The sequence below is a fragment of the Solibacillus sp. NPDC093137 genome (assembly GCF_050280445.1).
GTDB lineage: Bacteria > Bacillota > Bacilli > Bacillales_A > Planococcaceae > Solibacillus > Solibacillus isronensis_B.
This window is the reverse complement of the sequence record NZ_JBNNVH010000010.1, coordinates 1-54,165: the sequence shown is the minus strand read 5'-3', so window position 1 is coordinate 54,165 and position 54,165 is coordinate 1. Positions and strand designations below refer to the sequence as shown.

The following is a 54,165-nucleotide window of genomic DNA, read 5'->3' as shown; positions in this document are numbered from 1 at the left end:
CGAACACGGAAGTTAAGCTCTTTAGCGCCGATGGTAGTTGGGGGCTTCCCCCTGTGAGAGTAGGACGTCGCTTCGCACATGTAAAACCCACTGAGTAATCAGTGGGTTTTTTGTTTTGTTTAAAAACTTTTATTATATATTATTCCAATGCTGGCAGTAACAATTGTAGTTCTTCAAGAAAAGATGGTTGAGTGTGTAGTGAAGGGCAATTACAACGACTAACAGCAAAAGATGTATTAATAGTTGAGCGTTTGGAAAACAAAAGCCTGGAAGCAGTGGCGTGTACAGTTGTTAAGGATAGTGATGAAAGTAGTAATTCAATTATCAATTTATAAGTAACCAATATCTGATTTATTACTAGCTAACAAATCAGCGTTAGCTAGTTTTTCATTTCTAATGCCAATGGTGGTCTGAAAGGTGGATGCGTCTTATAATAGAAGGACAATGAAAATGAGGTGAACATGGTGAACAATGATCGACCAATCGTTCAAGCATTAGAAAAGTTTGTTGCGGATGATCCACAATCTTTTCATGTGCCTGGGCATAAAAATGGGTTGCTGTCGAATTTGCCAAATGAAATTAAACAGGCATTAAAATATGATGTAACCGAACTGACTGGGCTGGATGATTTCCATCAACCAGAAGAAGCCATTCAACAGGCAGAGCAGCTCCTCGCATCTACATATGGGGCAAGTCGGAGTTTCTTTTTAGTGAATGGCTCAACAGTTGGAAACTTGGCAATGATCTATGCAACATGTGAAAAAGGAGATACAGTACTTGTTCAAAGAAATGCACATAAATCTATTTTTCATGCATTGGAACTTGTAGGAATAAATCCTGTATATGTTTCACCAAAGTGGGATATAAAAAGTCAGACAGCAAGTTGTATCGATTTGGAGACATTAGAGCAAGCGATAGAAAGCTACCCCCATGCGAAAGCGGCTATTTTTACGTATCCGACTTATTACGGGGTGACAGCAAATGATTTAGCGGAACAAATTGAATTGTGCCACGCATATAAGATTCCAGTTTTAGTTGATGAGGCACATGGTGCACATTTAACCGTATCGGAGGAGCTGCCTCCTTCAGCATTGGAGCTAGGTGCAGATATTGTTGTACAGTCAGCTCATAAAACATTACCCGCTATGACAATGGCTTCCTTTTTACATATGAAATCATCGTTAGTAAGCGAGCAGAAAGTAAACCGCTATTTACGTATGTTACAATCGAGTAGTCCATCGTATTTATTATTAGCTTCCCTTGACGATGCAAGAAGTTATGTGACGAACTATACGGAAACTGATTATGCATATTTTATAGAGAAACGCCAGCAATTTATTGAGTCTTTGACAATGGCAACGGACTTACAGGTTGTTGAAGTGAATGATTCATTAAAACTATTAGTCCGTGCTCCAGGTTATACAGGATTTCAATTAAAAGAAGCACTGGAAAAATTACATGTATATGTAGAGTTGGCAGATGCAAAGCAAGTACTTTTAATTTTACCGTTATTAAAGCAGGAGGACTCTTATTCAACTACGGAGGATTTATGTAACCGTATGAAAGAGGCATATACACATTTAAAAAACTTCCCATGCATTGAAAATACAAATGAAATCGAAAGCTTCGAATCGATAACGATTACACAACCTGAGTATAGCTTTGAGGAAATAGAAAAGGCAGAGAAAGAATGGATTCCTTACATGCAAGCTGTTGGACGAATTTGTGCTACAACAATTATTCCGTATCCGCCTGGAATTCCATTACTTGTACAAGGTGAAAAAATTACGGGAGCGCAAATTAGTCAGTTGGAGGAGCTACTCGCTATCGGGGCACTGTTCCAAGGAGATCACCGATTACAGGAGAAATTAATACAAGTCATAATATAGATGCAGGGAGAATATAAAAATGCAAAGGAATTTATTTATTACGTTTGAAGGCGGGGAAGGTGCCGGAAAAACGAGTGTATTAAAAGCAATTGGTGAGCGTTTAAAAGAAAAACAGATTGAGGCATTACTTACACGTGAGCCGGGCGGGATTGAAATCGCCGAGAAAATTCGAGCGGTTATTTTAGACCCGGCCCATACAGAAATGCATGAGCGGACAGAGGCATTATTATATGCTGCAGCACGGGCACAGCATTTCTATGAAAAGATTACGCCAGCATTGGAAGAAGGAAAGCATGTATTATGCGATCGGTTTATTGACTCGTCATTGGCATATCAGGGCTATGCACGGGAAATCGGAGTCAATGATGTACTTGCTATCAATGAATTTGCGATAGGAAAGCGACTTCCGGATGTAACGGTTTTCTTTAATATTGCACCTGAAAAAGGATTAGCCCGCATTCATGCGACGCGCAGTGATGAAATTAACCGATTAGATTCTGAAGGATTGGCATTTCATAAAAAAGTATATGAAGGGTACGAGGAAGCAATGAGACGATACCCTGAGCGCTTTAAAATGGTGAATGCCGACCAGCCTATCGAAATGGTGATAGAAGAGGTATGGGGGATTTTAAATCCGCTATTAGGGTAAAAGTAAATGAAGTGTACCTTTTATTTATGATATAATAGAGGAACCAATTCAATGAAGGGGTGAGTACGGATGAAGTTAGTAGTAGCAGTAGTGCAAGATCAAGATAGCAACCGCTTATCGAATGCATTAACAAAAAACAACTATCGTGCGACAAAGTTAGCGAGTACAGGTGGGTTTTTACGATCGGGGAATACGACATTTTTAATAGGTACGGATGATTCTTTAATTCCAAAGTTATTAGATATTATTCGTGAGAACTGTCGATCACGTGAGCAAATGGTTGCTCCTGTATCGCCAATGGGGGGGAACGCAGATTCTTACATCCCGTACCCTGTTGAAGTTGAAGTTGGAGGAGCGATTGTATTTGTATTACCAATCGAACAATTCCATCATTTTTAATTTCTTTCAACAGACTGAAAGAAATTGAAGCCCTTGTCGGTATTGGTAAATTTGCGCAGCCATCATTATTGCGTTTATAAAGCCGAGTTCGGTAGTAAGTATAGTGGGGCGTTATTTCTTGGAGGCGAATGGTAATGAAGATTAATCAAGATCTCCGAACAAATTTAAATGCGAATCGCAATGATTTGCGTCCGGCAAATCAAAACGGCAATCGCTTTGGTGACATGATTGTAAAGCAAGAGTCCAAAATGCAGTCAGAGCAGCTCACAAGATTAATGGGTGATATTTCTACAGCGGGTGACCGAGTAGCAAGATCACGGAATCTACGTGAATTAGCACGCTTTAAAATGCTTGTGAAACGTTTTTTACAGGAAGCAGTAGATTATGGGCTTGAGACAAAGCAATCACATACATGGAACCGTTTTGGAGAAGGACGCCGCTTAAAAATTGTTGAAACAATTGATGAGCGTCTTGTCGAATTGGCAGAAGATATTTTAAATGAAGAAAAAGAGTCTATTGATTTATTGGCGAAAATTGGCGAGATTAAGGGACTTTTAATAAATCTGTATATGTAAAAAATGCCCGTGTCTTTGTTGTGCACTAGACACGGGCATTTTTCCAAGCAGAATATATATTGTTTGAATTGTACATAGGGGCATTCAAATAAATAGAAGCAGGAAATGAAAAAGGTGAGGGAATTGACACGAACTATTGAAGAGCTTACGAAGCTGCAACCTGTAGTGATGAAGCAACTACAAACAATTGTAGATAAAAATCGTTTAGCACATGCCTATATATTTGAAGGTGAAAAAGGTACGGGTAAACGAGATGTCGTCTCTTTTTTTATGAAACTTCTTCTTTGCGGAAATTTGTCAGAAAATGTTCCATGTGAAACATGTCGAAATTGCAGACGAGTCGATTCGGGAAATCATCCGAATATTTGGCAAGTAGAGCCTGAAGGACAATTTATTAAAATTGATCAAATAAGAGATTTAGTTGCTGAAATGAAGATGACAGGTGTTGAAGAAGGCAAAAAGATTTATGTGCTTCATCATGCAGATAAATTAAATATTGCGTCTGCTAATATGCTTTTAAAGTTTTTAGAAGAGCCGGACGGACAGGTCGTAGCGATTTTATTAACTGAGCAAATCCAATCTATCATTCCGACAATTCGTTCGCGTTGTCAGCATATTAAATTTGCTAAAGCGCCCCGTACGACGCTGATGGATCAGCTGGTAGAACAGGGAATTACAAATTCAATGGCATCGACAACAAGCATGGTGACAAATGATGTTGAAACAGCTATTGCACTTGCAAATGATGAGCAATTTGTACTTGCACGAAAAACAGTGTTAAAATTAGTAGAGATTGTTCATCAAAATGTTCATGAAGCACTATTATATATTCATGAAGAATGGCTTCCACTCTTCAAAGAAAAAGAAGATATGGAGCTAGCACTGGATTTGTTGCTGTTTGCGTACCGTGATATTGTAGCGATTAAAGCGAACCAGCAAGCAAAGTGCACGTATCCCGATATGTATCAACGATTTAATGAATTGGCACTCGTGTTGACATATGAAAAGCTGTCACGCCAAATGCAGTCTATTTTGCAGGCCCGCACAAATTTAAATCGTAATATGAATCGTACGTTATTGATGGAACAGCTTATGCTGAATCTTCAGGAGGGGTATACATTTGTATAATGTAGTCGGAGTTCGCTTTAAAAAAGCGGGTAAAATATATTATTTTGATCCAGCCGCTTATATTTTGGAAGTTGGCGAATATGTAATCGTAGAAACTGCACGGGGAATTGAATATGGCAAAGTCGTAGTACCAATGCGACAAGTCGGGGAGAATGACGTTGTTTTACCATTAAAACAAGTAGTTCGACCAGCCGATGAACGTGATCGTTTCCAGGTAGAAGAAAATACTATTGAGTCAAAACGTGCCTTTGAATTAGCGAATACGAAAATTGTTGAGCATTCGTTGGATATGAAGCTCGTTGACGTTGAATATACATTTGATCGCAATAAAATTATTTTTTATTTTACAGCAGAAGGACGTGTAGATTTCCGGGAATTAGTAAAGGATTTAGCTAGTGTATTCCGTACTCGAATCGAACTACGTCAAATTGGTGTTCGCGATGAAGCGAAGCTGCTTGGCGGAATTGGGCCATGTGGAAGAATGCTTTGCTGTTCGACATTTTTAGGTGATTTTGAGCCTGTGTCGATTAAAATGGCAAAGGACCAAAATTTATCGCTGAATCCGACAAAAATCTCCGGATTATGTGGACGTTTAATGTGTTGTCTAAAATACGAAAATGATGATTATGAAATTGCAAAAGAAGGTATGCCAGACATCGGTGATTTATCAATGACACCAGAAGGCGAAGGCAAAGTCGTCGGATTAAATGTATTAGAGCGACTCATCCAAGTATATTTGACGAAGCAGGAGCGTATGGTTGAATATACGCTTGAAGAGCTTATGCAATATGAGAAAAATCTGATATAGATAGAATTAATGGGGTGGCTTGAGTGAAGGACCGTAATTTTTTGGATACTGTTATGGAGTTCGAACAACAGCTTGAATCAATGCAACAGCAATTTAGCGCACTTAAGCAATTTGTTGCGCATATGATGGAGGAGCATCAGACGCTTCAAACAGAAAACCTTCACCTACGTACGCGCTTAGAAGAACTATTAGCGAATGAAGCAACTGCAAGTAAACGAGTAGAAGAGCTAAAAAAAGAACCAGTAGATATTGGCGAAGGGTACGATAATTTAGCAAGGCTTTATAATGAAGGTTTCCATGTATGTCACGTGCATTTTGGAAGCTCACGTAAAGGTGAAGATTGTTTGTTCTGTCTATCATTTTTAAATAAACAAAATGGTTAAAAACAAAAGGCTGAATCTGCTAAAGTAGATATCAGTCTTTTGTTTAGAAAAGGCTGATTAAAAAAGCAGTTAAGTGGAGGATTTAATAGTGGAACAATGGTTGAAGGATGATGAGCGATTAGATTATTTACTGGCGGAAGATTTACGAATTATTCAAAGCCCATCCGTCTTTTCGTTCTCATTGGATGCAGTATTACTGGCGCGATTTGTACAAGTCCCGAAAAATAAAGGACATATTATTGATTTATGTTCAGGCAATGGGGTAATCCCACTCTTTATGAGTGCGCGGACAAATGCAAAAATTACTGGTGTAGAATTACAGCCGCGGTTGCATGATATGGCAACACGCAGTATTGCATACAATAACTTGGCACAACAGATCGACATGCAGCTTGGTGATGTAAAAGATGCACCTGGAACACTAGGTATTGAAAAATATGATGTTGTGACATGTAATCCTCCTTATTTTTTGGCACATGAGTTGAGCGAAAAAAATACGAGCGAGCATTATGCAATTGCTAGGCATGAGCTGTATTTAACGCTTGATGAGGCAATCATAGCAACAAGCCGTCTGTTAAAACAAGGCGGAAAGGCGGCCTTTGTACACAGACCAGGCAGACTTTTGGATATTGTTAGTGCAATGCGAGCGAATCGGCTGGAGCCAAAGCGCATACAGTTTGTTTATCCAAAACGGGGGAAAGAAGCGAATACATTACTGATTGAAGCAATTAAAGACGGCAAGCCGGACTTAAAAGTATTGCCACCATTGTACGTATATGAGGATAATAATGAGTATACGCCAGAAGTGAGGGCACTTTTATATGGAGAAGGAAACTAAACATTACTTTTATGTGCTAGAGTGTAGTGATGCTACACTATATGCAGGCTATACGAATAATTTAGAGAAGCGAATTGCAACACATAATGCAGGTAAAGGGGCAAAATATACACGAGCACGCGGGCCAGTAACGTGTATTTATTATGAAACATTTGAAACAAAACAGCAGGCAATGTCTGCTGAATATGCATTTAAACAATTAAAGCGACCCCAAAAAATAAAGTATATAAGGAGTGCTGCAGATGAACTCACAAAAAAGTAGCCAGCATGAACAAGGGAGCTGTCTATACTTAGTAGCGACACCAATAGGCAATCTAGAAGACATGACGATGCGTGCATTGCGTATTTTAAAAGAAGTCGATATTATTGCTGCAGAAGATACACGTAATACGAAAAAGCTATGTAATTATTTCGATATTCAAACACCGCTTATTAGTTATCATGAGCATAATATTGAAGTAGGTGGCGAGAAACTGCTTGGCTATTTGCAAGAAGGAAAATCCATTGCATTAGTAAGTGATGCAGGTTTACCTTGTATTTCGGATCCTGGGGCTGATATTGTCGTAAAAGCAATTGCAGAAGGATTTGCTGTCGTACCAATCCCTGGAGCCAATGCCGCTTTAACTGCTCTAATTGCATCCGGTCTTTCTCCACAGCCGTTTTATTTCTTCGGCTTTTTAAAACGAAGCAAAAAGGAACGCAGAGAACAGCTGGAAAAATTGTCGAAGCGAGAAGAGACGCTGATCTTTTATGAAGCACCACATCGTTTGAAGGAAACATTGAAAGACTTACAGCTCGTATTAGGTAACCGCAAAATTACACTGGCACGGGAATTAACGAAGAAATTTGAAGAGTTTTTGCGGGGTACAATAGAAGAAGCGATCATTTGGGCAAGTGAAAATGAAATTCGCGGTGAATTTTGTATCGTGCTGGAAGGCAATACTTCAGGTGAAATCGACGATGAAGAAGAAGCTTACTGGACAACCATGTCATTGGATGAGCATGTTACTTATATAATAGAAGAAACTCAAATATCTTCAAAAGAAGCCATTAAAGAAGTAGCCAAATTACGAAACATACCAAAACGTGATGTTTACCAGGCGTACCATCAATAAAAAAGCGTTGAAAAGTCAACATACTTTTCAACGCTTTTCATATTTGGTAAAATAATACTTTACTTTACATAAACTAGTGAACGCTTAACCGCTTCATTTGTTTAAATAAGTGATATTATTTTTTTAAGTTTTCTTGAATTTCTTTCACTAATGCTTCTGCACCTTCAGAAGACAAGATTAATTTACCGCCTACTAAACGCATGTTTTCATCAGAAACTTCACCAGTTACTGCACATGTCATGTTAGGCATGTATTTTTTTAAGATGATTTTGTCGTCATCCACATAGATTTCTAAAGCGTCTTTTTCAGCAATACCTAATGTACGGCGTAATTCGATTGGAATTACTACACGTCCTAATTCGTCTACTTTACGTACGATACCTGTTGATTTCATATTAATATTTCCTCCTAATATAAGAAAAGTTATTTAAATTCGTCAAAATTCGACATTCATCCTGATCTAGTTAAAATCATAACAATTAATACCATATACGTCAATAATTTAGCATTCAAATTTCCTACGTTTAGGAAACTTTTTTGTCATATTTGTACTTTTTAAGGAAATTATAAAAAATATTTACCATAGAATATTTAGAATAGTCGAAAAGATTTAAGTAATTGCCAAGATTTAGTTTCGATTATTCGACAAAACTCAATTCCAATAAACTTTCATTGAAACAATTTTCGTACTTCGTTAGAATAAGACTTATACTTAACAAACAAATGGAGGCACTTTCGTGAGTGAACAACAAACATTCTATATAACAACCCCAATTTATTACCCGAGTGGAAAGTTTCATATCGGTACTGCATATACGACAGTTGCATCTGATGCAATAGCGCGATATAAGCGTCTAAAAGGATTTGATGTCCGTTTTTTAACAGGCATGGATGAGCACGGACAAAAAATTCAGGAAAAAGCACAAGAAGCTAATATGCATCCGCAAGATTATGTAAATGAAATTGCAGAAGGCGCCAAGAAATTATGGAATACTATGGATATTTCCTATAATGACTTTATTCAAACCACTGAATCACGTCATAAAGATTCTGTAGAGAAAATTTTCCAGAAGTTCTTAGACAACGGTGACATTTATAAAGGCGAGTATGAAGGACTTTATTGTGTGCCTTGTGAGTCTTATTATACTGAGACGCAATTAGTCGATGGAAAGTGCCCGGATTGTGGGCGAGATGTGCAAAAAGTGAAGGAAGAGTCATATTTCTTTAATATGAAGAAATACTCAGACCGCTTGCTTGCTTATTATGAAAATAATTTAGAGTTTATCGAGCCGGAATCTCGCAAAAATGAAATGATCAATAACTTCATTAAACCAGGTCTGGAAGATTTATCTGTTTCCCGTACATCATTCGACTGGGGAATAAAAGTACCAGGGAATCCGAAACATGTTATTTACGTATGGGTAGATGCATTATCGAACTATATTACTTCTTTAGGATATGGTTCTGACAATGAAGAACTATTCAATAAATATTGGCCGGCAGATGTCCATGTAGTAGGGAAGGATATTGTTCGTTTCCATACAATTTATTGGCCGATTTTCTTAATGGCATTGGACTTACCATTACCAAAGAAAATTTTTGCACACGGTTTCATTATGATGAAAGACGGAAAAATGTCGAAATCTAAAGGTAATGTTGTGTATCCGGAAATGTTAATCGAACGATACGGTTTGGATGCAACACGTTATTTCCTATTGCGTGAGCTGCCATTTGGTCAAGATGGCGTATTTTCACCTGAATCATTCGTCGAGCGGACAAATTTCGATTTGGCAAACGATTTAGGAAACCTTTTAAACAGAACAGTTTCCATGATGAACAAGTATTTCGATGGGGTAATTCCTACTGAAAACTTGGAAGCGACACAATTTGATGCAGCATTAAAAGAACATGCTGAGAATGTACGTGTTAGATATGAAGAAAGTATGGAAAAAATGCAGTTTAGTGTCGTACTTTCTGAATTATGGTCATTAGTTTCACGTACGAATAAATATATCGATGAAACATCTCCTTGGGTACTGGCAAAAGAGGAAGCCGATAAAAATAAACTTGCTGCTGTTATGAATAATTTGGCAGAAAGCTTACGTCATATTGCAGTTATGATTCAGCCATTCATGACAAATGCGCCCAAACAAATTATCGAACAATTAGGTCTTGATGAAAAATTATTACAATGGGACACAATTGAAACATTCGGTAATGTTATTCCGAAAAACATAAAAGTGGCTGAAAAAGGAACACCGATCTTCCCGCGTCTTGATACAGAAGTGGAAGTAGCTTACATTCGTGAACAAATGCAAAGCTCTGTAAAAACAGTACAGGAAGAAGAAACGACACCTGTTGAAGCACCGGATACAGAAGAAATTACAATTGATGATTTCATGAAAGTAGATTTACGTGTTGCGACAGTATTGGCATGTGAACCAGTAGCAAAAGCCAAGAAATTATTAAAGCTGCAGGTTGATTTAGGTTATGAACAACGTCAAGTGGTATCAGGGATTGCCGAGCACTATAAACCGGAAGAACTTATCGGTAAAAGGGTAATTGTCGTTGCTAATTTAAAACCTGTTACATTACGCGGCGAATTATCTCAAGGAATGATTTTAGCAGGCTCACATGAGGGAGTTTTAACATTGGCTACTGTTGATCCTAAATTAGCAAATGGTGCACAAGTGAAGTAATTTGAAAAAAGTCTGTTGGAACCGAAAAGTTCAGCAGACTTTTTCATTACTTTACAAATAGTATAAAAAACTATTTAAATATAATTTATATATGGTTGAAAAAGGATGTTTAGTGGTTTTTTGGCACTTCATCACCCAATTTTTAGCGATTATACAATAATAAATATGTATTTTGTAACCTATATGTAATAATACTGAAAACTAAGAAATATGATCTATGAGTACAATACACGATAGGAGAAATGAATATGAGCACATTTATAGATACACATGTCCATTTAAACGCAGATCAGTATGATGAAGATTTACAGGAAGTAATTGACCGTGCTATTGAAGCCAACGTAGAAAAGATGGTTGTCATCGGCTTTGACAAAAAAACGATAGAGCGTGCGATGCGACTAGTAGAGGATTACGATTTTATTTATGCAGTGATTGGTTGGCATCCGGTAGATGCAGTTGATTGTACAGACGAGTATTTAAACTGGATTGAAGAACTGGCAAAGCATCCTAAAGTTGTCGGAATCGGTGAGACAGGACTGGATTATTACTGGGATAAATCTCCGAAAGATGTTCAACAGTATTGGTTCCGTAAGCAGATCCAATTGGCAAAAAAACTCGAATTACCAATTATCATTCATAATCGCGATGCAACAGGCGATGTTGTGCGGATTCTACAAGAGGAGGACGCAGCAGCTGTTGGCGGGATTATGCATTGTTTTGGCGGTAGTGTTGAAACAGCTCGCGAATGCATAAACATGAATTTCATGATTAGTCTAGGAGGACCGGTAACATTTAAAAATGCACGTCAGCCAAAAGAAGTCGCGGCAGAAATTCCGCTGGAGCATTTGCTAATTGAAACAGATGCGCCTTATTTAGCCCCACATCCATTTCGCGGAAAACGAAATGAGCCGGCATTCGTTACATTGGTGGCAGAGGAGATTGCTCGTCTGAAAGAATTGCCTGTGGAAGAAGTTGCTAATAAAACAACGGAAAATGCAAAGCGCTTTTTTAAAATTTAATGCTAAATACATCAAAATAACGGTAGAAATTAATTACGGATTTTTACGTTAGGATTGTTTTTCAAAGTGCAAAAGGTTCTTGATGATAAGACGCCTCCAATACTAGTTGCAGTACGAGTTCAAGCAAAATGCCCAATTTTTGATAAATTCTTTTTTATTGACAGTAAGAAAACTAGTACGTATAATCCAACTTTGTATTAAGGAGGCGTTATTTTCATGTCAAATCAATCCATGAAAAGCCAGTTCTTAGGATCATTGAGGAGTAAGCAAACAGGGGTCCGAATTCTTTCTGTAGTCCTGTTTGTATCTGTAATTGCATTTGTTCTATACCACGGAACTAAAACTCCCGTTACGTTAACAGCTGACGGTGAGACCACAAAAATTTATACACACGCAACTACGGTTGATGAGCTATTGACAGCTCAAAATATAGATTATACAAAATATGATAAAGTATCACCCTCACTGAGTACCAGTATTGATAGTGGAATGTCAATAGAATGGGAACAGGCAAAAGAAGTAGTAATTTCAGTTGATGGAAATCAGTCTAAAGTTTGGACAACTGAAAATGTAGTGAAGAACATTTTGGAAGAAGCAAATATTGAAGTAACAGAGCATGATCTTGTATCACAAAGCTTAGATACAGAAGTAGGAGCCGATAACAAAATCGATATTCAAAAAGCGTTTCAGTTAACGCTTGTCGATGGCAAAAAAGAGAGACAAGTATGGTCCACTTCGACTACGGTCGCTAACTTTTTAAAACAACAAGAGGTTCAATTAGGTGAATCGGATCGTGTCGAGAGAGGTTTGGAGGAAGTTATCGCTCCAAATGATAAAATCGCAGTTGTTCGCGTAGAAAAGGTTACCGATGTAGTGGAAGAATCAGTAGATTTCGCAATTGAAAAGAAAAATGATTCTTCTTTATTAAAGGGCAAAGAAAAGGTTGTTTCAGAAGGTGAAAAAGGTAAGGTAGAACGTACATACTCTATTGTTAAAGAGAATGGTAAAGTCGTTTCGAAAAAACTTGCTTCTGAAAAAGTAGTTAAAAAAACAAAAACAAAAGTTGTATCTGTAGGGACAAAAATTGTCACTGCAAATGTTTCCCGATCTAGTGAACCAAGTTCAGGGAAAGAGTTTTATGTAACAGCAACAGCATATACACCAAATTGTGCAGGCTGCTCAGGTATTTCGGCAGCAGGTCTTAACCTGCGCGCAAATCCGGATATGAAGGTCATTGCAGTAGACCCTAAAATTATTCCATTAGGAACAAAAGTATGGGTTGAAGGCTACGGGAATGCTGTAGCTGCTGATACAGGCGGTGCAATAAAAGGTAAAAAAATTGATGTCTTAGTACCGACAACGTCCAAAGCAAAAAACTGGGGGCGCAAAAAGGTACGTATTAAAGTACTGAACTAAATTTTATTGCCATTCATTAAATTCCCTTTATACTGAAAGAGTAGCGGCAAGTACAGAAAACATTCACCTTTTTAGTTGGGTGATGAATGCTTGTTTTGTTCGTTTCAGCTGTGTTTCAAACGCTCGCTGAATGAAGAGGAGCTCCTTGGTGGATGTCATAGAACTTTTTAAAGGGACCCAGCCTTCATTTGTCATATGTTGTGGCAACGGCTGACTTACCCACATTATGTATGCCTAAAAAAACCTGGATGCAATTACACCGAGGTGTAATTGATTATTCAGTTGTATGATATTAAATTAACATTCCAAAATGTATATTGGCTTTCTCGCTTTTTGACTGATGGCGAGGGAGCTTTTTTCATTGAAGTTAGCACAGCGGTAACAAAGTGCAATCTATGGTAAAATAGCGAAAGACTAAGTTAGAAATGAGGAACGTTTCTTGGATATACAAGAGATTATTGTTGTTGAAGGAAAAGACGATACAACAGCGATTAAGCGTGCGACAGGAGCAGATACTATAGAAACAAACGGTTCTGCAATTTCAGATGAAGTCCTGCGCCGTATTGAGCATGCCCAGAAAAAAAGAGGCGTCATTGTATTTACGGACCCTGATTACCCTGGCCGCCGTATTCGCGCGATTATAGAAGAGCGGATACCAGGTGTGAAGCATGCGTTTTTAGCAAAGGCGAAAACAATTGCCAAAAACGGCAAAGGTTTAGGGATTGAACACGCAAACGATGAGGATATCCGTGAAGCATTAAGCAATGTGTATACATTGGCAGATTCTCAAATTGAGGAAAGAATTACACTGGAAGATTTAATGATAGCCAAACTGATAGGACACCCGCAATCAAAAAAACGTCGGGATCAGTTAGGGGAAATTTTAAATATAGGAATGACAAATGGTAAACAGCTTCATAAACGATTGATGATGTTTCAAATAACAATCGAGCAGTTTGCAGAAGCAATTTCGCAATTAGATCAGGAGGATACGCATGCATAAAGACATTGCTACACCGGTACGTACAAAAGAAATTTTAGAAAAATACGGATTTTCATTTAAAAAGAGCTTAGGGCAAAACTTTTTAATCGACCCGAATATTTTACGTAATATCGTCAGTCACGCTAATTTAACGGAAAATAGTGGAGCGATTGAAGTTGGACCTGGGATTGGTGCATTGACAGAGCATTTAGCCCGCGAGGCAAAAAAAGTCGTATCGTTTGAAATTGATCAAAGGCTTTTACCTGTACTCGAGGATACATTAAGCCCTTATGACAATGTAAAAATAGTCCATTCGGATATTTTAAAGGCCGATGTTGCACAAGTAATCGAAGAAGAAATGCCAGGTATTGAAGATATTATGGTCGTGGCTAATTTACCTTACTATGTGACAACACCAATCTTAATGAAGCTTTTAAATGATCGTTTACCGATTCGCGGCTTTGTCGTGATGATGCAGAAGGAAGTAGCGGATCGTATTACCGCAAAACCGGGTACGAAGGCATATGGCTCCTTATCAATTGCAATTCAGTATTACGTAACAGCGGAAATCGCGATGGTTGTGCCAAAAACGGTATTTATGCCACAGCCCAATGTAGATTCGGCAGTAATTCGTTTAATTAAACATGAAAATCCTCCAGTGAAAGTAATTGACGAGGACTTCTTATTTGAAGTATCCCGTGCTTCGTTTGCACAACGTCGTAAAACAATTTTAAATAATTTACAAAATGGACTTGTTAATGGTAAGCAAAATAAAGAGCTTATCCTTCAAGCATTAGAAGAAGCCGGAATTGAACCATCACGTCGTGGTGAAACATTGTCAATCCAAGAATTTGGAAAATTAGCGGACTGCTTATATCCTAACTTTTGTGTAAGACAATAAAGTGAATTTCACATTAAAAAATTTTAAGAAATCTTAAGAAAAAAGTTGACGACTTTGTATCACGGTGATAAAATATTATATTTTATTGACATTTTAATTACATCATGGTATACTATTTTATAGTGAGGTGTATGCAAAAATGCCAAAAACGTTAGCAGACATTAAAAAATCATTGGATAGTCATTTGGGTAAACGTTTGCAATTAAAAGCAAATGGTGGTCGCAAGAAAACAATTGAATGTGAAGGCGTCTTAAGTGACACTTACCATGCAGTGTTCGTTATTGAACTAAAGCAGGAAGATAATGCGTGCAAGCGCGTGTCTTACAGTTACACAGATATACTTACCGAAGCAGTAGAGATTACTTTTTTAGATGATGCTGTAGCTACCATCAAATAGTTTTTCTAGTACTTATTTTAATATTTTTAAAAAAGCGCTCATTTAAAGTGAGTGTTTTTTTCTTTTTTGCACATGCTAAAAGCGTCAACGAAAAGGAGGTTTTTTGCATGGCAAGACAAAAAATCATGTCGAGTCGTCTAAAGGAAGAGATTGCAAAAGAACTTGGATTTTACGACGTAGTTCAACGTGAGGGTTGGGGCGGTATTAAAGCCCGTGATGCAGGAAACATGGTAAGACGCGCGGTTGAAATGGCTCAGGAAAACTTAGCTAAACAATCGCAGAACAACCAAAAATAAGTTGACACAAAGATGGCACCATCGTAGGTTCTCGCTTACGGTGGTGTTATTTTGATTGCAGGAAAGCGGTTTTCTTAATACTTAGAATGTCTTACTACTGAATTGTCTGGCATACATTTTTTTACGATAATTTGCGAAGAAAAGTGAATGTTTTCGTGCATAATACAAGGCTTCCGTATGGTAAAATAGGGGCAATAGAATTTTAATCGCGTATTACATATTATGCGTGCCTTATACAGTAGGAGGAATTTTCAATGTTATACGTAAAAGCACCCGCAAAAATTAACTTAACACTTGATGTGCTTTATAAACGTCCGGATCATTATCATGAAGTGGAAATGATTATGACAACGGTCGATTTGGCCGATCGAATTGGACTGGAATCACGAGCAGACGGTCAAATTAAAATTATTTCGACAGATAATTTTGTCCCGGATGATCAGCGGAATTTTGCTTACCAGGCAGCAGAGCTTTTAAAAAATACATACGGTATTAAAGAAGGCGTAACCATTTCAATTGAGAAGCAAATTCCTATAGCTGCGGGTCTAGCGGGTGGAAGCAGCGATGCAGCGGCTACATTGCGCGGTTTAAATGAGCTTTGGGATCTAAATTTAACGTTGGACGAGCTTGCGGAGCATGGAGCGGAAATCGGTTCTGACGTATCATTCTGCGTCTATGGCGGTACAGCTTTGGCAACAGGGCGCGGGGAAAAGATTAAAGAACTATCCGCACCTCCAACTTGCTGGGTCGTTTTGGCCAAGCCGAAAATTGGCGTATCGACAGCGGATGTATACGGTGGACTGAATATTGAAGGACTACAGCATCCAAACACGAAAGAAATGATTAAGGCAATTGAAACGGATGATTATGAGCTAATGTGCCATTCACTTGGAAATGTTTTGGAAACTGTAACATTTGAGCTTCATCCTGAAGTTATAACAATTAAAGAACAAATGCAGCGCTTTGGTGCCGATGCGGTACTAATGAGCGGCAGTGGTCCGACAGTATTTGGGCTAGTGGAAAATGAAGCACGTGTCAGCCGTATTTATAATGGATTACGTGGTTTTTGTGAGGAAGTTTATGTAGTACGTATGTTGGGGGAACGAAATCCACTTGCATAAATACGTATAATTATGGTAATTTGACTATTAAATATTCGTATTTTATTAATTAATGTTTAGGAGAGGGTCGCATGAAATGGAAGCGCAGTGAACGCCTTGTGGATATGACTTATTATCTACTTGAGCATCCACATCAGTTGATCCCGCTAACTTATTTTTCTGAGCTTTACAGTTCTGCAAAGTCTTCAATCAGTGAAGATTTAACAATTGTAAAGGAAACATTCGAAGAAAAAGGAATTGGGCTTTTAATTACCGTACCTGGTGCAGCGGGCGGTGTTAAATATATCCCTAAAATGGCGGAACAAGAAGTTCGTGATATAATTGGGGAATTTATGGGGGAACTTTGTCAATCCGATCGCTTATTACCTGGTGGCTATTTATTTATGACGGACCTTTTAGGAAATCCGGAATTGATGAATCGCGTTGGTAAAGTATTTGCGAGCGTGTTTGCAGATCGTCAAATTGATGTCATTATGACCGTGGCGACAAAGGGAATTTCAATTGCACATGCGATTGCAAGACATTTAAATGTCCCGGTTGTTGTTGTACGTCGTGACAGCAAAGTGACTGAAGGTTCAACGGTGAGTATTAATTATGTATCAGGATCATCTCGTCGTATTCAAACGATGGTTTTATCAAAACGTAGTATGAAAAGTGGGCAGCGTGTATTAATTACCGACGATTTCATGAAAGTCGGAGGCACGATGAATGGTATGAAGAACTTACTGGAAGAATTCGAATGTGAGTTGGCAGGTATCGCTGTATTAGTAGAAGCACAGCATGCTGATGTTACATTAGTAGATGATTACTATTCTTTAGTAAAACTACAGGAAGTAAGTGAGAAAGATCGCACAATTGCATTAAGTGAAGGTAATTTTTTTCAAAAGGAGAGAAATTAAAATGAAAACAGTTTCAACAACAAATGCACCAGCAGCAATCGGTCCATATGCACAAGGTATTGTAGTAAATAACATGTTTTATTCTTCTGGCCAAATTCCACTGACAGCTTCAGGGGAACTTGTAGAAGGGGATATCGAAGTACAGACAAACCAAGTATTCGAAAACTTAAAAGCTGTTTTAGCAGCAGCCGGTTCTTCTTTAAACCAAGTTGTTAAAACAACAGTATTTATGAAAGATATGAATGATTTCGCTATAATGAATGAAGTGTATGCTAGTCATTTTGGTGAGCACAAGCCAGCTCGTTCGGCAGTAGAAGTTGCACGTTTACCAAAAGATGTAAAAGTTGAAATTGAAGTAATTGCCTTAGTAAAATAATAATTTCTTAGTTCTAATTTTGAATAAACTTGTTTATAGCTTAAATCCACGGCTTTCTAATTATAGAAAAGACGTGGATTTTTTTTACTAAAAAAATATTTTGACTCTATTTACAGCAGTTATTAAGAAAAATCTCATAAATAAGTAGAATATTTAGTTTATTTTAATAATTATAAAAATTGTAGATAGAAAAAAATTACATTATATTGTATTCTATTGATAAATGATGTATTTTTAGAAATTTACTGGATGATAGAAGGATTATATTCTTTCATCCCGAATACTAAAGATTACGCATCAAACTACAGGGGGTATAAATAATGGAAGTAACTGACGTAAGACTACGACGTGTTCAAACAGAAGGACGTATGCGTGCAATTGCCTCAATTACGCTAGATGATGAATTTGTCATCCATGATATTCGTGTAATTGATGGAAATACTGGTTTATTTGTAGCTATGCCTAGCAAAAGAACACCAGATGGCGAATTCCGCGATATTGCACATCCGATTAATTCGAATACGCGCAATAAAATTCAAGAAATCGTTTTGGAAGCTTTCCATGCATCTGCTGAGGAAAATACAGAGGAAACCTTGGAGCTTGAAGAAGTGAATGTTTAATATTAATTAGGGTCACTCATATGAGGGGGCTCTTTTTTTTATGAATTATTTTCTACGCAGAAATGTTCTATAACAGAAAAGTAAAAAGAACAATAAGGTCGAAAATATACTGATTATTTACTTTTTAACGTAAAATTTTGCTGAATTAGTACACAAAAGAAAATGTGTCAAACTATTATAGATATTTTAAATTCAAACATTTGTCAAGTCTGAATACCTTGAAAAGATTATGAAATTGCTTTATAGTCATAAGAGAAAAAGAGCTAAAATGGAGGACTTGTAATATGACGAATATTTTTGCGGTCGTGCTAGCGGCTGGTCAAGGTACACGAATGAAGTCCAAATTATATAAAGTGCTTCACCCAGTATGCGGAAAGCCAATGGTGGAACATGTAATCGATCATATCAGTTCAATAAATGTTGAGCGTGTGGTAACTGTTGTAGGACATGGTGCAGAGCTGGTAAAAGAAACACTTGGAAATAAGAGTGAGTATGTTTTACAAGAAGAACAACTAGGTACAGCGCATGCAGTTCAGCAAGCTGAGCCGATTTTAAGCGGACTTAGCGGAACTACACTTGTCGTATGTGGTGATACTCCTTTAATTCGCCCTGAAACAATGCAGGCACTGCTTGATCAACATGTATCTCAAAATGCAAAAGCAACTATTTTGACAGCGGTTACAGATGACCCGACTGGCTATGGTCGTATTTTACGTAACGAACATGGACAAGTGTCGCAAATTGTTGAACAAAAAGATGCTACATCTGAACAGCAGCTTGTGAAAGAAATTAATACAGGCACATACTGCTTTGATAATGAAGCATTGTTTGAAGCACTTAAGCTCGTTAAAAATGAAAATGCACAAGGTGAATTCTATTTACCGGATGTTATTGAAATTTTACAAAAGCAAGGTGAAACAGTTGCAGCATATGTAACAGAAAACTTTGATGAAACGCTAGGCGTAAATGACCGCTTTGCACTGTCTCAAGCAGAGGAGCTTATGCGTGCACGTATTAACGAACGTCATATGCGCAACGGTGTAACGATTATTAATCCGATTTCTACACATATTAGTGCAGACGCAGTAATCGGAAGTGATACGGTTCTTTTACCTGGAGTGATCATTGAAGGAAAAACGGTTATTGGCGAAGATTGTAAAATTGGTCCGAATAGTCATATTGTGGACAGTCAAATTGGTAATGCAACAACGATTCATAGTTCAGTTGTGCTAAACAGCCAAGTCGGCAACGAAACAGCAGTAGGTCCGTTTGCACATTTACGTCCGGAATCTTCATTAGGAAACCATGTGAAAATTGGTAATTTCGTTGAAGTGAAGAAGAGTACGTTAGGTGATGATACGAAAGTGTCTCATTTAAGCTATATTGGCGATGCAGAAGTCGGCAGTAACGTAAATATTGGCTGCGGTTCAATTACTGTTAACTATGACGGTAAAAACAAATATAAAACAACTATTGAAGACGATGTATTCATTGGATGTAATTCGAACTTAGTTGCTCCGGTAACATTGAAAAAAGGTTCTTTCATTGCTGCAGGATCAACAATTACTAAAGAAGTTCCGGAAGATGCATTGGCGATTGCACGTGCTCGTCAGGAAAATAAATTAGGCTATGTGAGTAAATTAAATTCAAAATAAAATTAACTAAAATACAGGAGGCCATCATGCCGTATCAATACGCTGACTCAAAATTAAAAATCTTCTCATTAAATTCTAACAATCCACTTGCCAAAGAGATTGCCGATGAAATGGGTCTAGAACTAGGGAAATCATCTGTTAAACACTTCAGTGATGGAGAAGTCCAAATTAGCATTGAAGAAAGTATTCGAGGAATGGATGTATTTATCGTTCAATCTACTTCTGCACCTGTTAACGAGCATTTAATGGAACTTTTAATTATGATTGATGCTGTTAAACGTGCTTCTGCTCGTACAGTAAACGTTGTTATGCCTTACTATGGCTATGCACGTCAAGACCGTAAAGCAAAAGCGCGTGAACCAATCACTGCTAAATTAGTAGCAAACTTACTTGAAACTGCCGGTGCAACTCGTGTAATTGTATTGGATCTACACGCACCTCAAATTCAAGGTTTCTTTGATATTTTAATCGACCATTTAGTGGCTGTACCGCTACTTGCCGAACATTTCGGAACAAAAGGATTTAATGAAGAGGAATTAGTTATTGTTTCTCCAGACCATGGTGGTGTAACACGTGCGCGTAAATTGGCAGAGCGCTTAAAAGCTCCGATTGCTATTATTGATAAGCGTCGTCCAAAACCAAACGTGGCAGAAGTAATGAACATTGTTGGTAATGTAGATGGTAAAGTATGTATTTTAATCGATGATATTATCGATACGGCCGGTACGATTACGATTGGTGCAGAGGCATTAATTAAGAGCGGTGCTAAAGAAGTTTACGCATGTTGTTCACACCCTGTATTATCAGGTCCAGCAATTGAGCGTATTGAAAATTCTCCAATTAAAGAATTAGTTGTAACAAACACAATTCAATTATCTGAAGAAAAACTTTCTCCAAAAATTCAGCAATTATCAGTTGCGAAATTAATGGCAGATGCAATCTCTCGTATTTATGAAAATAAATCTGTTAGTACGTTATTTGACTAATCAATAGCAAAACAGCTTGGGAATTTTATTTCCTAGGCTGTTTTTTTATTTCCTAGTATCTTTATATGCAAATATTTGCAAAAAATCTGACAATTGATTATGTTTAGGGTGGACAAAGATAGGGTAAATGTATCTTTGTATAATTATTTAAGGGGGACGATGGAATATGACTACAGTATTACAAGCAACGAAGCGAGAAACTGGGAAACGTTCGTTATTAACCCAACTTAGAAAAGAAGGCCAACTGGCAGGTGTGCTGTATGGCTATGAAACTGAAACAACACCAATTTCGTTGGATTATAGAGACACTGCTAAAGCAGTTCAAACATATGGTTCAACAAGCGTGTTTAAAATTGAAGTAGGCGGGAAAAGAGTAAATGCAGTACTTACTGATATCCAGCGTGATGCACTAAAAGGACATGTGAAGCACGTTGACTTCCTTGCTATCAATATGAAAGAAGAACTCGAAGTGGATGTTCCAATCGCATTTATCGGAACTTCAGTTGGTGTAAAAGAAGGTGGAGTAATTACTCAACCTAACCATACATTGAAAATTAAAGTGAAGCCAAGTGAAATTCCAGACACAATTGAAATCGATGTATCCGAATTAGCAGTTGGTGAATCGTTATCTGTGGGTAATGTTCGTGATCAATTTACAGCCTTTACAATTGTAGATAATGATGACTATACATTAGCAACGGTAACACCGCCAGCAGCACCAGTTGAAGATGTTGATGCAGATGCAGATAATGTAACAGCCGATGATCTTGATGCAACGGGAGAAAAATTATCGCCTGAAAAACCAGGTAGAGAAAATTAAGCAATTGGACAGGCCGCTCTATTATATAGAGCGGTTTTTTAATGTAAAAAAATACTTCGACATACGAAAGAAAATAAGTATAATAATATGGAGATGAGTAAATATTAAGAAAAATTAGAGGACTTTATGAGAACACATAATGAAAAAATGAGTATTTACCATGGGATGGCATCTGCTGTTGCACAAAATACTTCAAACAGCTACATTCCGATTTTTGCAATGACGATTCTTGGTGCGACAAATTATCAGGTCGGGTTGATCAGTTCTTTGCCGCCTTTAATTACATTGTTAATGACGTTGCCGGCTGCCATTTTACTTAACCGTGCATTCGAACAAAAAAGGCTCGTTGCTTTCTCCGTATTGGCAGCACGCTTTGTTTTCCTGTTAATTGCCTTTATTAGTTATGTACCAGGCAGTTTTGGTTCATGGTTGCTGCTTGGCCTGATTGCTGCGATGAGTGTACCGAATACGATGGCTAATATGGGCTGGCAGTCTTTTATCGGCAATATTATTGAGGAAACGCGTCGAGCGCAGTTTTTCAGTGACCGTAATCGCTTGCTGACAGTTGTAGGCCTATTTGTTACATTAACGATTGGCATTGTTATGAAAGACATGACCGCTAATCGGATAGCTTATCAAATACTATTTATGTTTACGTTTGTTGTCGGGGTTGTTGAACTGTATTTTTTATTAAAGCATGATGAACCGGCACGTGAACTGAATGTAGAAAAGAAACGTGCAATGGATTGGTCGATTTTTAAAAACAATAAATATGTCCTGTTTTTAATTGTTGCGCTCGTTTTTAACTTTGGCTGGCAAATGGCATGGGGTGTTTTTAATATTTATAATGTTCGTTATGCAGAAGCAACAATCTTCTGGATTAGTATGTTCAATGTGGCAAATATGATTGCCCAAATTATTTCGTTTTCTCTTTGGCGTAAATGGTCGCAAAAATATGGCAATATGAGTGTATTCGTCTGGGTTGCTTTTGGTATGTCGACAGCACCATTACTGATGGTTTTATCGACTAACCTGTATTATTTAGTCGCGATGTCCTTTCTTTCCGGTTTGTTTGTTTCAGGAACGGTTTTAATATTATTTAATTTATTGCTGGAAAATTCACCGCAGGAAGTCCGTACATATTGTATTACAACTTATAATGTGCTGCTGGCAGTCATCGCATTTTCTTCTCCACAGATCGGAATTTGGCTGCTCGAAACATACTCGATGGAAACAGCGATGTATTTATCGACAGCAGTTCGCTTTTTCGCAGCAGTAGGCTTCTTAGTGCTCTTCATTGTAAGGAAAATGCGCGAGAAATCATTGGCACAATACTAGAGGACGATACATACTTTTCAGGAGCATATATGATAAAATAAAGGCGATTAGAGAAAAAGGATGCGATTACTAGTGAAATTAATTATTGGTTTAGGAAATCCGGGAAAACCATATGAACATACACGCCATAATATAGGTTTTGATGTGATTGATGAATTAGCCAATCGATGGAACGCACCATTAAATCAAACTAAATTTAATGGTATGTATGCAACGGTTCATCGTCCTGAAGGAAAAGTCATTTTATTGAAGCCGCTAACATATATGAACTTATCAGGAGAATGTGTTAGACCTCTAATGGATTATTTTGATATAGAAATTGAAGATATTATTGTTATTTATGATGATTTAGATCTGGAAACGGGTAAGTTAAGATTACGCGGCAAAGGAAGTGCTGGTGGACATAACGGGATTAAGTCATTAATTCAGCACTTAGGGACACAGGAATTTAATCGAATTCGTGTCGGAGTTAGCCGCCCGCCGGCAGGTATGAAAGTGGCGGATTACGTATTGGCCAAATTTTCAAAAGAGGATCAGCCAATTGTAAAAGAAGCTGTCGAAAAGAGCTGTGATGCTGTGGAGACAGCTTTAACAAAGCCGTTTTTAGAAGTGATGAACAAATTTAACGGCGCATAAATTAATCAAAATATGGTTAGACTTTAATATACATAAGTGTTTAAAGGAGGCCATGGGAGATGCCTGTACGCTACCGCTGTAGACATTGTGAGGTAGAGATTGGTACTTTGCCTTTCGATGCAGAAGAAACGGTTCAAAAGCTTCATTTGTTTGAAATAGGTGAAATCGATGAATTTATTAAAAAAAATGAGCGGGGAGAAACGACCGTTTACAGCATTTGTGAACATTGTGAAGATTCATTGCGTCAGTTTCCCGATTACTATGCGTTAAAAAGATGGTTACAGTAGAGGAGTTGCTTTGGTCGCATAAACTGCGCCAAGGCTTTTTCCATTTCCGTTTTCATTTATCGAAAAAGAGAAGGGGGACTAGACGTGGATACGATTCATCAAATATTTAAAAAAGATAAACAGATTGATAATATGATAGAGCAAATTCAAAAGAATCAAGCAAACGATCACCTTATTACGGGGTTAACGGGAAGTGCAAGACCCGCATTGATTCATACAATCTATCAAGAGACAAATAAATCGATTTATATCGTGTCCTCAAACCTATTGCAGGCGCAAAAGTTAGTAGATGATTTGACTGCATTAGTTGGTGAAGGGCATGTTCATTATTACCCTGCTGAGGAGTTTATCGCAGCCAATATGACGACTTCTTCCCATGAGCTGCGTGCACAGCGTATTGCTACATTAGGGCGTTTAGTCAATCAGGAACGCGGAATCTATATTATTCCGGTTGCAGGTATGCGCAGTATGCTAAGCTCACCTCAAAAATGGCTTGGATACGAACTTTACACTTCTTTAGGCCAAGATGTGGACATCAATATTTGGTTAGATAAGCTTGTCGAAATGGGCTATACGAGAAGTGAAATGGTTACAACACCAGGTGAGTTTGCGATGCGCGGCGGAATTTTGGATATTTATCCGCCATATGCACAAGATCCGATTCGTATTGAGTTATTTGATACGGAAGTGGATTCGATTCGTACCTTTTCCGCCGATAATCAGCGTTCAATTGAAAAATTAAATGAAATTAAAATTTTCCCTGCCACAGAGCTTCTTTTAACGAAAGAAGAGCGTATAAAACTTGCAGAACGCCTGGAAGTGTCATTGGCAGCTAGTTTAAAAAAGGTGCGCAAAAAGGAAACCCAGGAATTGCTCATGCAAAATATTCAACATGATATTGAGCTGCTGCGTCTTGGTCATCTGCCGGATCATATTGCAAAATATGGCTCGCTTTTATTTGAACAGCCGTTTTTTTTAGGTGATTACTTTAAAGAGGATGGTCTTGTTTTATTTGATGAATTGGGCCGTATCCAGGAAGTGATGGAAGCCTGGGAACGTGAAGAAAATGAATGGTTTATTTCATTAATTGAAGGGGGCAAAATGCTTCACGATGTAAAGCCATCCCATTCATTAAAAGAAGTGCTTTCAATGCTGAAACAGCAGAAAATGTATTTCGCATTATTCACAAGAACATTTGCCGGCATTACCCTTAAAAAGACAATCAACATTTCCTGTAAACCGATGCAGCAGTTTCACGGACAAATTGCTTTACTACAAAATGAAATTGAACGTTGGTCAAATGAAAAGTTCGTCGTATTATTTACGGCCAATTCTGAAAGCCGGATAAAGGCGATGCAAAATTTACTGGATGATTATCATATTGCTTCAACAATCGGTTATGCTGATGCACCAGGTATTTATTTAGTCAATACGGCATTGTCGTCAGGTTTTGAGCTGCCGTTACAGAAAATAGCGGTTGTTACGGATGATGAGCTTTTTAAACAACAGGCGAAGAAAAAATCACGGCCACAGCAGATGACAAATGCTGAGCGAATAAAGTCATATACCGAAATTAAATCAGGCGATTATGTTGTACACGTACATCATGGTATCGGGAAATATATTGGCATCGAAACACTTGTTGTGAATGGTACGCATCAAGATTATTTGCATGTACGCTACCGTGAGGACGATAAGTTATATGTACCTGTAGATCAAATCGAACTGATTCAGCGTTATGTGCCATCAGGTGAAAAAGAACCGAAACTTCATAAACTCGGCGGCACGGAGTGGAAGAAAACACATAAGAAAGTTTCGAATGCAGTACAGGATATTGCGGACGATCTAATCAAACTTTATGCAAAGCGCGAAGCGGAAAAAGGTTATGCCTTTTCTCCTGATTCCGATGAGCAACGAAGCTTTGAGGCTGCTTTCCCATACGAGGAGACAGAAGATCAGTTACGCACAATCGCTGAAGTGAAAATAGATATGGAACGGGAACGTCCAATGGATCGACTTGTTTGCGGGGATGTAGGATACGGAAAAACAGAAGTTGCCATTCGAGCTGCATTTAAAGCTATTTTAGATGGCAAGCAAGTTGCCTTCTTAGTGCCGACTACCATTTTGGCGCAACAGCACTATGAAACGATCTCGAAGCGCTTTGAAGACTATGCGATCAATGTAGGTCTGCTCAGTAGGTTCCGCTCCAAAAAACAGCAAACAGAGACGTTAAAAGGTCTAAAAGAAGGAACAGTAGATATAGTGATCGGTACACACCGTATTTTATCGAAGGATGTAGTGTATCAAGACCTAGGATTGCTTATCGTCGATGAGGAGCAGCGTTTCGGTGTTACGCATAAAGAAAAAATTAAGCAGCTTAGAACGAATGTCGATGTACTGACGTTAACCGCAACACCAATTCCGCGTACACTGCACATGTCAATGGTAGGAGTGCGTGACCTGTCGGTTATCGAAACACCGCCACAAAACCGCTTCCCTGTCCAAACGTATGTAATGGAACATAACGGAGCGCTTGTACGTGAAGCAATTGAACGTGAAATGGCGCGCGGTGGACAAGTGTTTTATTTATATAATCGAGTAGAGGATATTACAAGAAGAGTAGAAGAAATTCAGATGCTTGTTCCGGATGCACGAGTTGCCTTTGCGCATGGCAAAATGACAGAGGCAAAGCTTGAATCGGTTATTTTATCGTTTATAGAAGGTGAGTATGATGTACTTGTCACAACAACGATTATCGAAACAGGTGTAGATATTCCAAATGTAAATACTTTAATTGTTCATGATGCGGATCGTATGGGTCTTTCCCAGCTGTATCAGTTGCGAGGACGTGTAGGGCGTTCGAATCGTATTGCCTATGCGTATTTTATGTATGAACGTGATAAAGTTCTTACTGAAGTGGCCGAGCAGCGTTTGCAGGCAGTAAAAGAATTTACGGAATTAGGATCAGGCTTCAAAATTGCGATGCGTGACTTATCGATTCGTGGTGCCGGGAATTTACTTGGTGCTCAGCAGCATGGCTTTATCGATTCAATCGGTTTTGATTTGTATTCACAAATGCTGGAAGAAGCAGTTGAAGAACGTCGTACCGGTGTGAAGAGAGAAGAGAAGCAAGATGTAGAGATTATGCTGCATATTGATGCTTACATTCCAGACGCGTATATTCCGGATGGCTACCAGAAAATCCAGATGTATAAACGGATTAAGGCGATGGAACGCATCGAGGATTATTTGGAAATTATCGATGAACTGCAAGACCGTTTTGGAGATTTACCAGTTGAAACAGAGCGTCTGATGCGCGTGGCCCGTATGAAAGTTTGGGCGAAAGAGGCAGATGTGCTTTCAATAAAAGAAAAGCAGCAGGTTGTATCTATTATTCTTTCAGAGGAAGGAACAGCCAATACAAACGGTGCGCAAATCGTTGAGCAATCAATGGAGTTTGGTCGTGCGGTCGGTTTTGGAATGGAAGGAACACAGCTAGTAATTACAGTAGATTACAATAAGTGCGGGAAACACCTGCCATTTGATGTAGTAGAAAAAATGATGCAAATTATTGCGTCTGCAAAAAAAAATTCATAAAAAAAGAGAGGGAATATTAAAAGTTTGCTGCTTTTAACATTTCCTCTCTTTTCGTTTGGATAAAGAGAATGAATTATAAGAAAGTTTGTTGCACACTATAATGTACTCCGTTCGAATAATTTAAGCGTTGAAGCAATTCTTCGCGGTTACGGTGTTCTTCGCGTATTTCTAATAACTGTTTTTCTCTTGTCGTGGAAGCAGAAACTAAATCACGCTGGCCATTAGGCTTTTCTAAGTAACGTTTAAAAATGCCGTTTTCAAATTTTGAAACAGCTGTAGACCGTTCCTTCGATAAATCCGGGTAATAGGCTAAATGTGTGCCTGCATAATATTGATGCTGGCGATATGCATCCGGTGTTGACGTAATACGATCGACTCTTACCATTACTGCACCTCCAAAAAGATTGTTTTATTTTGTCTATTGCCTTTTTCATAAAAACAAAACATAAAATGAAAGAAAACGTTGTAATTTCCTATAACAGATTTTAAAAAATAGGTACTTCATCATATTTGAATCAGCATATACGAAATATTATTTTATCCTTTTCGAACAATGCATAGTTTCATGTATTTCTTTCCATACTAGGAGCATCATGCTGTGAATTGATGGAAAGTGAGGGAACATGAACGATGAAAGCAACAGGAATAGTTCGCCGCATCGATGATTTAGGTCGTGTTGTTATCCCAAAAGAAATCAGAAGAACACTTCGCATCCGTGAAGGGGATCCCCTTGAAATTTATACGGACCGCGAAGGAGAAGTGATTTTAAAGAAGTATTCGCCAATTAATGACTTAGGCGAATTCGCACAACAATATGCGGAATCATTATTTGAAACATTAGGTACCCCGACATTAATAAGTGACCGAGATGAAGTAATAGCCGTTGCAGGCGTTTCGAAAAAAGATTATGTGGCGAGACGTTTAACAGTATTTGCAGAAGATATTATCAAAAACAGGTCACCTGTAAGTGAGAAGCTGGAGATGTCGATTGAACTTGTAGCAGGACAGTATGAACAAGTGAAATCGTATTGCATCGTACCGATAGTTTCGAATGGAGATCCGATTGGTGCTATTTATTTAATATCACGGGCCCATTTTATCGGTGAAGTCGAACAAAAAACTGCTGAAACAGCAGCCAACTTTTTAGCTAAGCAAATGGAAAACTAAAATCACTTCAAAACGTCCATATTAATGGGCGTTTTTTTAATTCCTCGCGTAAAATTAGCAAATGGTTTTCATGATATAATTAGTACATTGTATGAAATAGAGGAAGGAAATAGAATGACTTCGCAAAGTTATGGTATGAAAAATTATATGAAGGGCGCTCTTCTTCTGACAGTAGCGGCGCTATTAGTAAAAATATTAAGCGCCATCTACCGGGTTCCTTATCAAAACTTAGTAGGTGACCAAGGGTTTTATGTGTATCAGCAAGTGTACCCGTTTATCTCATTTTTTGTCGTATGGACATCAAGTGGATTTGCTGTTGCCATTTCCAAAATGCTCGCTGATATTGAAGGGCGTGGTGGTACATACGAAGAAAGACGATCTGTATCGCGCATTATTTTTTACTATTTAACAGCATTGGCCATTATCTTCTTCTGTCTGTTATTTTTTGGTGCGCAACCTTTAGCTAATTTGATGGAAGATTCTCAGCTGGCAGGATTATTGCAAGTTGGCTCATTTATTACGTTATGTATGCCACTGCTTGCTGTTTTAAAGGGCAATTTCCAATCGGAAAGTAAGATGCAGCCCGTTGCCTATGCTCAAGTGTTCGAACAAATGATTCGGGTATCAATTATATTAGTCGGAACAATTGTGTTGCTGCAGTATACACAATCTGTTTACGCAGCAGGGAAAATGGCGATGCTCGGTACAGTTGTCGGGGAAATAGCAGGTATTGTTCTGCTGCTCTACTTTTTGAAACGGCAGTATCAGCCTTCAGGGAAAATAGTGCGTGTAAAAATTTGGCCGATTTTAAAAGAGGTCACATTATACAGTATCGCGATCAGTATGAGTGCGCTGCTATTATTATGCTTCCAGCTTGTAGATTCCTTTACGATATATAAAATGCTTGTCCAATCGGGAATGCCTACAGTAGAAGCGATGGAAGTGAAGGGGATTTATGACCGCGGGCAACCGCTTGTGCAGCTTGGAATCGTTATTGCTACATCTTTATCGCTGGCCATTGTGCCGCTTGTTGCATTAAAGGCAAATCAGCCTAATGGTCGCGGTGCAAAGCCGTTTATCCAATTAACTTTCCGGAGCTCCCTCATATTCGGAGTTGCTGCGGCACTCGGATTGATACTTGTTATGCCTTATGTGAATCAAATGCTGTTTAAGACGGATGCCTATTCAAATGTGTTGAAACTTTATTCGTTTCAAATTATTCCGTTATCGATTATTTTAACGTTTACAGCGATTTTACAGGGCTATAGCAAATTAAAGGGGCCTGCCATTTTTTTAGGATTCGGAATCGTATTAAAATGTATAGGGAACATTATTTTAATTCCTCATTATGATGTGTTGGGCGCGGCAATAGCGAGTAATATCGGTCTGATTTTTACAGCTGCTGCACTTATAATTTATTTAAAAAGACTGACGTCGATCCGCCTGGCGAATCGTTCGTTTTATAGAAAACTGGCCATTGCCTGCCTTGTCATGATCGTCGTCGTACAAGGTGCTGTATACAGCTTAAACAGCTTGTTTACCGGCTTGTTTAGTCGCTTTGATGCACTTATTTACAGCGGTGTGCTTGTCATGCTTGGCGCAGGGACTTTTATTACAGCAGTCGCAAAAATGCGTGTATTAACTGAAAAGGATTGGTTTTTAATCCCGCTCGGCAGGAGAATGGCTGCATATCAACTATTGTTAAATCGAAAGAAGTAGGTGTATAACTTGAATCAATTAACTGTTATTGGCTTAGGAGCAGCCGATTTTGAACAAATGCAAATGGGTGTTTATAAAAAAATTAAAGCAGCCAAAAAAATATATGTCCGAACAGAGGACCATCCTGTCATCCAGGACTTAAAACTGGAAGGAATCGAGTTCACGAGCTTTGATGATGTGTATATTAAACATGGCTCGTTCGGTCCCGTTTATGAAGAAATTGCAATGCGTCTTATTGAGGCTGTAGCAAAAGAGGACATAATGTATGCTGTTCCGGGACATCCGCTCGTAGCAGAACAGACCGTCCAGCACTTAATTGAAGCGGACTGCAACGGGCAGATTAAGCTTGTAATCGAGGGCGGGCAAAGCTTTTTAGACCCGATTTTCGGCGCTTTAAAAATTGATCCGATTGAAGGGTTTCAGCTATTGGATGGGACGAGCATGTCTATCCATGATATGAACATGCGCCAGCACATTTTGATTGCCCAAGTGTATGATTCGTTCAGTGCGTCAGAAGTAAAGCTCACATTAATGGAAAAATATCGTGATGACTACCCGGTAACGATTGTTACAGCAGCGGGGTCTATACAGGAGTCATTGCGTACTGTGCCGCTTTATGAGCTTGATCAGGCAGCAGAGATCAATAATTTAACGACGGTATATGTGCCGCCTGTTCAATCTGATGAGGAGGCATTACGGGACTGGACAACATTCCGTCAAATCATTGCAACGTTGCGTGGCCCTGACGGCTGTCCTTGGGATCAGAAACAAACGCATGAATCATTGAAAAAATACTTATTGGAAGAAACACATGAGTTTTTAGCAGCGGTCGATGCCGAAGATGACTTTGCTATGGTTGAAGAGCTCGGCGATGTCCTTTTACAAGTGTTTTTACATGCCCAAATAGGGGAAGATAACGGGTATTTCACATTGGAAGAAGTGCTTGCATCGATCAGCGAAAAAATGATTCGCCGTCACCCGCATGTTTTTGGGAATGTGACTGCAGAAGATGCGGAAACTGTAGTAGCCAATTGGGAAGAAATTAAAAAGCAGGAAAAAGGCCATGTAGATGACGAACAATTATTAAAGAACGAATATAGTCCGTACTCATCACTTCAAACATCGTACAACTATCAGAAAAAAGCGGCGACAGTTGGTTTTGATTGGCCAAATGCTGACGATGCATGGGAGAAGTTTACGGAAGAATGGCAAGAATTCCGCGAAGAAATAACGCAAGGTAACGATATAAGCCGTACTGATGAATTCGGGGATGTATTATTCACACTTGTGAACATCGCACGCTTTTATAAAATTTCACCTGAAGAAGCGATGCTACATGCCAACGAAAAATTTGCACGTCGCTTTCATTTCGTTGAGCAAAGTGTAGCTAAGAGCGGCAAGAAGTTCAGTGATTTTACATTAGAGCAGCTGGATGCATTTTGGAATGAAGCAAAACAACTGGAAAAAGGGGAGTAATGGGATGCGCTTAGATAAATTTTTAAAAGTATCACGTTTAATTAAACGTCGAACATTAGCAAAGGAAGTAGCGGTGCAAGGCCGTATTACGATCAATGATAAAGTAGCAAAGGCAAGCAGTACCGTAAAAGTAGGCGATGAGCTGGCAATTCGTTTCGGTCAAAAAATTGTAACGGCACGTGTCGAAGAAATCCGCGAAAATGTGAAAAAAGAAGATGCATTAAAAATGTTCACGATAATAAAAGAAGAGCGATTAGAGAAAGTTGAACCTGAATTTATTGATGATGAAGAATAAGAATATGGCATGACCAACTTTTTGAGTCATGCTTCTTTCCGTTGGTGCATATAGTGTACAACTATAAGCTCAAAGGGGGACTTGCATTGACTATTCATCAAGAAAGCGCACGTTATACCATTTCGTCAGGAGATCACTTAGTAACGGTACGTAATCGTAAACGGATGGACATGACATCTGTTAAAAGTATCGAACGATTTGATCAGGAAGAATTTTATGTGAATACATCACAAGGGCATTTATTGATTCGTGGTGAGGAACTGCGTATTGTTCATTTAGATGTGGACAAGGGATTACTGACGTTAGAAGGGGAAGTGAAGCAATTCCAATACGATGAAAGCGAGAGTGGCTTATCGAAAAGTTTCCTTCATAAATTGTTTGGATGATGATGAGTGCGCAGCTTATAAGCATTCTTGTCATGTTTATAAGCGGAGTTGCTGTAGGTGCAATAATCGATTGTATCCGCATTAATGTAAATCGTATCCCTCTAAAAAATATTCGACGTATTACCTGGATTTTAGAATGGATAGTCTGGTTAATACTAGGGGTTACTACGTTTTATTTGTTATTTATAGTAAAAGGAGGGCAATGGCGGGTAGTTGATCCACTTGCCCAAATCGCCGGAATTGCAACTTATGAATTGCTGTTCCAAAAAATTATCCGCTTTGTTGGAAGAGTATGTATAAATTTATTTGTGAAGCCGGTTATTTTTATTGGACATGTAGTAGTTAAACTGGTTAAAAATATTATAAAACTAGTAATAGGGATTGTATTATTTATTTGCCGTCCCTTTATTAAGTTTTTCAAGAAATATTTGTTAAAAAACTTTAAAACACAGCAGTGAACTCGTATAATGATAACAACTATTGATTGTGAGGGAGGAGACGGAAATGGGAAGAAGAAATGTGCAAGAAGAGCTACATAACCATAATGTCCAGTCGTTGAATAACGATTATGTCCGCTCAAATCCGCAAGCAAAAGCTCAAATTAAAGCAAAAATTGCTGTACGTCGTCGCAGAAGATTAGCAGTATTTTTCATTTTAGCAACTGTAGTAATAGCCGTATTAGTAAAAGCGAACATGGTCCAAAGTGATCGCCTCGCCGCGAAACAAGAAGCGAAAGCCGCGGTTGAAGAACGATTGGAAGAAGCGCTTCACAGACAAGAGCTATTGAATTTGCAGATTGCGAAGCTGGAAGATGATGAGTATATTGCGAAGCTGGCAAGAAAAGAATTTTTCCTTTCTGAAGAAGGCGAAATTATTTTCACAATACCGAATAAATCGGACAAAGAAAATAAAGACAAGCCTGAAGATGACAAATAATATTGTAAAACGCGTTATATAAAGAAAAATGTGACTTTGAAATTTAATAAAAAACCAGTCAGTATTGTAATTTCGTGATAAAATTTCTGGTATTAATTGCCTTTAGGTAGAGTGTCTTGTTGACACTCTTTTTATGTTAGCTATAATTAGAGAAGAAGCTATTGAACAAAAGTTTCATTATAATTGATAAATGGCTTTTCAATCGAAGAGTCTCTTAAAATTTAAGGAGGAGCATTTTTTTTATGTCAATTGAAGTAGGCAGCAAAGTACAAGGTAAAGTAACAGGAATCACAAATTTCGGTGCATTCGTTGAGCTTCCAGATGGGAAAACAGGTTTAGTTCACATTAGTGAAGTGGCAGATAACTACGTAAAAGATATTAACGAGCATCTTAAAGTAGGCGATGAAGTCGAAGTTAAAGTGATGAATGTTGAAGCGGATGGAAAGATTGGTCTTTCAATTCGTAAAGCAAAGCCTCAAGCTGAGCGACCAGAGCGTCCACAGCGTCCTCGTCGCGAAAACAACCGTTCTAACGATCGTAATGATCGTCAACCAAAAGAGAACTTTGAACAGAAGATGGCGCGTTTCTTAAAAGATAGCGATGAGCGTTTAACTACATTAAAGCGTGCAACTGAGTCTAAGCGCGGTGGCCGTGGAGCTCGCAGAGGATAATTTTGCTGGCTGTTTGAACGTAGAAAAAGTGTCAAATAGATAAAGCGATGGATTGTAAGTGCAAAACTTACAATCCATCGCTTTTTTTCGTAAAGAAGATATAGGGGTCCGTAATTAGATCATTCTTTTTCAGAGTTATGCTTGATGAGCACACGGATAAGGGTAACAAAGCAAAAAATGCCTCCAATTAAACCGATTGCAATCATAATTATTTGTAATGGGAGCGGCAAGTTTGTCAATATGACGCCTCCAACGACTAGAAGCATGCTAATACCGCAAAGAAAAGCTAAATATGTAAAGTTTTGCACCAAAGAAAACGCCTCCTCTTATTTAATAAGTATAATGTATAAGGGAGAGTGTGTGTCACGAAATTACAGAATACGAATAGAGACAAAAATAAAAGCCGCCTAGGAATACTAAGTTCCTAAACAGCTTTTGAGATGACCCGTACGGGATTCGAACCCGTGTTACCGCCGTGAAAGGGCGGTGTCTTAACCACTTGACCAACGGGCCTATAAATGGTGGCGGCAGAGGGAGTCGAACCCACGACCTTTCGGGTATGAACCGAGTGCTCTAGCCAACTGAGCTACACCGCCAAAATTAACAACAAAACTAATAATACATTGCAGTCTATTTAGTGTCAACACTATTTTTTTGTAATTTCCACTATCATAATACGCATAAAGTTACTTTGTATTATTTTTTGTAATTTCTACTAAAAAACGCGTAAAAACGCGCATATTACCGTAAAAAAACCGTCGAACAATTTTTTGACGCCAATCCTACAAACAGACAAATTTCACTTTTTCAGCTTTATATAATAGCGTTAAAAAGAAAAGGTGATAGTAAAAATGGTGACATTAAATAATCAAAATGAGTTTCAAACACTAAACTTAAGCTTATTCTTATATAAAGAAAAATCGAGAATGATAATAGCGAGTGTTATAGCGTTTGCAGCTTTCTGTTTTGCACAGGCAGTTTTCTTTGAAGCTGTTACTCCGTTATTTTTACCTTTTTGGCTTGTTATTCGAACGAGATTTGTCTCATTTCAGAAGAGTGCTTTACTAGGGGGAATACTAGGAACGCTCTTTCTTGGCTTTGGACAAGCAGCTGTTGTTTTAGTGCAGCTTTTCTTCATGGAATGTCTCGTCCGGTTTAAGTTTATAAAAATATCCCCTTACTTTTTACTAGCCAGTACAATTATTGCTATTCAACTAGCATGGCAGATGATGCTTCATAGCGGTATGCCATCCGTCATGACATTATTTTATATCGTATATGAATGCTTTTTTGCGGTATCGATTTTGTTTTTTATGCGTATTTTGACATTGCCGAGTAAAGAAAATGGAAATATCGAGTGGACAAGAGAAAAAATAACGGCAATTATTGTCGTTTTGGCCGGTATGTTGATCGGCATGGAAAACTTAGCGCTTTTTTACTTTTCAATGGCGCTGATCGTTCTTCACTTCCTCATTTGCCTTGTAGCCTATGCCTCTACGGTTGGAGCTACGGTCATCTTTTCATTATCTCTTGGCTTTTTTATCGGCTTAGCAAACTTATCTTTCACAGGCATGATGATTTTATATGCTTGTACGGGGCTGGTCGCAGCTTTTGTACAAAATCAGGGACGTTATGTCGTTGCGCTCTTTAGTTTTCTGCCAAGTATCTTTTTCTTCTTTTATGATGCGACATTACCGATTGATAGTGTTTATTTTATATCGATGCTTACAGGGGCCATCATTTTTCTGCTTTTGCCGAAAAATATACTTGAGTATTGTAAAATGTACTATAAACAAACAACAGTCAGCATCATTCAAGTGAACCGTAATGAAGTGGTGGAAGTGCAGCTTAAGCAGTTTCAGCAATTTGTATCTTTTATGAAGGAGCTTGTGTTTGATCATTTCACACAAAATAAGACCAAAAGTAAGACAACTGCAGAACCGTTTCTAATTTGCTCCAGCTGTTTCAAATATGAAGAGTGCTGGGGGAGAAACGGGGAGATGGAAGGAATTATTGATTCGTGGAGATTAGCAAAAAGAAGTACGAAACCGGTTAGCTGGATTCGGGTAGAAGAGCAGCTGAAAGGAAAATGCATTAAATCTTCTAAATTGCTGGAAGAACTAGAGTCTGCCTTACACAAAGAGCATATGGAGAGACAGTTCTATCATGGCAAAAAAATGATTGCCTTACAGCTTCGGGATTTAAGCAGCCACTTTGAAAAGCTGTTAAACAGCCAGCGATTAGAAATCGGCACATCGGAAATGGATGGGGAGATGCAGCAATTTTTAAAAGAACATGATATTAACTGTTTGCATATTCAGTGGATAAAAAATGAAATAGGGAATCGAGAGTTTGTTTGTTATGTCGCAGATCATCGTGATGCACATGTCGTTATCCACCAACTAGAGCAGCAACTGTTTGAATTTTTGCATGAACCATTGAAAGGTGAACAGATTTACGAGCAGCACTCGCCTATTTTTTACCGTCAAATTAAGTTTACTTCAGCAATTCGTTATCAGTTGGAGTATGATATATATACGTATTCCCACGCAAACCATGCAATTTCCGGTGACTCTTACCGTGTGTTTCCGATTCATCCGGGACTTATGGCGATTATGCTGTCGGATGGAATGGGGACGAATGTGCGAGCAAATCGTGAAAGTGAACGCTTAATTCAAATGATGCAGGATTGCCTTACGTATAACATGGATCCTGAAACAGCGATGCACACAATGCATTATGTAATGTCGCTGAAAAACGATTCGGACATGTATGCAACAATGGATTTTGCACTTGTCGATTTACAGTTCGGCCATTTATGGTGTTGGAAAGCGGGAGGCATGACGACATATGTGTTAAGAGGGAATGATCTATTCAAAATAGAAAGTACAAGTGCCCCGATTGGTTTTTTACCTAATTTCGCAATTGATACGGAAATGACGCAACTATTGTCAGAGGATGTTATTTTAATGATTTCTGATGGATTATTTTCACCATCTGCGCAATGGGATGCACAGGAGCAATTATTTATCAGGCTGATTCGTCAAGGGCTGGAAAATGGCGCTTCCATCCAGGTTGTATTATTCGATGTCATGACACAATTCAAACAAAGATACCCGATTGCAGACGATTGCACCGTAATGCTATTCCGTTTGCAGCATGTAATAAAACCGTGGCAAGTATTCAGACCAGCAATCACACATTGAAATGTAATATGAGGTGAGTAAATGCACACTTTAGAACATCAAGTATTAGCGTATATAAAAGAGCAGCAGCTTATTAAAAGTGGAGATAAACTATTAATTGCTTGTTCAGGAGGCGTTGATTCAATGGCGCTTCTTTCTTTTTTTTATCATTTCCGAAACTATTTTCAAATTGAGCTCGCCGTGGCGCATGTTGACCATATGCTGCGCGGCGAACAATCTGCTCAAGACCTCCAATTTGTTGAGCAAGCATGTAATGACTGGGCGATACCTTTCTATAGCTGTGCTATACCCATTGCGGAAATCCACAAAAAAGAAGGCGGAAACATTCAGGCGATTTGCCGGAAGGAACGCTATCATTTCTTTGAAACCGTCATGCATACACATAAGTTTTCAAAATTAGTAACGGCACATCATGCGGACGATCAGCTCGAATCAATGTTAATGGCATTGACGAAAGCGAGTTCACTAAACGGATTGAAAGGTATTTTACCGTCACGTAAATTTCAACAATTTACCGTAATTCGTCCTTTTTTGATGGTTACAAAAGACGAAATTGGGGAATATTTACATAGTAAAGGTCATTTATACCGTGAAGATCCAAGCAATGCAAAGAATAACTATACCCGCAATCGTTTCCGTCACAATGTCGTCCCAGTCTTGAAGGAAGAAAACCCCCTTGTTTCCCGGCACGCAGTCCACATTGCACAGCAGCTTTTAGATGATGATTCGTATTTAATGGAGCTTGCAGAAGAGCGTTTTTCGAAGCTTTTTCAGAAAGTCGACAAAAATTGTTATAAAGTGAAGGTTTCGGAACTGCAAAAAGAGCCACTTGCTTTACAAAGAAGGCTCATTTTAATACTATTAAGTTATCTTTATAACGATTCAAATACGATTCAAAGCTACGCACTTTGTACGACGATTTTGACGTTATTCTCAACGTCGGATGGAAGTCGTACACTTGATTTACCGGAGAATTTTATTGCGCGTCAACAATACGATGAAGTTGTATTTGAATATAAGCAGCAGGACTTGCCGACATCAAATCAACAAATCGCTTTGAATGAGTGGTGTGTGCTTGGAACGATGCGCATATATATTGGGGAACTTGCACGATGTGATGAGGACTTACTGCAAAAGTATCCGCATCACTTTTTCACCGCATCAACTGTATCGTTTCCCTTATTCGTAAGGGCTCCCAAACAAGGGGATCGTATTTTGCTACAAGGTATGCCGCATCAGAAAAAAGTATCTCGCATTTTTATTGATGACAAGATTCCTTTAACAAAAAGAGCTAGCTGGCCATTGTTAGTCGATGCTAATGATGACCTTTTAGCGATAGTAGCTGTACGCGTTAACAATAAATTTTCTAATGTAAAGTCGGCATTGCATGAAATGGTGCTTCTTGTCGATAGCAATGAACGTCTTTAGAAAGTTTGAACAATAAAAGGAGGAATCTACTCATGATTCAAAATGACATCGAAAAAATTATGATTACAGAAGAACAAATCCAGGAACGTATTAAAGAGCTTGGCGCTCAATTGACAGAGGAATACAAAGACATGTTCCCATTAGCTGTCGGGGTGCTAAAAGGTGCAATGCCATTTATGACGGATCTGATGAAACGTTTCGATTCTTATGTCGAGCTGGACTTTATGGATGTTACTTCATATGGGAATGCAACTGTTTCATCTGGAGAAGTAAAAATTCTTAAAGACTTAAATACAAGTGTTGAAGGTCGCGATGTCATTATTATTGAAGACATTATCGACAGTGGTTTAACTTTAAGCTATTTAGTGGATTTATTTAAATACCGTAAAGCAAAATCGATTAAAATCGTAACGTTACTGGATAAGCCATCTGGTCGTAAAGTGGAATTGAATGCAGATGTTGTTGGCTTCGAAGTTCCGGACGGTTTTGTTGTAGGCTACGGTCTAGATTATGCAGAGAAATATCGTAACTTACCTTACATTGGAATTTTAAAACGTGAAGTATACTCATTCTAATATTTTTTAGATTGTACAAACCTTCAATTTTAAGGCAAGCATCCAGGACATAAGTAGTAAATGAGCGCATTTTGTCATAATTCGTTTTAACGTTTAAAATGTGCGGTGCTTTTTATTGTATGAAAATTTCAACGTATGTTAAGATTTTACTTATAGTTTTTCTGTAACGTTGTGAGGAGGCTGGGGATGAATCGAATATTTCGATACACCATATTTTATTTACTAATATTTCTCGTGATTATCGGGATTTTTGGAACATTTAATGGTGGAAAAAAGACAACTGAAAACCTTGATTACTATGCGTTTTTTGAGGCTTTAGAGAGCAATGAGATTGCTTCTATGGACATACAGCCTGAAAGAGGCGTGTATAAGATTGTAGGTCAGATGAGAGGCGCTGAAGAAGGCGAAACTTTCACAGTGAACGTTTTACAAAATGACCAAACTTCTGTAGACCGTATTTTGCAAGTTGAAGAACAAGTTGCAAACGGTGAATATCCAGGAGTGGAAATTTTAGAACAACCACAAACAAGTGGGTTCGTAACATTCCTTACGAGCATCATTCCATTTGTCATCATTATTATTTTATTCTTCTTCTTACTAAGCCAATCGCAAGGTGGCGGTAATAAGGTGATGAACTTCGGGAAGTCAAAAGCTAAGCTATTTGATGACACGAAGAAAAAAGTTCGTTTCAATGACGTGGCAGGTGCCGACGAAGAGAAACAAGAACTAGTTGAAGTAGTAGATTTCTTAAAAGATCACCGTAAATTCACTGATATCGGTGCACGTATTCCTAAAGGGATTCTATTAGTAGGTCCTCCAGGTACAGGTAAAACATTACTTGCACGTGCTGTTGCCGGTGAAGCGGGCGTACCATTCTTCTCGATTTCAGGTTCTGATTTCGTAGAGATGTTCGTCGGTGTCGGTGCATCTCGTGTTCGTGACTTATTTGAAAACGCTAAGAAAAATGCCCCATGTATCATTTTCATCGATGAGATTGATGCAGTAGGTCGTCAACGTGGTGCAGGTCTTGGTGGTGGACACGATGAGCGTGAGCAAACATTAAACCAATTACTAGTTGAAATGGATGGTTTCGGTGCAAACGAAGGTATTATTATCATCGCTGCAACAAACCGCCCGGATATTCTAGATAAAGCATTATTACGTCCTGGTCGTTTTGACCGTCAAATTACAGTTGGTCACCCAGACGTAAAAGGCCGTGAAGCAATCCTTAAAGTACATGCACGCAATAAGCCATTATCAGATACAGTTGATTTGGCAGCTGTTGCACAACGTACACCAGGATTCTCAGGTGCAGATTTAGAAAACTTGTTAAACGAAGCAGCACTAGTAGCAGCTCGTAAAAACAAAAAATCAATAAACATGGCTGATATTGATGAAGCTTCTGACCGCGTAATTGCCGGTCCTGCAAAAGCAAGCCGTGTATACTCTCCAAAAGAGAAAAAGCTTGTTGCATTCCATGAAGCTGGTCACGTAGTGGTCGGTCTTGAATTGGATGAAGCAGATACTGTTCATAAAGTAACGATTGTCCCTCGTGGTCAAGCTGGTGGTTATGCCATCATGTTACCGAAAGAAGAGCGTTTCTTCACAACGAAGCAAGAGTTACTTGACCGTATTGCCGGATTGCTTGGCGGACGTGTTGCGGAGGAAATCGTGCTTGGCGAAGTATCAACAGGTGCACATAATGACTTCCAGAAAGTAACGAGCATTGCACGTGCAATGGTAACAGAATACGGAATGAGCAATAGTCTTGGTGCTGTTCAATACGGTTCAAACCAAGGCGGTAACCCATTCTTAGGTCGTGACTTCGGTTCAGATCAAAACTATTCTGATACAGTAGCATATGAAATTGATAAAGAAGTTCAGCGTATCGTTGATGAGCAATATGCCCGTACGAAACGTATTTTAACAGAGCGTCGTGATTTACTAGATTTAATCGCAAATACGTTAATTGATAAAGAAACGTTAAATGCACAGCAAATCGAACATTTACGCGACCACGGTATATTACCTCCTGAAGAGGCGGTAGTAGAATCTGAGCTTCCAAAAGAACAAAAAGAAGCAACACCAACAATTGAAACTGCTGGTAATGTTTCGATCAACAAAGAAGTTCAAGGTGAAAAGAAATCACCAACAGTTGAAGATTTACCGAAAGACGTTTCAGATGATCGCCCGCAAGGCATCGATGAAGACCGTCCAAAATAATACAATGAAACTGACTATTTCCTGGGAAAAGGAGATAGTCAGTTTTTTCTTCTTAATATATTTCCTTTTGACATAACAGAAGTTGATTAAAATAGAAAACGCAAACTCTAGCGGAAAGCGTCTGTCCGCTTGGCAAATCAACGGATGTTGTTGAAAGGGAAGGATTGCCGGCTAAAAATACTGAATACTGTATAGTAGATGGCCAAATATGGTATGATTTTTTTCAGTACAGGAAAAGTAGGTGCCACTTGTGATTTTAGTAATGAATGCAGGTAACTCCAATATCATTTTAGGAATTTATCATCAGGATAAACTTATCCATCATTGGCGGACAGAAACAAACATACGAAAAACTGAAGATGAATATGCGATGCAATTTAAGGCGTTTTTTGCTCATGAAGGCATTTCATTTGAAAAAGTAAAAGGGATTATTATATCCTCAGTTGTGCCACCTATCATGTTTGCACTTGAATTAATGTGTAAAAAATATTTCAGTATCCAGCCTTTAATTGTAGGGCCTGGTGTAAAAACAGGCTTGAATATAAAGTATGAAAACCCGCGTGAAGTTGGGTCAGACCGTATCGTGAATGCGGTTGCCGCATTACAGCAATATAGCGGCAGGCCACTAATTATTATCGATTTTGGTACAGCGATTACGTATTGCTTTATTAATGAGCGAGGCGATTATTTAGGGGGAGCCATTGCACCTGGTATTGCTATATCAACAGAGGCGCTCTATACGCGTGCTGCCAAATTACCTCGCATAGAAATTGCCCATACATCGCAAGTTGTGGCAAAGAATACGGTAGCTGCTATGCAGGCGGGTGTTTTTTACGGTTTTTTAGGACAAGTAGAAGGCATCGTCAGTCGTATGAAAGCTCAAAGTAAAGAAGAGCCCCTCGTAATTGCAACTGGCGGGCTGGCTAAATTAATCGCTAATGAAACCCAGATGATTGATGTTGTCGATCCGTTTTTGACACTCAAGGGACTTGCGACGATTTATAAAAGAAATCAATAGAAAAGAGGAATTTCAACATGAAAGACTACTTAGTAAGAGGAATTGCATATGACGGACAAGTTCGTGCATTTGCAACAAATACAACTGAAACTGTAGGAGAAGCACAACGCCGCCATAATACATGGCCTGTAGTATCTGCTGCGCTTGGCCGTTCAATGACAGCATCTGTAATGATGGGTGCGATGTTAAAAGGGGACGACAAAATTACGGTAAAAGTCGAAGGGAACGGTCCAATCGGTCCAATGGTTATCGATGCAGATGCCAAAGGAGATGTGCGCGGCTTTGTTACAAACCCACATGTTCACTTTGAATTAAATGAACAGGGGAAACTGGATGTACGTGCAGGTGTCGGTTCTCAGGGAGCACTTACAGTTGTTAAAGATTTAGGTTTACGTGATATGTTCTCAGGCCAAACACCGATTGTCTCGGGAGAAATCGCTGAAGACTTCACATACTACTTCGCTTCATCTGAACAGGTACCTTCTTCAGTAGGCCTAGGTGTATTAGTAAATCCGGATAATACAATTTTAGCTGCAGGTGGCTTTATCATTCAATTAATGCCTGGCTGTGATGAAGAAACGATCGAAGCAATTGAAAAACGTTTATCTTCAATTGAGCCTGTATCAAAAATGATTGAAAAGGGATATTCACCTGAGCAAATTTTAGAAGCGGTATTAGGAGAAGGAAACGTTCAAATTCTTTCATCAATGCCTGTACAGTTCCAATGTCAATGTTCAAAAGAGCGTTTTGGTGCGGCAATTATCAGTTTAGGTGTCGGTGAGATTCAGGAAATGATTGACGAAGATGGTCAAGCAGAAGCACAATGTCACTTCTGTTTAGAAAAGTACCACTTCGATAAAAGTGAACTTGAAGGCTTTGTGAATGAAATCCAATCGTAATTTACACCAAACACCACAACCAACACAAAATAATTTACCGTACACACAACGACGCTTAAAAACAAAACCTACGTTGATGTTATTGTTACTATTGTTAATCGGAAATCTATTTTGGTTTGTGCTATGGTTACTCCCATCTGATGAAAAAACGTCAGAAAAAGAAGATGGCGGCGGCGAAAACATTGCTGCCGTCGAGGGAGATCCAATTACACGCCAACAATGGCTTGCTGAAATGGAAAACCGATACGGAAAAGAAACATTGCAGAGTTTAGTAAATGAAGCTGTTATGGAAAAAGCGGCGAAAAAATATAAACTCGATGTAAAAGAAGAAGAGATAGATTTAGAAATCGCCTTATTACGCTCGGCACAAGATTCAAATGATACAACTCTACATAGCTTATCTCCGGAGCAACTGCGTCAAAAAATGCGTGCTCAACTCATCCTCGATAAAGTATTAACAAATGATATTGTTGTAGAAGAGGATGAGGCTAAAAAATATTATGAAGACAATAAGTCGATTTATAATATTCCAACTACACACCGAACAAGTATGATTATCGTGAACTCAAAAGAGGACGCGGAACGAGTGGAAAAAGAGCTGAAGGACGGCTCTGATTTTGCGGTTCTGGCACGTGAACATTCATTGGATACAGCTTCGGCTAGTTTAGGCGGCGATATTGGCTTTATTTCATCAAGTCAATCGGCAGTCGATCCTGCAATTTTACCAGAAGTGGAAAAACTGAAGGAAGATGAAACTTCCAAACCATTTGTATTAAGCGATGGGCGCTATGCGATCGTCAAGGTTACAGAGAACATGGAAGGGCAGTCATTCAGCTTTGATGAAGTAGAAGGCCATGTAAAACGTCAGCTTGCTTTAGAACAGCTGCCACCTTCCATTACACCGGAAGCTTTCTGGGCAGAATTTAATGCCACATGGATTTACGGAGAATCCAAAAATTAACGCAGGATTTTAGACAGGCAAGGACAGAAGTTGAAGTTTTTAGTGAAAGAGAAACTTTTATTGAGAAACTGCTACTTTATAAAATTGATTGGAATGGAGGGGCCACGCCCGCGGAAAGCGTCCCCTGGAATGGAAATCAATTTTGCTGTCCCTGCCTTTTTATTAAGTAAACCTAAATAGTCAGAAATTTTCCAAAAATTTCGTTTCAATTAATTGACAAGTAGTATTAAAAATTGATAAGATACAAATTAAGTAAAACCTATTGATTTGGTAGGGATTTGGAGAGGAATGGATAAAATGAGTAAATTAGCAAATTCAGTGGCGGACTTAGTAGGTCGCACACCAATCGTAAAATTAAACAATGCAACAAGTGAAAATGAAGGTACAGTTTACGTAAAACTTGAATACTTTAACCCAGGTTCTTCAGTTAAAGACCGTTTAGCTTTAGCTATGGTTGAAGCGGCAGAAAAAGATGGCACATTAAAGCCAGGCGGCACAATCATTGAACCGACTTCTGGTAACACAGGTATCGGTTTAGCAATGATTGCAGCAGCTAAAGGCTATAAAGCAGTTTTAGTAATGCCTGAAACAATGTCATTAGAGCGTCGCAACCTTTTACGTGCTTATGGTGCTGACTTAGTATTAACACCAGGTCCAGAAGGTATGAAAGGTGCAATTGCAAAAGCAGAAGAATTATCTAAATCAGAAGGATACTTCTTGCCACAACAATTCAAAAACGAAGCAAACGCAGAAATTCACCGTTTAACAACAGGTCCTGAAATTGCGGAAGCATTCGAGCAAGAAGGCTTAAAATTAGATGCATTTGTTGCAGGTGTAGGTACTGGCGGTACAATTACTGGTGCAGGTGAAGTATTGAAAAATAAATTCCCTGAAATCGAAATCATCGCTGTTGAGCCTAAAGATTCTCCAATTCTTTCAGGCGGTAACCCTGGCCCACATAAAATTCAAGGTATTGGTGCAGGTTTCATTCCGGACGTATTAAACACAGAAGTATATGATTCTGTATTACCGGTTGAAAACGAAACAGCATTCGAATATGCACGTAAAGTAGCGCGCGAAGAAGGTATTTTAGCTGGTATTTCTTCAGGTGCAGCGATTTACGCAGCAATCGAAACTGCAAAACGTTTAGGTAAAGGCAAAAACGTATTAGCGATTATTCCATCAAACGGTGAGCGCTACTTATCAACACCTTTATACCAATTTGAAGACTAATTAAAATTTATCTAAGAAATTATAAAAGCCATTTTGCGAGAACAACTCTCGTAGAATGGCTTTTTTCTTAGAAACTGCTAAGTTAAAAATGGATTTTTACAGCGTTATCGAGTTTAATTAAGAAAAAGGTAAAGCAGGTGTAAATTGATGCAACAACTAGAAACACATACTTTTTACATGACAAAAGATGAATTTTATTATAGTTTCCAAGAACAGACTGCAACGGAAAAACAGCGGACGTTTATGGAAAGTGGTCGTGGAGGGCATTATTCAATCGCCGCATGGCAGCCAATTGCAAAGGCAAAGTCAGTGGCACAAGGTCTTGAACTGACTTGGAAAAATGGAGAAACAGAGCTGAAAACAGGTGAAGCACTCGCGGAGCTGGAAAAAGTGATCGCCAAGTACAAGCTTGAAGCGAATCCGAAACTACCTGATTTCCAAGGTGGGGCAATTGGTTTTATTTCATATGATTATGCGCGCACGATTGAATTCCTTCCAAATGAGGCGGAAGATGACTTGCAAGTACCGGATCTTTATTTTTATTTATTTGATCATTGGGCAGTACATAATGTACAAACAGGTGAAGTGACATTGATGAAATTTGCTACTAGTGAAGTTGATTTACTTTCATGGCAAACGGATTGGCAACAGCATGCGGTAGCCGGATTGGAAAAGCGCCATTTTAATCAGGAAACAGCAAAAAATATGCAGCAGGATGAAGCGGAATTGCAAGTCTCCTTTAGTGGAGATGCATTTGAAGCTGCTATACATAAAATTCAGCACTATATTGGACAAGGTGATGTGTTCCAAGTGAACTTGTCTGTGCGTCAGGCGAAAAAGCTTTCGGCTGCACCGATTGCGATGTATGAGGCAGTTCGTTCGTTTAATCCTTCGCCATATATGGCTTATATTGAAAGTGAAGATTTTGCCGTTGTTAGTGGCTCTCCGGAATTGCTTGTAAAACGTAAAGGAAATGAGCTTTCAACAAGACCGATTGCTGGGACACGTCCGCGCGGAGCATCAGAGGAGCAGGATTTAGCGTTGGCCAATGAACTCATTGAACATGAAAAAGAGCGTGCAGAACATGTCATGCTAGTTGATTTGGAACGCAATGATTTAGGACGGGTGAGCAAATACGGGACGGTAGAAGTAAATGAGTTCATGGTGATTGAGCATTACTCACATGTAATGCATATTGTTTCGAATGTTCGAGGAGAAATTGCGCATGGAAAAACAAATGCGGATGTGATTCGGGCGATGTTCCCGGGTGGAACGATTACAGGGGCACCGAAAATCCGTACGATGGAAATTATTGAAGAGCTTGAGCCGGTACGCCGTGGTCTTTACACAGGATCGATCGGCTGGATTGGCTATACAGGCGATTTGGAATTAAATATCGTTATCCGTACAGCGTATATTCAAGATAGCATTGCATACATTCAGGCGGGCGCCGGAATAGTCATCGATTCGATTCCGGAAAACGAGTATATTGAATCAATGAATAAAGCGAAAGCAATGTGGCAGGCAAAAGCAATGGCAGAAGAGGTGAGCAAATGATTTTAATGATTGATAATTATGATTCGTTTACATACAACTTAGTGCAATACTTCGGTGAATTCGGTCATGAACTGGTCGTAAAGCGCAATGACGAAATTACGGTAGAAGAAATCGAAAAGCTCCGACCGATGATGCTTGTTATTTCACCAGGGCCTTGTACACCAAACGATGCGGGGGAAAGTCTTCGGATTATCGAACATTTCACAGGGAAGCTTCCGATTCTAGGTGTGTGCTTAGGTCATCAGGCAATTGCACAAGTGTTTGGCGGCGATGTAGTGCGTGCAGAGAGATTGATGCACGGGAAAACTTCACCTGTTCTTCATAATGGGGTTGGTCTGCATAAAAAGAATGCGAACCCGTTTTTAGCAACGCGTTATCACTCGCTGATCGTAGAACCTACAACATTACCGGACTGTCTGGAAGTAACGGCTTGGACAGAGGAAGGCGAAATTATGGGTCTGCGTCATAAACAGTATCCGATTGAAGGAGTTCAATATCATCCTGAATCAATTATGACTGAAGACGGCAAGCAACTGTTACGAACATTTATTGAGACGTATTGTTAGGAGGGATGGGCAATGCTTTGTTGGATGAATGGCCAGTATATCGATGAACAGGACTTGAAAATTTCCCCGTTTGATCACGGTTTTTTATATGGTCTCGGTTTTTTTGAAACGTTTAGGACATATGAGGGCAAGGCTGTCTATTTGCATGAACATTTCAGCCGCCTGCTGGAAGCGTTAAAAGAGTACCGTATTCATTTTCCGTATACGCTACAGAACATAGAAGAGGTCATTGAAAAGCTCAATGTACAGGATGGCAAAGAAGGGTATTTTCGTTTAAATGTATCGGCTGGTGTGCATTCGATTGGACTTGCTCCGTCAGAATATAACGAACCAACCGTTATTCTGTTTCGTAAAGAACTGCCGAATATGGTGCGCGGTACAGAAAAAGAAGCGGTCTGGCTGAAAACAGCACGTAATTCTCCTGAACAGCAGATCCGCTATAAAAGCCATCATTACGGCAATAATGTTCGAGCACGGTTAGAATTGCCGAGTTTAGCGACACAAGAAGGTTTCTTTACGGATCAGGACGGTGTTGTTGCAGAAGGTATTACGTCAAATGTCTTTTGGATAAAAGATGGTATACTGTATACGCCTTCTACTAATTTAGGTATTTTACCGGGCATTACCCGAAAAATAGTCATTCAACTCGCTGACGAACTCCAAATCCCGGTTCGAGAAGGTCGCTTTATGGCATGGGAATTGGAACAGGCGGATGAATGTTTTATTACAACGGCTGTACAGGAGCTTGTACCGATTTCCCGTATTGGGAAGGTACAGTTTGCCGGCAGTGAAGGCAGACTTTATAAAAAGCTGCATCAAATATATTTACAAAAAATCAATAAGCGTTTAGGAGACCGTCATGTTAGAAAACTATAAAGTACTCACATTAAATGGGATTGAGCTGGATTTCCGCAAAGAAACATTCGTGATGGGCATTTTAAATGTAACACCGGACTCATTTTCGGATGGCGGCAAGTTCAATTCGATAGAAAAAGCCGTTGCCCAGGCGAAAAAAATGGTGGCAGATGGAGCGAAAATTATCGATGTCGGCGGGGAATCAACACGCCCTGGTTATATACGAATTTCCGATGAGGAGGAAATTGCACGTGTCGTACCGGTAATTCGAGCGCTTTTAAAAGAAGTACCTGCGATTATTTCAATTGATACGTATAAATCAAATGTTGCGCGTGCCGCAATTGAAGCGGGGGCACATATTATTAATGACATTTGGGGCGCAAAAGCGGATCTGGAAATGGCAAATGTTGCAGCAGAACTGGATGTACCAATTATTTTAATGCATAACCGTCTGTCAGATCAGTACGATAACTACTTTGCTGATTATATGGCCGATATGCAGGAAAGTATTGCGATTGCAAAAGCAGCGGGAGTAAGAGATGAGCATATTTTCCTTGATCCGGGCATCGGTTTTGTGAAAAGCTTAAGTGAAAGCATTGAAACGATGCAGCGCCTTGATGAACTTGTTGCATTAGGATATCCGGTATTGCTTGCGACATCGCGCAAGCGTATGATTGGGTCAATTTTAGAATTACCTGTAGAGGAACGAGTGGAAGGGACAGCCGCTACTTGTGCATTTGGTGTCCAAATGGGCTGCCATATGATGCGTGTTCATGATGTTAAAGAAGTGGCGCGTACAGTAAGAATGATGGATGCGCTTGTAGGGAAATTTGAAGTACAAGGTGAATTGGCACCGAGACATTAAGGAGTTTGCAATGGATTACATTCATTTAAAAGAAATGCAGTTTTTTGGTTATCACGGTGTATTACCGGAAGAGAACGTATTAGGGCAACGCTTTCGGGCTAATGTATCGCTTGCTGTGGACATGAAACGAGCGGGTGAGACAGATGAGCTGGATCATACCGTAAGTTATGTTGGCGTTTATGATATTTGTAAAGAAGTGATTGAAGGTAAACCGTATAAACTAATTGAAGCGGTTGCGGAAAAAGTTGCTTCAAGTATTTTAACGCAATATGAAGGTCAGATTTTTGGGTGCCGCGTCGAAATTATTAAGCCTGATCCTCCAATACCGGGACATTACAAAGAAGTCGCGGTCGAAATTATAAGAGGGCAATTCGTATGACGACAGCCTATTTATCGATTGGTACGAATATTGGTGAGCGTGAGCAAAACTTGCAAGACGCGGTAAAGCTGCTCATCGCACATGAGGCGATATCTGTAACAGCGATTTCTTCAATTTATGAAACAGCAGCAGTCGGTTTTACAGATCAGGCCGATTTTTTAAATATTGCCGTTGCTCTTGAGACGGAGCTTGATGCCCATAATCTTCTAGCGCAATGCCAAAAAATCGAAAATGATCTTGGCCGTGTTCGTGAATTCCGCTGGGGACCGCGAATAATCGATTTGGACATTTTGCTGTACGGTCAAAAACAATATGAAACAGAAGCCTTAACGATTCCACATCCTCGTATGTATGAGCGTGCATTCGTTCTTGTGCCGTTAGAAGAGATTATGACGCAAAATTATGATATGCTTGTAGGCGTGCAAAAAGCGTTACATGCACTTGATATAGAGAAAGAAGGCGTCAATCTGTGGAAGAAAATCAATACGGTCGCAGAATTCGTGCCTTTCGAAAACTGAAACGAATTCAGCAAACCGAATTTGCAAAACATATTGGTATATCTGTAACAATTTTAGGGCGGATTGAACGAGGCGAGAAACAACCCTCTGAAGAACAGCTTCAAACAATTGCAGATGTATTACAAATAGATATAATCGAACTAAAAGGTGAATAACCTGGTGGAGGGAACAAAAAGGTGTCAAACATCGACCAAAAGCCTTTCCAAATAGGCGATATTATTATGGATAACCGTGTCGTTCTTGCTCCGATGGCTGGAATCTGCAACTCGGCTTTCCGATTAACGGTAAAAGAATTTGGTGCAGGGTTAGTCTATGCGGAAATGATCAGTGATAAAGCGTTGAATACCCGCAACAAAAAAACATTGGACATGCTTTATATCGATGAGCGAGAAAATCCGATGACACTGCAAATTTTCGGAGGAGACAAAGAAAATTTAGTAGAGGCGGCAAAATTTGTAGACAAACATACTACAGCCGACATTATCGATATCAACATGGGTTGTCCTGTAAACAAAATTATTAAATGTGAAGCTGGCGCAAAATGGCTTCTTGATCCGAACAAAATTTACGAAATGGTTTCAGCTGTTGTCGATGCAGTCGATAAGCCGGTTTCGGTAAAAATGCGTATCGGATGGGATGAAGAGCGTGTATTCGCTGTAGAAAATGCTCAAGCAGCAGAACGTGCAGGTGCAGCCGCGATTGCAATGCATGGCCGAACACGTGTGCAAATGTATGAAGGTAAGGCAAACTGGGATGTCTTAGCTGAAGTGAAAAAAAATATTAGCATCCCGTTTATCGCGAATGGGGACGTGGAAACACCGGAAGATGCAAAGCGCATTCTGGAACATACGAATGCAGACGCGGTTATGATTGGTCGTGCTGCTTTAGGAAATCCATGGATGATCTATCAAACGGTGAAATACTTGGAATCAGGTATTCAAATTCCAGAGCCTTCTATTCGTGAAAAGATGGACGTTTGTTTACTTCATTTTGAACGTTTAAAAGCACTTAAAGGTGAAAAAGTGGCGGTAAGAGAAATGCGTAAACATGCATCATGGTATTTAAAAGGAATTCGCGGAAACGGGAAAATCCGTAATGCCATCAATTTAACAGAGACTGAGCAAGATTTACGTATTCTTTTAAATAGTGTGGCAGATGAATACGAAGAAGAAGCGGTTATTGTATAAACAGTAATGAAAGGCATCAGCTGATGATGCCTTTTTGTTATGTAAAGGGAAATCACTTAACAGAATTGTCTGATATTTAAAATTAATTCGAAACAGGTGAATCACCCAAAGAAATACTGTACAATGGAAACATTATGGACTATTGTGCCGTTTTGGAGCGCAAAAACATTAAGGAGTGAAATACGTGTCAAATATCGAAGAATTAAACGACCAACTTTTGGTGAGACGCCAGAAGATGACAGATATTCGCGAAAACGGTATGGACCCATTCGGCAGCCGTTTTGAACGCACACATTTATCGAACGAAATTATTGCAGAAAATGAGCAATTTGATAAAGAGCAATTAGAAGAAAATCCACGTGAAGTTGTAATCGCTGGACGTATTATGACGAAGCGCGGTAAAGGTAAAGCTGGTTTTGCGCATATCCAGGACTTAGCTGGCCAAATCCAAATTTATGTACGTAAAGATGCAATCGGTGAAGAAGCATATGAATTATTCAACAAAGCAGATCTTGGGGATATCGTAGGGGTAAAAGGAAACGTATTCCGTACGCAAGTTGGAGAGTTATCTGTTAAAGCGACAGAGTTCACTTTCCTGACAAAAGCGTTACGTCCGTTACCTGATAAATTCCACGGCCTGACAGACGTAGAACAACGTTACCGTCAACGTTATGTAGACTTAATGACAAACGATGAATCAAAAACAACATTCATCCAACGTTCAAAAATTATCCGTGCAATCCGCAACTATTTAGATAACAATGGTTATTTGGAAGTTGAAACACCAATGTTGCATACAATTGCAGGTGGTGCGGCGGCTCGTCCGTTCATTACACACCACAATGCATTGGATATGGAATTATATATGCGTATCGCTATCGAGCTGCATTTAAAACGTTTAATTGTTGGCGGCTTGGAAAAAGTGTATGAAATCGGCCGTGTATTCCGTAACGAAGGTATTTCAACTCGTCACAATCCGGAATTCACAATGATTGAATTATACGAAGCGTATGCAGACTATAACGATATTATGGATTTAACAGAAAACCTTATTGCACATGTAGCTCAAGACGTTCTTGGTACAACATCTGTACAATATGGTGAAGATACAATTGAATTAGGTGTTGGCTGGAAACGCGTGCATATGGTAGATGCAGTTAAAGAAGCAACTGGTGTAGACTTCTGGGCACCGATGACTGTAGAAGAAGCACGCAAACATGCTGCTGAACACGGTGTGGAAATTAAAGATGCACATGAAGTAGGTCACATCATCAATGAATTCTTTGAGCAAAAAGTAGAAGAAACATTAGTACAACCTACTTTCGTAACAGGTCACCCAGTGGAAATTTCCCCATTAGCGAAGAAAAACCCTGAAGACCCACGCTTCACAGACCGTTTTGAGCTATTTATCGTTCGACGTGAGCATGCAAATGCCTTCACAGAATTAAATGATCCAATCGATCAACGTGAGCGTTTTGAAGCTCAAATGGCTGAGAAAGAAGCTGGAAATGACGAAGCACATGAAATGGATAATGATTTCATCGAAGCCCTAGAATACGGTATGCCGCCAACTGGTGGTTTAGGTATCGGTATCGACCGTTTAGTAATGTTGCTAACGAACTCACCATCAATTCGTGATGTTTTATTATTCCCGACAATGCGCCATACTACGAAGTAAGTTTATTTAGGGCCCTGCGTTATTCGCAGGGCTCTTTTCTTTATTATAGAAAGATTAGTGTACTTATTTGTTCTGGTGAACAATAAGAGTGTGTTGGCGGTTAGAGTACTATAGAAGGATATAAGGATATAAGGAGATGAGGAAGCTATCAAGCGTACTTTTCTATATGTATTGAAAGGGAATTAAGTGAAGCTATATAGATTTTGATAAAAAGTATAATATTTTTTGAAATAACTATTGCAATATAGTTATGGGGATGGTATATTATTTCTTGTCGCTAAAACGTGACGCAACAAATTACAAAGTTCTTTACTTTTCGACTTTAGAGTGGTAAAGTTTAAGAGTTACTGAATTTACAGTGAAATATGGGTTAAAAACTTTTTGGAAAAAGTTGTTGACATTCATATTACATAAATGGTAAGATATAAAAGTTGTCACAACGACAACACAATGAACCTTGAAAACTGAACAAGCAACGTTAATGAAACAAGCTTCTTAAATGAAGCAAACAATAGATTTCAACTTCTAACGAAGTTGG

The 54,165-nt window shown here is 39.0% G+C and carries 56 protein-coding genes, 2 tRNA genes and 1 rRNA gene; 54 read left to right on the top strand and 5 right to left on the bottom strand.

Features of this window, described 5'->3' with window-relative positions; translation table 11 throughout:
* The 11 genes from rrf to rsmI form a co-directional block, all read left to right on the top strand.
* Positions 1–76 (top strand): 5S ribosomal RNA (rrf, locus tag ACQKN3_RS19645); the annotation flags it as partial.
* 385 nt (positions 77–461) lie between these two features.
* Positions 462–1,889 (top strand): aminotransferase class I/II-fold pyridoxal phosphate-dependent enzyme, encoded by a 1,428-nt coding sequence (locus ACQKN3_RS19640; RefSeq protein ID WP_427714239.1) that lies wholly within the window; start codon positions 462–464, stop codon positions 1,887–1,889.
* A 19-nt stretch (positions 1,890–1,908) separates the two neighbouring features.
* Complete coding sequence (gene tmk / locus ACQKN3_RS19635) at positions 1,909–2,538, top strand: dTMP kinase (protein WP_427714237.1); 630 nt, start codon at positions 1,909–1,911, stop codon at positions 2,536–2,538.
* Positions 2,539–2,607: 69 nt separating this feature from the next.
* Entirely contained in the window at positions 2,608–2,937 is a 330-nt protein-coding gene (locus ACQKN3_RS19630) for a cyclic-di-AMP receptor (protein ID WP_079523149.1), read from the top strand.
* Between the two features lie 134 nt (positions 2,938–3,071).
* A complete protein-coding gene (locus ACQKN3_RS19625) occupies positions 3,072–3,512 on the top strand; it encodes a YaaR family protein (protein ID WP_251691575.1) in 441 nt (146 codons plus the stop codon).
* A gap of 105 nt (positions 3,513–3,617) precedes the next feature.
* Positions 3,618–4,640 (top strand): DNA polymerase III subunit delta', encoded by a 1,023-nt coding sequence (gene holB, locus ACQKN3_RS19620; RefSeq protein WP_427714233.1) that lies wholly within the window; start codon positions 3,618–3,620, stop codon positions 4,638–4,640.
* Entirely contained in the window at positions 4,633–5,448 is an 816-nt protein-coding gene (locus ACQKN3_RS19615) for a PSP1 domain-containing protein (protein ID WP_008408311.1), read from the top strand. The genes holB and ACQKN3_RS19615 overlap by 8 nt, the downstream gene beginning before the upstream one ends.
* Before the next feature lie 23 nt (positions 5,449–5,471).
* Positions 5,472–5,831, top strand: a complete 360-nt coding sequence (gene yabA / locus ACQKN3_RS19610; protein WP_079523146.1) for a DNA replication initiation control protein YabA — start codon at positions 5,472–5,474, stop codon at positions 5,829–5,831.
* A gap of 88 nt (positions 5,832–5,919) precedes the next feature.
* The gene (locus ACQKN3_RS19605; protein ID WP_427714230.1) at positions 5,920–6,669 is read left to right on the top strand and encodes a tRNA1(Val) (adenine(37)-N6)-methyltransferase; all 750 of its coding nucleotides are present in this window, start codon (positions 5,920–5,922) and stop codon (positions 6,667–6,669) included.
* Complete coding sequence (locus ACQKN3_RS19600; protein WP_251691569.1) at positions 6,653–6,931, top strand: GIY-YIG nuclease family protein; 279 nt, start codon at positions 6,653–6,655, stop codon at positions 6,929–6,931. Before ACQKN3_RS19605 ends, ACQKN3_RS19600 begins: the two co-directional genes overlap by 17 nt.
* Positions 6,912–7,784 (top strand): 16S rRNA (cytidine(1402)-2'-O)-methyltransferase, encoded by an 873-nt coding sequence (gene rsmI / locus ACQKN3_RS19595; protein WP_251691567.1) that lies wholly within the window; start codon positions 6,912–6,914, stop codon positions 7,782–7,784. Before ACQKN3_RS19600 ends, rsmI begins: the two co-directional genes overlap by 20 nt.
* Positions 7,785–7,899: 115 nt before the next feature.
* On the opposite strand, the gene ACQKN3_RS19590 is transcribed toward rsmI, so the two are convergent.
* On the bottom strand, positions 7,900–8,178 hold the full coding sequence (locus ACQKN3_RS19590; RefSeq protein ID WP_285848974.1) for an AbrB/MazE/SpoVT family DNA-binding domain-containing protein: 279 nt from the start codon (positions 8,176–8,178) through the stop codon (positions 7,900–7,902).
* A gap of 343 nt (positions 8,179–8,521) precedes the next feature.
* Here ACQKN3_RS19590 and metG point away from each other — a divergent pair, with 343 nt between their 5' ends.
* The 18 genes from metG to mfd all read left to right on the top strand — a co-directional run bounded on the left by metG (position 8,522) and on the right by mfd (position 27,829).
* Positions 8,522–10,483 (top strand): methionine--tRNA ligase, encoded by a 1,962-nt coding sequence (metG, locus tag ACQKN3_RS19585; protein WP_427714226.1) that lies wholly within the window; start codon positions 8,522–8,524, stop codon positions 10,481–10,483.
* 248 nt (positions 10,484–10,731) lie between these two features.
* On the top strand, positions 10,732–11,502 hold the full coding sequence (locus ACQKN3_RS19580; protein WP_251691563.1) for a TatD family hydrolase: 771 nt from the start codon (positions 10,732–10,734) through the stop codon (positions 11,500–11,502).
* Positions 11,503–11,718: 216 nt separating this feature from the next.
* Positions 11,719–12,918, top strand: coding sequence for a ubiquitin-like domain-containing protein (locus ACQKN3_RS19575; RefSeq protein WP_427714222.1), 1,200 nt, complete (start codon positions 11,719–11,721; stop codon positions 12,916–12,918).
* A 439-nt stretch (positions 12,919–13,357) separates the two neighbouring features.
* Positions 13,358–13,921, top strand: a complete 564-nt coding sequence (gene rnmV, locus ACQKN3_RS19570) for a ribonuclease M5 (RefSeq protein ID WP_251691558.1) — start codon at positions 13,358–13,360, stop codon at positions 13,919–13,921.
* The gene (gene rsmA / locus ACQKN3_RS19565) at positions 13,914–14,801 is read left to right on the top strand and encodes a 16S rRNA (adenine(1518)-N(6)/adenine(1519)-N(6))-dimethyltransferase RsmA (RefSeq protein WP_427714219.1); all 888 of its coding nucleotides are present in this window, start codon (positions 13,914–13,916) and stop codon (positions 14,799–14,801) included. The genes rnmV and rsmA overlap by 8 nt, the downstream gene beginning before the upstream one ends.
* Positions 14,802–14,940: 139 nt before the next feature.
* Complete coding sequence (veg, locus tag ACQKN3_RS19560) at positions 14,941–15,198, top strand: biofilm formation stimulator Veg (RefSeq protein WP_008408296.1); 258 nt, start codon at positions 14,941–14,943, stop codon at positions 15,196–15,198.
* A gap of 107 nt (positions 15,199–15,305) precedes the next feature.
* Positions 15,306–15,494: a small, acid-soluble spore protein, alpha/beta type gene (locus ACQKN3_RS19555; RefSeq protein WP_008408295.1), complete on the top strand. Its 189-nt coding sequence runs from the start codon at positions 15,306–15,308 to the stop codon at positions 15,492–15,494.
* A gap of 254 nt (positions 15,495–15,748) precedes the next feature.
* Positions 15,749–16,615 carry a 4-(cytidine 5'-diphospho)-2-C-methyl-D-erythritol kinase gene (gene ispE / locus ACQKN3_RS19550; protein WP_251691553.1) on the top strand — a complete coding sequence of 289 codons (867 nt, stop codon included), beginning with the start codon at positions 15,749–15,751 and terminating at the stop codon, positions 16,613–16,615.
* Positions 16,616–16,686: 71 nt separating this feature from the next.
* Positions 16,687–17,514 carry a pur operon repressor gene (purR, locus tag ACQKN3_RS19545; RefSeq protein ID WP_251691551.1) on the top strand — a complete coding sequence of 276 codons (828 nt, stop codon included), beginning with the start codon at positions 16,687–16,689 and terminating at the stop codon, positions 17,512–17,514.
* Position 17,515: 1 nt separating this feature from the next.
* A complete protein-coding gene (locus ACQKN3_RS19540; RefSeq protein WP_251691549.1) occupies positions 17,516–17,890 on the top strand; it encodes a RidA family protein in 375 nt (124 codons plus the stop codon).
* A gap of 320 nt (positions 17,891–18,210) precedes the next feature.
* Positions 18,211–18,510 carry a septation regulator SpoVG gene (gene spoVG / locus ACQKN3_RS19535; RefSeq protein ID WP_008408289.1) on the top strand — a complete coding sequence of 100 codons (300 nt, stop codon included), beginning with the start codon at positions 18,211–18,213 and terminating at the stop codon, positions 18,508–18,510.
* 284 nt (positions 18,511–18,794) lie between these two features.
* The gene (gene glmU, locus ACQKN3_RS19530; RefSeq protein WP_427714213.1) at positions 18,795–20,165 is read left to right on the top strand and encodes a bifunctional UDP-N-acetylglucosamine diphosphorylase/glucosamine-1-phosphate N-acetyltransferase GlmU; all 1,371 of its coding nucleotides are present in this window, start codon (positions 18,795–18,797) and stop codon (positions 20,163–20,165) included.
* A 26-nt stretch (positions 20,166–20,191) separates the two neighbouring features.
* Positions 20,192–21,151, top strand: a complete 960-nt coding sequence (locus ACQKN3_RS19525; protein WP_079523132.1) for a ribose-phosphate diphosphokinase — start codon at positions 20,192–20,194, stop codon at positions 21,149–21,151.
* A 166-nt stretch (positions 21,152–21,317) separates the two neighbouring features.
* Complete coding sequence (locus ACQKN3_RS19520) at positions 21,318–21,971, top strand: 50S ribosomal protein L25/general stress protein Ctc (RefSeq protein ID WP_251691545.1); 654 nt, start codon at positions 21,318–21,320, stop codon at positions 21,969–21,971.
* Between the two features lie 126 nt (positions 21,972–22,097).
* On the top strand, positions 22,098–23,309 hold the full coding sequence (locus ACQKN3_RS19515) for an MFS transporter (RefSeq protein WP_251691543.1): 1,212 nt from the start codon (positions 22,098–22,100) through the stop codon (positions 23,307–23,309).
* A 72-nt stretch (positions 23,310–23,381) separates the two neighbouring features.
* The gene (gene pth / locus ACQKN3_RS19510; RefSeq protein ID WP_039967424.1) at positions 23,382–23,945 is read left to right on the top strand and encodes an aminoacyl-tRNA hydrolase; all 564 of its coding nucleotides are present in this window, start codon (positions 23,382–23,384) and stop codon (positions 23,943–23,945) included.
* 59 nt (positions 23,946–24,004) lie between these two features.
* Positions 24,005–24,232 (top strand): anti-sigma-F factor Fin family protein, encoded by a 228-nt coding sequence (locus ACQKN3_RS19505; RefSeq protein ID WP_079523129.1) that lies wholly within the window; start codon positions 24,005–24,007, stop codon positions 24,230–24,232.
* A gap of 84 nt (positions 24,233–24,316) precedes the next feature.
* The gene (mfd, locus tag ACQKN3_RS19500; RefSeq protein WP_427714207.1) at positions 24,317–27,829 is read left to right on the top strand and encodes a transcription-repair coupling factor; all 3,513 of its coding nucleotides are present in this window, start codon (positions 24,317–24,319) and stop codon (positions 27,827–27,829) included.
* Positions 27,830–27,902: 73 nt separating this feature from the next.
* Here mfd and ACQKN3_RS19495 read toward each other — a convergent pair whose 3' ends face one another.
* Entirely contained in the window at positions 27,903–28,214 is a 312-nt protein-coding gene (locus ACQKN3_RS19495) for a hypothetical protein (RefSeq protein WP_251691539.1), read from the bottom strand.
* A gap of 245 nt (positions 28,215–28,459) precedes the next feature.
* Between ACQKN3_RS19495 and spoVT the strand changes: the two genes are divergently transcribed.
* From spoVT to ACQKN3_RS19455, 8 genes are all read left to right on the top strand, one after another.
* Complete coding sequence (gene spoVT, locus ACQKN3_RS19490) at positions 28,460–28,996, top strand: stage V sporulation protein T (RefSeq protein WP_251691537.1); 537 nt, start codon at positions 28,460–28,462, stop codon at positions 28,994–28,996.
* 114 nt (positions 28,997–29,110) lie between these two features.
* Positions 29,111–30,715, top strand: a complete 1,605-nt coding sequence (locus ACQKN3_RS19485) for a putative polysaccharide biosynthesis protein (protein ID WP_427714203.1) — start codon at positions 29,111–29,113, stop codon at positions 30,713–30,715.
* A gap of 9 nt (positions 30,716–30,724) precedes the next feature.
* Positions 30,725–32,191, top strand: coding sequence for a nucleoside triphosphate pyrophosphohydrolase (gene mazG / locus ACQKN3_RS19480; protein ID WP_427714200.1), 1,467 nt, complete (start codon positions 30,725–30,727; stop codon positions 32,189–32,191).
* A gap of 4 nt (positions 32,192–32,195) precedes the next feature.
* Positions 32,196–32,486, top strand: coding sequence for an RNA-binding S4 domain-containing protein (locus ACQKN3_RS19475; protein ID WP_079523123.1), 291 nt, complete (start codon positions 32,196–32,198; stop codon positions 32,484–32,486).
* 86 nt (positions 32,487–32,572) lie between these two features.
* Positions 32,573–32,872: a sporulation protein YabP gene (gene yabP, locus ACQKN3_RS19470; protein WP_008408271.1), complete on the top strand. Its 300-nt coding sequence runs from the start codon at positions 32,573–32,575 to the stop codon at positions 32,870–32,872.
* A gap of 2 nt (positions 32,873–32,874) precedes the next feature.
* Positions 32,875–33,330 carry a spore cortex biosynthesis protein YabQ gene (gene yabQ, locus ACQKN3_RS19465; RefSeq protein ID WP_251691531.1) on the top strand — a complete coding sequence of 152 codons (456 nt, stop codon included), beginning with the start codon at positions 32,875–32,877 and terminating at the stop codon, positions 33,328–33,330.
* A 46-nt stretch (positions 33,331–33,376) separates the two neighbouring features.
* Positions 33,377–33,808: an FtsB family cell division protein gene (locus ACQKN3_RS19460; protein WP_251691529.1), complete on the top strand. Its 432-nt coding sequence runs from the start codon at positions 33,377–33,379 to the stop codon at positions 33,806–33,808.
* Between the two features lie 242 nt (positions 33,809–34,050).
* A complete protein-coding gene (locus tag ACQKN3_RS19455) occupies positions 34,051–34,479 on the top strand; it encodes a S1 domain-containing RNA-binding protein (protein WP_008408265.1) in 429 nt (142 codons plus the stop codon).
* A gap of 119 nt (positions 34,480–34,598) precedes the next feature.
* On the opposite strand, the gene ACQKN3_RS19450 is transcribed toward ACQKN3_RS19455, so the two are convergent.
* The 3 genes from ACQKN3_RS19450 to ACQKN3_RS19440 all read right to left on the bottom strand — a co-directional run bounded on the left by ACQKN3_RS19450 (position 34,599) and on the right by ACQKN3_RS19440 (position 35,075).
* Positions 34,599–34,787: a sodium:potassium antiporter gene (locus tag ACQKN3_RS19450; protein WP_251691527.1), complete on the bottom strand. Its 189-nt coding sequence runs from the start codon at positions 34,785–34,787 to the stop codon at positions 34,599–34,601.
* Between the two features lie 133 nt (positions 34,788–34,920).
* Positions 34,921–34,992, bottom strand: a tRNA-Glu gene (locus ACQKN3_RS19445).
* Between the two features lie 6 nt (positions 34,993–34,998).
* A tRNA-Met gene (locus ACQKN3_RS19440) sits at positions 34,999–35,075 on the bottom strand.
* Positions 35,076–35,330: 255 nt separating this feature from the next.
* Between ACQKN3_RS19440 and ACQKN3_RS19435 the strand changes: the two genes are divergently transcribed.
* The 17 genes from ACQKN3_RS19435 to lysS all read left to right on the top strand — a co-directional run bounded on the left by ACQKN3_RS19435 (position 35,331) and on the right by lysS (position 53,627).
* On the top strand, positions 35,331–37,685 hold the full coding sequence (locus ACQKN3_RS19435) for a SpoIIE family protein phosphatase (RefSeq protein WP_251691526.1): 2,355 nt from the start codon (positions 35,331–35,333) through the stop codon (positions 37,683–37,685).
* A gap of 21 nt (positions 37,686–37,706) precedes the next feature.
* A complete protein-coding gene (tilS, locus tag ACQKN3_RS19430) occupies positions 37,707–39,113 on the top strand; it encodes a tRNA lysidine(34) synthetase TilS (RefSeq protein WP_427714193.1) in 1,407 nt (468 codons plus the stop codon).
* 32 nt (positions 39,114–39,145) lie between these two features.
* Complete coding sequence (hpt, locus tag ACQKN3_RS19425) at positions 39,146–39,688, top strand: hypoxanthine phosphoribosyltransferase (protein ID WP_251691524.1); 543 nt, start codon at positions 39,146–39,148, stop codon at positions 39,686–39,688.
* A gap of 186 nt (positions 39,689–39,874) precedes the next feature.
* The gene (ftsH, locus tag ACQKN3_RS19420) at positions 39,875–41,911 is read left to right on the top strand and encodes an ATP-dependent zinc metalloprotease FtsH (protein ID WP_251691523.1); all 2,037 of its coding nucleotides are present in this window, start codon (positions 39,875–39,877) and stop codon (positions 41,909–41,911) included.
* A gap of 250 nt (positions 41,912–42,161) precedes the next feature.
* Positions 42,162–42,929, top strand: coding sequence for a type III pantothenate kinase (locus tag ACQKN3_RS19415; RefSeq protein WP_427714191.1), 768 nt, complete (start codon positions 42,162–42,164; stop codon positions 42,927–42,929).
* Positions 42,930–42,946: 17 nt separating this feature from the next.
* A complete protein-coding gene (hslO, locus tag ACQKN3_RS19410; RefSeq protein ID WP_427714188.1) occupies positions 42,947–43,828 on the top strand; it encodes an Hsp33 family molecular chaperone HslO in 882 nt (293 codons plus the stop codon).
* The gene (locus ACQKN3_RS19405; RefSeq protein ID WP_251691516.1) at positions 43,812–44,789 is read left to right on the top strand and encodes a peptidyl-prolyl cis-trans isomerase; all 978 of its coding nucleotides are present in this window, start codon (positions 43,812–43,814) and stop codon (positions 44,787–44,789) included. The genes hslO and ACQKN3_RS19405 overlap by 17 nt, the downstream gene beginning before the upstream one ends.
* A gap of 297 nt (positions 44,790–45,086) precedes the next feature.
* Positions 45,087–46,022 carry a cysteine synthase A gene (gene cysK / locus ACQKN3_RS19400; RefSeq protein WP_251691514.1) on the top strand — a complete coding sequence of 312 codons (936 nt, stop codon included), beginning with the start codon at positions 45,087–45,089 and terminating at the stop codon, positions 46,020–46,022.
* Between the two features lie 147 nt (positions 46,023–46,169).
* Positions 46,170–47,579, top strand: coding sequence for an anthranilate synthase component I family protein (locus tag ACQKN3_RS19395; RefSeq protein ID WP_427714184.1), 1,410 nt, complete (start codon positions 46,170–46,172; stop codon positions 47,577–47,579).
* A complete protein-coding gene (pabA, locus tag ACQKN3_RS19390) occupies positions 47,576–48,145 on the top strand; it encodes an aminodeoxychorismate/anthranilate synthase component II (RefSeq protein WP_427714181.1) in 570 nt (189 codons plus the stop codon). The genes ACQKN3_RS19395 and pabA overlap by 4 nt, the downstream gene beginning before the upstream one ends.
* 12 nt (positions 48,146–48,157) lie before the next feature.
* Positions 48,158–49,021 carry an aminodeoxychorismate lyase gene (gene pabC / locus ACQKN3_RS19385; protein ID WP_427714178.1) on the top strand — a complete coding sequence of 288 codons (864 nt, stop codon included), beginning with the start codon at positions 48,158–48,160 and terminating at the stop codon, positions 49,019–49,021.
* A complete protein-coding gene (gene folP, locus ACQKN3_RS19380; RefSeq protein ID WP_427714175.1) occupies positions 49,005–49,865 on the top strand; it encodes a dihydropteroate synthase in 861 nt (286 codons plus the stop codon). The genes pabC and folP overlap by 17 nt, the downstream gene beginning before the upstream one ends.
* 10 nt (positions 49,866–49,875) lie before the next feature.
* Positions 49,876–50,244, top strand: coding sequence for a dihydroneopterin aldolase (folB, locus tag ACQKN3_RS19375; protein WP_427714172.1), 369 nt, complete (start codon positions 49,876–49,878; stop codon positions 50,242–50,244).
* Positions 50,241–50,762: a 2-amino-4-hydroxy-6-hydroxymethyldihydropteridine diphosphokinase gene (gene folK / locus ACQKN3_RS19370; protein WP_427714169.1), complete on the top strand. Its 522-nt coding sequence runs from the start codon at positions 50,241–50,243 to the stop codon at positions 50,760–50,762. The genes folB and folK overlap by 4 nt, the downstream gene beginning before the upstream one ends.
* A complete protein-coding gene (locus tag ACQKN3_RS19365; protein ID WP_251691500.1) occupies positions 50,714–50,917 on the top strand; it encodes a helix-turn-helix domain-containing protein in 204 nt (67 codons plus the stop codon). The genes folK and ACQKN3_RS19365 overlap by 49 nt, the downstream gene beginning before the upstream one ends.
* A gap of 21 nt (positions 50,918–50,938) precedes the next feature.
* Entirely contained in the window at positions 50,939–51,949 is a 1,011-nt protein-coding gene (gene dusB / locus ACQKN3_RS19360) for a tRNA dihydrouridine synthase DusB (protein ID WP_427714165.1), read from the top strand.
* Between the two features lie 175 nt (positions 51,950–52,124).
* A complete protein-coding gene (lysS, locus tag ACQKN3_RS19355) occupies positions 52,125–53,627 on the top strand; it encodes a lysine--tRNA ligase (protein ID WP_353056588.1) in 1,503 nt (500 codons plus the stop codon).
* Positions 53,628–54,165: the final 538 nt, after the last annotated feature.

Excerpts from the sequence above, each read along its gene's own strand:
- ACQKN3_RS19640 (WP_427714239.1), top strand. The coding sequence starts at position 462 with ATGGTGAACAATGATCGACCAATCGTTCAAGCATTAGAAAAGTTTGTT.
- tmk (WP_427714237.1), top strand. The coding sequence starts at position 1,909 with ATGCAAAGGAATTTATTTATTACGTTTGAAGGCGGGGAAGGTGCCGGA.
- ACQKN3_RS19630 (WP_079523149.1), top strand. The coding sequence starts at position 2,608 with ATGAAGTTAGTAGTAGCAGTAGTGCAAGATCAAGATAGCAACCGCTTA.
- ACQKN3_RS19625 (WP_251691575.1), top strand. The coding sequence starts at position 3,072 with ATGAAGATTAATCAAGATCTCCGAACAAATTTAAATGCGAATCGCAAT.
- holB (WP_427714233.1), top strand. The coding sequence starts at position 3,618 with ATGAAAAAGGTGAGGGAATTGACACGAACTATTGAAGAGCTTACGAAG.
- ACQKN3_RS19600 (WP_251691569.1), top strand. The coding sequence starts at position 6,653 with ATGGAGAAGGAAACTAAACATTACTTTTATGTGCTAGAGTGTAGTGAT.
- rsmI (WP_251691567.1), top strand. The coding sequence starts at position 6,912 with ATGAACTCACAAAAAAGTAGCCAGCATGAACAAGGGAGCTGTCTATAC.
- ACQKN3_RS19590 (WP_285848974.1), bottom strand. The coding sequence starts at position 8,178 with ATGAAATCAACAGGTATCGTACGTAAAGTAGACGAATTAGGACGTGTA.
- ACQKN3_RS19580 (WP_251691563.1), top strand. The coding sequence starts at position 10,732 with ATGAGCACATTTATAGATACACATGTCCATTTAAACGCAGATCAGTAT.
- ACQKN3_RS19575 (WP_427714222.1), top strand. The coding sequence starts at position 11,719 with ATGTCAAATCAATCCATGAAAAGCCAGTTCTTAGGATCATTGAGGAGT.
- rsmA (WP_427714219.1), top strand. The coding sequence starts at position 13,914 with ATGCATAAAGACATTGCTACACCGGTACGTACAAAAGAAATTTTAGAA.
- veg (WP_008408296.1), top strand. The coding sequence starts at position 14,941 with ATGCCAAAAACGTTAGCAGACATTAAAAAATCATTGGATAGTCATTTG.
- ACQKN3_RS19555 (WP_008408295.1), top strand. The coding sequence starts at position 15,306 with ATGGCAAGACAAAAAATCATGTCGAGTCGTCTAAAGGAAGAGATTGCA.
- ispE (WP_251691553.1), top strand. The coding sequence starts at position 15,749 with ATGTTATACGTAAAAGCACCCGCAAAAATTAACTTAACACTTGATGTG.
- purR (WP_251691551.1), top strand. The coding sequence starts at position 16,687 with ATGAAATGGAAGCGCAGTGAACGCCTTGTGGATATGACTTATTATCTA.
- ACQKN3_RS19540 (WP_251691549.1), top strand. The coding sequence starts at position 17,516 with ATGAAAACAGTTTCAACAACAAATGCACCAGCAGCAATCGGTCCATAT.
- spoVG (WP_008408289.1), top strand. The coding sequence starts at position 18,211 with ATGGAAGTAACTGACGTAAGACTACGACGTGTTCAAACAGAAGGACGT.
- glmU (WP_427714213.1), top strand. The coding sequence starts at position 18,795 with ATGACGAATATTTTTGCGGTCGTGCTAGCGGCTGGTCAAGGTACACGA.
- ACQKN3_RS19525 (WP_079523132.1), top strand. The coding sequence starts at position 20,192 with ATGCCGTATCAATACGCTGACTCAAAATTAAAAATCTTCTCATTAAAT.
- ACQKN3_RS19520 (WP_251691545.1), top strand. The coding sequence starts at position 21,318 with ATGACTACAGTATTACAAGCAACGAAGCGAGAAACTGGGAAACGTTCG.
- ACQKN3_RS19515 (WP_251691543.1), top strand. The coding sequence starts at position 22,098 with ATGAGAACACATAATGAAAAAATGAGTATTTACCATGGGATGGCATCT.
- ACQKN3_RS19505 (WP_079523129.1), top strand. The coding sequence starts at position 24,005 with ATGCCTGTACGCTACCGCTGTAGACATTGTGAGGTAGAGATTGGTACT.
- ACQKN3_RS19495 (WP_251691539.1), bottom strand. The coding sequence starts at position 28,214 with ATGGTAAGAGTCGATCGTATTACGTCAACACCGGATGCATATCGCCAG.
- spoVT (WP_251691537.1), top strand. The coding sequence starts at position 28,460 with ATGAAAGCAACAGGAATAGTTCGCCGCATCGATGATTTAGGTCGTGTT.
- ACQKN3_RS19485 (WP_427714203.1), top strand. The coding sequence starts at position 29,111 with ATGACTTCGCAAAGTTATGGTATGAAAAATTATATGAAGGGCGCTCTT.
- ACQKN3_RS19475 (WP_079523123.1), top strand. The coding sequence starts at position 32,196 with ATGCGCTTAGATAAATTTTTAAAAGTATCACGTTTAATTAAACGTCGA.
- yabQ (WP_251691531.1), top strand. The coding sequence starts at position 32,875 with ATGAGTGCGCAGCTTATAAGCATTCTTGTCATGTTTATAAGCGGAGTT.
- ACQKN3_RS19460 (WP_251691529.1), top strand. The coding sequence starts at position 33,377 with ATGGGAAGAAGAAATGTGCAAGAAGAGCTACATAACCATAATGTCCAG.
- ACQKN3_RS19455 (WP_008408265.1), top strand. The coding sequence starts at position 34,051 with ATGTCAATTGAAGTAGGCAGCAAAGTACAAGGTAAAGTAACAGGAATC.
- ACQKN3_RS19435 (WP_251691526.1), top strand. The coding sequence starts at position 35,331 with ATGGTGACATTAAATAATCAAAATGAGTTTCAAACACTAAACTTAAGC.
- tilS (WP_427714193.1), top strand. The coding sequence starts at position 37,707 with ATGCACACTTTAGAACATCAAGTATTAGCGTATATAAAAGAGCAGCAG.
- hpt (WP_251691524.1), top strand. The coding sequence starts at position 39,146 with ATGATTCAAAATGACATCGAAAAAATTATGATTACAGAAGAACAAATC.
- ftsH (WP_251691523.1), top strand. The coding sequence starts at position 39,875 with ATGAATCGAATATTTCGATACACCATATTTTATTTACTAATATTTCTC.
- hslO (WP_427714188.1), top strand. The coding sequence starts at position 42,947 with ATGAAAGACTACTTAGTAAGAGGAATTGCATATGACGGACAAGTTCGT.
- ACQKN3_RS19405 (WP_251691516.1), top strand. The coding sequence starts at position 43,812 with ATGAAATCCAATCGTAATTTACACCAAACACCACAACCAACACAAAAT.
- cysK (WP_251691514.1), top strand. The coding sequence starts at position 45,087 with ATGAGTAAATTAGCAAATTCAGTGGCGGACTTAGTAGGTCGCACACCA.
- ACQKN3_RS19395 (WP_427714184.1), top strand. The coding sequence starts at position 46,170 with ATGCAACAACTAGAAACACATACTTTTTACATGACAAAAGATGAATTT.
- pabA (WP_427714181.1), top strand. The coding sequence starts at position 47,576 with ATGATTTTAATGATTGATAATTATGATTCGTTTACATACAACTTAGTG.
- pabC (WP_427714178.1), top strand. The coding sequence starts at position 48,158 with ATGCTTTGTTGGATGAATGGCCAGTATATCGATGAACAGGACTTGAAA.
- folP (WP_427714175.1), top strand. The coding sequence starts at position 49,005 with ATGTTAGAAAACTATAAAGTACTCACATTAAATGGGATTGAGCTGGAT.
- folB (WP_427714172.1), top strand. The coding sequence starts at position 49,876 with ATGGATTACATTCATTTAAAAGAAATGCAGTTTTTTGGTTATCACGGT.
- folK (WP_427714169.1), top strand. The coding sequence starts at position 50,241 with ATGACGACAGCCTATTTATCGATTGGTACGAATATTGGTGAGCGTGAG.